At 69.3% G+C, this 50,317-nt stretch carries 60 protein-coding genes; 25 read left to right on the forward strand and 35 right to left on the reverse strand.

The genetic code is table 11. The annotated features are described in order from the left end of the window. Positions 1–104 precede the first annotated feature (104 nt). Positions 105–827, reverse strand: a complete 723-nt coding sequence (locus tag ACFU7D_RS07035; protein ID WP_378864988.1) for a peptidylprolyl isomerase — start codon at positions 825–827, stop codon at positions 105–107. A 184-nt stretch (positions 828–1,011) separates the two neighbouring features. Here ACFU7D_RS07035 and ACFU7D_RS07040 point away from each other — a divergent pair, with 184 nt between their 5' ends. Next, entirely contained in the window at positions 1,012–1,482 is a 471-nt protein-coding gene (locus ACFU7D_RS07040) for a GNAT family N-acetyltransferase (RefSeq protein WP_378864991.1), read from the forward strand. Here the strand turns inward: ACFU7D_RS07040 and ACFU7D_RS07045 are convergent. The 7 genes from ACFU7D_RS07045 to ACFU7D_RS07075 form a co-directional block, all read right to left on the reverse strand. Then, positions 1,437–1,964, reverse strand: coding sequence for a DoxX family protein (locus tag ACFU7D_RS07045; protein WP_378727073.1), 528 nt, complete (start codon positions 1,962–1,964; stop codon positions 1,437–1,439). The two genes, ACFU7D_RS07040 and ACFU7D_RS07045, sit on opposite strands and share 46 nt — an antisense overlap. Beyond that, on the reverse strand, positions 1,961–2,152 hold the full coding sequence (locus ACFU7D_RS07050; protein ID WP_378864994.1) for a hypothetical protein: 192 nt from the start codon (positions 2,150–2,152) through the stop codon (positions 1,961–1,963). The genes ACFU7D_RS07045 and ACFU7D_RS07050 overlap by 4 nt, the downstream gene beginning before the upstream one ends. Before the next feature lie 92 nt (positions 2,153–2,244). Next, entirely contained in the window at positions 2,245–3,525 is a 1,281-nt protein-coding gene (locus ACFU7D_RS07055; protein ID WP_378864997.1) for a CehA/McbA family metallohydrolase, read from the reverse strand. 89 nt (positions 3,526–3,614) lie between these two features. After that, the gene (locus tag ACFU7D_RS07060; protein WP_378727080.1) at positions 3,615–4,739 is read right to left on the reverse strand and encodes an endonuclease/exonuclease/phosphatase family protein; all 1,125 of its coding nucleotides are present in this window, start codon (positions 4,737–4,739) and stop codon (positions 3,615–3,617) included. Positions 4,740–4,748: 9 nt separating this feature from the next. After that, on the reverse strand, positions 4,749–5,498 hold the full coding sequence (locus tag ACFU7D_RS07065; RefSeq protein WP_378865000.1) for a VOC family protein: 750 nt from the start codon (positions 5,496–5,498) through the stop codon (positions 4,749–4,751). Positions 5,499–5,594: 96 nt separating this feature from the next. Next, on the reverse strand, positions 5,595–5,870 hold the full coding sequence (locus ACFU7D_RS07070) for a Fe-S cluster assembly protein HesB (RefSeq protein ID WP_378865003.1): 276 nt from the start codon (positions 5,868–5,870) through the stop codon (positions 5,595–5,597). 84 nt (positions 5,871–5,954) lie between these two features. After that, complete coding sequence (locus tag ACFU7D_RS07075; protein WP_378865005.1) at positions 5,955–6,320, reverse strand: MmcQ/YjbR family DNA-binding protein; 366 nt, start codon at positions 6,318–6,320, stop codon at positions 5,955–5,957. A 247-nt stretch (positions 6,321–6,567) separates the two neighbouring features. Between ACFU7D_RS07075 and ACFU7D_RS07080 the strand changes: the two genes are divergently transcribed. Continuing rightward, positions 6,568–6,891 (forward strand): SPW repeat protein, encoded by a 324-nt coding sequence (locus ACFU7D_RS07080; RefSeq protein WP_378727088.1) that lies wholly within the window; start codon positions 6,568–6,570, stop codon positions 6,889–6,891. 94 nt (positions 6,892–6,985) lie between these two features. Here ACFU7D_RS07080 and ACFU7D_RS07085 read toward each other — a convergent pair whose 3' ends face one another. Next, positions 6,986–7,408: a PPOX class F420-dependent oxidoreductase gene (locus ACFU7D_RS07085; RefSeq protein ID WP_378865008.1), complete on the reverse strand. Its 423-nt coding sequence runs from the start codon at positions 7,406–7,408 to the stop codon at positions 6,986–6,988. Positions 7,409–7,523: 115 nt separating this feature from the next. Between ACFU7D_RS07085 and ACFU7D_RS07090 the strand changes: the two genes are divergently transcribed. Beyond that, entirely contained in the window at positions 7,524–8,942 is a 1,419-nt protein-coding gene (locus ACFU7D_RS07090) for an aminopeptidase (protein WP_378865011.1), read from the forward strand. Positions 8,943–8,959: 17 nt separating this feature from the next. Here ACFU7D_RS07090 and ACFU7D_RS07095 read toward each other — a convergent pair whose 3' ends face one another. After that, positions 8,960–9,310 carry a DoxX family protein gene (locus ACFU7D_RS07095; RefSeq protein ID WP_378865014.1) on the reverse strand — a complete coding sequence of 117 codons (351 nt, stop codon included), beginning with the start codon at positions 9,308–9,310 and terminating at the stop codon, positions 8,960–8,962. A 129-nt stretch (positions 9,311–9,439) separates the two neighbouring features. On the opposite strand from ACFU7D_RS07095, the gene ACFU7D_RS07100 reads away from it, so the two are divergent. From ACFU7D_RS07100 to ACFU7D_RS07115, 4 genes are all read left to right on the forward strand, one after another. Beyond that, complete coding sequence (locus ACFU7D_RS07100; RefSeq protein WP_378865017.1) at positions 9,440–9,784, forward strand: winged helix-turn-helix transcriptional regulator; 345 nt, start codon at positions 9,440–9,442, stop codon at positions 9,782–9,784. 6 nt (positions 9,785–9,790) lie between these two features. Further along, positions 9,791–11,029, forward strand: a complete 1,239-nt coding sequence (locus tag ACFU7D_RS07105; protein ID WP_378865020.1) for an MFS transporter — start codon at positions 9,791–9,793, stop codon at positions 11,027–11,029. A 42-nt stretch (positions 11,030–11,071) separates the two neighbouring features. Further along, complete coding sequence (locus ACFU7D_RS07110; protein WP_378727100.1) at positions 11,072–11,950, forward strand: LLM class F420-dependent oxidoreductase; 879 nt, start codon at positions 11,072–11,074, stop codon at positions 11,948–11,950. Between the two features lie 119 nt (positions 11,951–12,069). After that, on the forward strand, positions 12,070–13,521 hold the full coding sequence (locus tag ACFU7D_RS07115) for a collagen-binding domain-containing protein (RefSeq protein ID WP_378865023.1): 1,452 nt from the start codon (positions 12,070–12,072) through the stop codon (positions 13,519–13,521). A gap of 18 nt (positions 13,522–13,539) precedes the next feature. On the opposite strand, the gene ACFU7D_RS07120 is transcribed toward ACFU7D_RS07115, so the two are convergent. Genes ACFU7D_RS07120 through ACFU7D_RS07140 form a run of 5 tightly spaced genes read right to left on the reverse strand, consistent with a single transcriptional unit; the run spans position 13,540 to position 20,141 of the window. Further along, positions 13,540–13,977: a DUF3592 domain-containing protein gene (locus ACFU7D_RS07120; protein WP_378865026.1), complete on the reverse strand. Its 438-nt coding sequence runs from the start codon at positions 13,975–13,977 to the stop codon at positions 13,540–13,542. Between the two features lie 46 nt (positions 13,978–14,023). Beyond that, positions 14,024–15,526, reverse strand: a complete 1,503-nt coding sequence (locus ACFU7D_RS07125; RefSeq protein WP_378865028.1) for an acyl-CoA carboxylase subunit beta — start codon at positions 15,524–15,526, stop codon at positions 14,024–14,026. Between the two features lie 31 nt (positions 15,527–15,557). Continuing rightward, positions 15,558–17,378 (reverse strand): alkyl/aryl-sulfatase, encoded by a 1,821-nt coding sequence (locus ACFU7D_RS07130; protein ID WP_378865031.1) that lies wholly within the window; start codon positions 17,376–17,378, stop codon positions 15,558–15,560. Then, positions 17,378–18,562, reverse strand: coding sequence for an acyl-CoA dehydrogenase family protein (locus ACFU7D_RS07135; protein WP_378865034.1), 1,185 nt, complete (start codon positions 18,560–18,562; stop codon positions 17,378–17,380). Before ACFU7D_RS07135 ends, ACFU7D_RS07130 begins: the two co-directional genes overlap by 1 nt. Before the next feature lies 1 nt (position 18,563). Beyond that, complete coding sequence (locus ACFU7D_RS07140; RefSeq protein ID WP_378865037.1) at positions 18,564–20,141, reverse strand: class I adenylate-forming enzyme family protein; 1,578 nt, start codon at positions 20,139–20,141, stop codon at positions 18,564–18,566. A gap of 110 nt (positions 20,142–20,251) precedes the next feature. Here ACFU7D_RS07140 and ACFU7D_RS07145 point away from each other — a divergent pair, with 110 nt between their 5' ends. The 5 genes from ACFU7D_RS07145 to ACFU7D_RS07165 all read left to right on the forward strand — a co-directional run bounded on the left by ACFU7D_RS07145 (position 20,252) and on the right by ACFU7D_RS07165 (position 23,563). Further along, the gene (locus ACFU7D_RS07145; RefSeq protein ID WP_378865040.1) at positions 20,252–20,857 is read left to right on the forward strand and encodes a TetR/AcrR family transcriptional regulator; all 606 of its coding nucleotides are present in this window, start codon (positions 20,252–20,254) and stop codon (positions 20,855–20,857) included. Between the two features lie 101 nt (positions 20,858–20,958). Beyond that, positions 20,959–22,272: an MFS transporter gene (locus ACFU7D_RS07150; RefSeq protein WP_378865042.1), complete on the forward strand. Its 1,314-nt coding sequence runs from the start codon at positions 20,959–20,961 to the stop codon at positions 22,270–22,272. Further along, a complete protein-coding gene (locus ACFU7D_RS07155) occupies positions 22,269–22,637 on the forward strand; it encodes a YidH family protein (protein WP_378865045.1) in 369 nt (122 codons plus the stop codon). The genes ACFU7D_RS07150 and ACFU7D_RS07155 overlap by 4 nt, the downstream gene beginning before the upstream one ends. Further along, the gene (locus tag ACFU7D_RS07160) at positions 22,634–22,912 is read left to right on the forward strand and encodes a DUF202 domain-containing protein (protein WP_378865048.1); all 279 of its coding nucleotides are present in this window, start codon (positions 22,634–22,636) and stop codon (positions 22,910–22,912) included. The genes ACFU7D_RS07155 and ACFU7D_RS07160 overlap by 4 nt, the downstream gene beginning before the upstream one ends. A gap of 138 nt (positions 22,913–23,050) precedes the next feature. Continuing rightward, positions 23,051–23,563 carry a hypothetical protein gene (locus tag ACFU7D_RS07165; RefSeq protein ID WP_091041957.1) on the forward strand — a complete coding sequence of 171 codons (513 nt, stop codon included), beginning with the start codon at positions 23,051–23,053 and terminating at the stop codon, positions 23,561–23,563. A 4-nt stretch (positions 23,564–23,567) separates the two neighbouring features. Here ACFU7D_RS07165 and ACFU7D_RS07170 read toward each other — a convergent pair whose 3' ends face one another. Next, the gene (locus ACFU7D_RS07170) at positions 23,568–24,773 is read right to left on the reverse strand and encodes a M20 family metallopeptidase (protein WP_378865051.1); all 1,206 of its coding nucleotides are present in this window, start codon (positions 24,771–24,773) and stop codon (positions 23,568–23,570) included. Between the two features lie 72 nt (positions 24,774–24,845). Between ACFU7D_RS07170 and ACFU7D_RS07175 the strand changes: the two genes are divergently transcribed. Continuing rightward, positions 24,846–25,223 carry a hypothetical protein gene (locus ACFU7D_RS07175; protein WP_378865054.1) on the forward strand — a complete coding sequence of 126 codons (378 nt, stop codon included), beginning with the start codon at positions 24,846–24,848 and terminating at the stop codon, positions 25,221–25,223. A 21-nt stretch (positions 25,224–25,244) separates the two neighbouring features. On the opposite strand, the gene ACFU7D_RS07180 is transcribed toward ACFU7D_RS07175, so the two are convergent. Further along, a complete protein-coding gene (locus ACFU7D_RS07180; RefSeq protein WP_378865057.1) occupies positions 25,245–26,609 on the reverse strand; it encodes an FAD-binding oxidoreductase in 1,365 nt (454 codons plus the stop codon). A gap of 214 nt (positions 26,610–26,823) precedes the next feature. Between ACFU7D_RS07180 and ACFU7D_RS07185 the strand changes: the two genes are divergently transcribed. Next, positions 26,824–27,606 (forward strand): class I SAM-dependent methyltransferase, encoded by a 783-nt coding sequence (locus ACFU7D_RS07185; RefSeq protein ID WP_378865060.1) that lies wholly within the window; start codon positions 26,824–26,826, stop codon positions 27,604–27,606. Here the strand turns inward: ACFU7D_RS07185 and ACFU7D_RS07190 are convergent, their stop codons facing one another. Beyond that, positions 27,607–28,629 carry a tyrosine-type recombinase/integrase gene (locus ACFU7D_RS07190; protein ID WP_378865063.1) on the reverse strand — a complete coding sequence of 341 codons (1,023 nt, stop codon included), beginning with the start codon at positions 28,627–28,629 and terminating at the stop codon, positions 27,607–27,609. It abuts the gene before it with no gap. Positions 28,630–28,713: 84 nt separating this feature from the next. Here ACFU7D_RS07190 and ACFU7D_RS07195 point away from each other — a divergent pair, with 84 nt between their 5' ends. Further along, the gene (locus tag ACFU7D_RS07195) at positions 28,714–29,712 is read left to right on the forward strand and encodes an alpha/beta fold hydrolase (RefSeq protein ID WP_378865065.1); all 999 of its coding nucleotides are present in this window, start codon (positions 28,714–28,716) and stop codon (positions 29,710–29,712) included. On the opposite strand, the gene ACFU7D_RS07200 is transcribed toward ACFU7D_RS07195, so the two are convergent. Continuing rightward, complete coding sequence (locus ACFU7D_RS07200) at positions 29,693–30,085, reverse strand: DUF1304 domain-containing protein (RefSeq protein ID WP_378865068.1); 393 nt, start codon at positions 30,083–30,085, stop codon at positions 29,693–29,695. The two genes, ACFU7D_RS07195 and ACFU7D_RS07200, sit on opposite strands and share 20 nt — an antisense overlap. A gap of 110 nt (positions 30,086–30,195) precedes the next feature. On the opposite strand from ACFU7D_RS07200, the gene ACFU7D_RS07205 reads away from it, so the two are divergent. Next, on the forward strand, positions 30,196–31,395 hold the full coding sequence (locus ACFU7D_RS07205; RefSeq protein ID WP_378865070.1) for a low temperature requirement protein A: 1,200 nt from the start codon (positions 30,196–30,198) through the stop codon (positions 31,393–31,395). A 13-nt stretch (positions 31,396–31,408) separates the two neighbouring features. Here ACFU7D_RS07205 and ACFU7D_RS07210 read toward each other — a convergent pair whose 3' ends face one another. After that, the gene (locus ACFU7D_RS07210; protein WP_378865073.1) at positions 31,409–31,711 is read right to left on the reverse strand and encodes a hypothetical protein; all 303 of its coding nucleotides are present in this window, start codon (positions 31,709–31,711) and stop codon (positions 31,409–31,411) included. A 24-nt stretch (positions 31,712–31,735) separates the two neighbouring features. Between ACFU7D_RS07210 and ACFU7D_RS07215 the strand changes: the two genes are divergently transcribed. Further along, the gene (locus tag ACFU7D_RS07215) at positions 31,736–31,948 is read left to right on the forward strand and encodes a hypothetical protein (RefSeq protein WP_378865076.1); all 213 of its coding nucleotides are present in this window, start codon (positions 31,736–31,738) and stop codon (positions 31,946–31,948) included. Here ACFU7D_RS07215 and ACFU7D_RS07220 read toward each other — a convergent pair. Genes ACFU7D_RS07220 through ACFU7D_RS07230 form a run of 3 tightly spaced genes read right to left on the reverse strand, consistent with a single transcriptional unit; the run spans position 31,945 to position 33,181 of the window. Next, on the reverse strand, positions 31,945–32,304 hold the full coding sequence (locus ACFU7D_RS07220; RefSeq protein WP_378865079.1) for a TraR/DksA family transcriptional regulator: 360 nt from the start codon (positions 32,302–32,304) through the stop codon (positions 31,945–31,947). The two genes, ACFU7D_RS07215 and ACFU7D_RS07220, sit on opposite strands and share 4 nt — an antisense overlap. Further along, complete coding sequence (locus ACFU7D_RS07225) at positions 32,304–32,816, reverse strand: putative immunity protein (protein WP_378865082.1); 513 nt, start codon at positions 32,814–32,816, stop codon at positions 32,304–32,306. The genes ACFU7D_RS07220 and ACFU7D_RS07225 overlap by 1 nt, the downstream gene beginning before the upstream one ends. Next, positions 32,813–33,181, reverse strand: coding sequence for an MmcQ/YjbR family DNA-binding protein (locus ACFU7D_RS07230; protein ID WP_378865085.1), 369 nt, complete (start codon positions 33,179–33,181; stop codon positions 32,813–32,815). Before ACFU7D_RS07230 ends, ACFU7D_RS07225 begins: the two co-directional genes overlap by 4 nt. 60 nt (positions 33,182–33,241) lie before the next feature. Between ACFU7D_RS07230 and ACFU7D_RS07235 the strand changes: the two genes are divergently transcribed. Next, entirely contained in the window at positions 33,242–33,865 is a 624-nt protein-coding gene (locus ACFU7D_RS07235; protein WP_378865088.1) for a GyrI-like domain-containing protein, read from the forward strand. Positions 33,866–33,952: 87 nt separating this feature from the next. Further along, a complete protein-coding gene (locus tag ACFU7D_RS07240; protein WP_378865091.1) occupies positions 33,953–35,293 on the forward strand; it encodes a lipase family protein in 1,341 nt (446 codons plus the stop codon). On the opposite strand, the gene ddaH is transcribed toward ACFU7D_RS07240, so the two are convergent. Together ddaH and ACFU7D_RS07250 are read right to left on the reverse strand one after the other, a co-directional pair. Then, a complete protein-coding gene (ddaH, locus tag ACFU7D_RS07245) occupies positions 35,284–36,054 on the reverse strand; it encodes a dimethylargininase (protein ID WP_378865094.1) in 771 nt (256 codons plus the stop codon). The two genes, ACFU7D_RS07240 and ddaH, sit on opposite strands and share 10 nt — an antisense overlap. A gap of 13 nt (positions 36,055–36,067) precedes the next feature. Further along, positions 36,068–36,562 (reverse strand): GNAT family N-acetyltransferase, encoded by a 495-nt coding sequence (locus tag ACFU7D_RS07250; RefSeq protein ID WP_378865096.1) that lies wholly within the window; start codon positions 36,560–36,562, stop codon positions 36,068–36,070. Positions 36,563–36,636: 74 nt separating this feature from the next. On the opposite strand from ACFU7D_RS07250, the gene ACFU7D_RS07255 reads away from it, so the two are divergent. After that, positions 36,637–37,263, forward strand: coding sequence for a class I SAM-dependent methyltransferase (locus ACFU7D_RS07255; RefSeq protein WP_378865099.1), 627 nt, complete (start codon positions 36,637–36,639; stop codon positions 37,261–37,263). A 16-nt stretch (positions 37,264–37,279) separates the two neighbouring features. On the opposite strand, the gene ACFU7D_RS07260 is transcribed toward ACFU7D_RS07255, so the two are convergent. From ACFU7D_RS07260 to ACFU7D_RS07280, 5 genes are all read right to left on the reverse strand, one after another. Beyond that, positions 37,280–38,221, reverse strand: coding sequence for a DUF1214 domain-containing protein (locus ACFU7D_RS07260; protein ID WP_378865102.1), 942 nt, complete (start codon positions 38,219–38,221; stop codon positions 37,280–37,282). Between the two features lie 113 nt (positions 38,222–38,334). Continuing rightward, positions 38,335–38,805 carry a VOC family protein gene (locus tag ACFU7D_RS07265; RefSeq protein WP_378865105.1) on the reverse strand — a complete coding sequence of 157 codons (471 nt, stop codon included), beginning with the start codon at positions 38,803–38,805 and terminating at the stop codon, positions 38,335–38,337. Positions 38,806–38,844: 39 nt separating this feature from the next. Beyond that, positions 38,845–39,327, reverse strand: coding sequence for a DUF6069 family protein (locus ACFU7D_RS07270; RefSeq protein WP_378865108.1), 483 nt, complete (start codon positions 39,325–39,327; stop codon positions 38,845–38,847). A 106-nt stretch (positions 39,328–39,433) separates the two neighbouring features. Continuing rightward, the gene (locus tag ACFU7D_RS07275; protein ID WP_378865111.1) at positions 39,434–39,841 is read right to left on the reverse strand and encodes a cupin domain-containing protein; all 408 of its coding nucleotides are present in this window, start codon (positions 39,839–39,841) and stop codon (positions 39,434–39,436) included. Between the two features lie 29 nt (positions 39,842–39,870). After that, positions 39,871–40,896, reverse strand: a complete 1,026-nt coding sequence (locus ACFU7D_RS07280) for a zinc-dependent alcohol dehydrogenase family protein (protein WP_378865113.1) — start codon at positions 40,894–40,896, stop codon at positions 39,871–39,873. Positions 40,897–41,037: 141 nt separating this feature from the next. Here ACFU7D_RS07280 and ACFU7D_RS07285 point away from each other — a divergent pair, with 141 nt between their 5' ends. Then, positions 41,038–41,916, forward strand: coding sequence for a helix-turn-helix domain-containing protein (locus ACFU7D_RS07285; protein ID WP_378865116.1), 879 nt, complete (start codon positions 41,038–41,040; stop codon positions 41,914–41,916). 3 nt (positions 41,917–41,919) lie between these two features. Here ACFU7D_RS07285 and ACFU7D_RS07290 read toward each other — a convergent pair whose 3' ends face one another. The 3 genes from ACFU7D_RS07290 to ACFU7D_RS07300 are packed head-to-tail and all read right to left on the reverse strand — an operon-like array spanning position 41,920 to position 45,207. Next, entirely contained in the window at positions 41,920–44,280 is a 2,361-nt protein-coding gene (locus tag ACFU7D_RS07290) for an ATP-binding cassette domain-containing protein (RefSeq protein WP_378865119.1), read from the reverse strand. A 49-nt stretch (positions 44,281–44,329) separates the two neighbouring features. Continuing rightward, on the reverse strand, positions 44,330–44,752 hold the full coding sequence (locus tag ACFU7D_RS07295; protein WP_378727171.1) for a VOC family protein: 423 nt from the start codon (positions 44,750–44,752) through the stop codon (positions 44,330–44,332). Positions 44,753–44,757: 5 nt separating this feature from the next. Further along, a complete protein-coding gene (locus ACFU7D_RS07300) occupies positions 44,758–45,207 on the reverse strand; it encodes a helix-turn-helix transcriptional regulator (RefSeq protein WP_378727173.1) in 450 nt (149 codons plus the stop codon). A 110-nt stretch (positions 45,208–45,317) separates the two neighbouring features. Between ACFU7D_RS07300 and ACFU7D_RS07305 the strand changes: the two genes are divergently transcribed. Next, positions 45,318–45,482, forward strand: coding sequence for a hypothetical protein (locus tag ACFU7D_RS07305; protein WP_176883565.1), 165 nt, complete (start codon positions 45,318–45,320; stop codon positions 45,480–45,482). 5 nt (positions 45,483–45,487) lie between these two features. Here the strand turns inward: ACFU7D_RS07305 and ACFU7D_RS07310 are convergent, their stop codons facing one another. Together ACFU7D_RS07310 and ACFU7D_RS07315 are read right to left on the reverse strand one after the other, a co-directional pair. Continuing rightward, positions 45,488–46,159: a response regulator gene (locus ACFU7D_RS07310; protein WP_378865122.1), complete on the reverse strand. Its 672-nt coding sequence runs from the start codon at positions 46,157–46,159 to the stop codon at positions 45,488–45,490. After that, entirely contained in the window at positions 46,156–47,349 is a 1,194-nt protein-coding gene (locus tag ACFU7D_RS07315; protein ID WP_378865125.1) for a sensor histidine kinase, read from the reverse strand. The genes ACFU7D_RS07310 and ACFU7D_RS07315 overlap by 4 nt, the downstream gene beginning before the upstream one ends. Positions 47,350–47,482: 133 nt before the next feature. Between ACFU7D_RS07315 and ACFU7D_RS07320 the strand changes: the two genes are divergently transcribed. The 3 genes from ACFU7D_RS07320 to ACFU7D_RS07330 form a co-directional block, all read left to right on the forward strand. Continuing rightward, entirely contained in the window at positions 47,483–48,391 is a 909-nt protein-coding gene (locus ACFU7D_RS07320; protein WP_378865128.1) for an ABC transporter ATP-binding protein, read from the forward strand. After that, positions 48,388–49,248: an ABC transporter permease gene (locus ACFU7D_RS07325; RefSeq protein ID WP_378865131.1), complete on the forward strand. Its 861-nt coding sequence runs from the start codon at positions 48,388–48,390 to the stop codon at positions 49,246–49,248. Before ACFU7D_RS07320 ends, ACFU7D_RS07325 begins: the two co-directional genes overlap by 4 nt. A gap of 168 nt (positions 49,249–49,416) precedes the next feature. Beyond that, positions 49,417–50,317, forward strand: a 901-nt coding sequence (locus ACFU7D_RS07330) for a MetQ/NlpA family ABC transporter substrate-binding protein (RefSeq protein WP_378865135.1), incomplete at its 3' end; no start/stop codon positions are given.

The raw sequence follows: 50,317 nt of genomic DNA on the forward strand, positions 1-50,317 counted from the left end.
CGGCCGAGGCGTCAACTGCGTCGGCCGAGTTGGCACGCAGGTGCCGACTCGGCCGACCGGAGTGACGCTTCGCCCGACGTACCTGACGCCTCGGCGAGGGGTGATCAGCCGACGGTGATGTTCTCGAACTCGACGGGAGTCTTGGGGGCGCCGGTGCCGTCGGGGCCGGCCTCGGCCACGCCGGCCTCGCCGACCTCCTGGAGGGTCTTGATGGCGGCCTCGTCGAGGGTGCCGAAGACGGTGTAGGCGGGCGGGAGCTGGGTGTCGCCGAACACCATGAAGAACTGGCTGCCGCCGGAGTTGGGCTGGCCGGTGTTGGCCATCGCGAGGGTGCCGGCGGGGAAGGTGTCGCTGTCCTCGAACTCGTCGGGGATCGTGTAGCCCGGGCCGCCGGTGCCCTCGCCGGTCGGGTCGCCGCACTGCAGCAGCTCGAAGCCGGGATTGGCGCCGAGGCGGTGGCAGCTGGTGCCGTCGTAGTAGTCCTGCGAGGCCAGCGAGAGGAACGAGTTGACCGTGCATGGCGCCTTGTCGGCGTCGAGGGTGATCGCGAGCGGGCCGACGGAGGTGTTGATGGTGGCGTCGACCTTGCCGGTGTACTGCGCGGTCTTCTCCGGCTGGTCCACCTCCTTGGAGGCGCCCATCGGGTCCTCGGTGTAGTCGCAGCTCGTCGTGCCGGGCTTCACGATCGACTTCCAGTCGCTGGACTCGCTCGACTTCGGGCCCTTGCTCTCCTCGGCGGAACCGGAACCGCCGTCGTCGGAACCACAGGCGGACAGTGTCAGGAGCAGGGCAGCGGCGGCTACGGCCGGGAGCGCACGAGAAGGCATGCCCAGATGCTAGGCGAGCGGTCCGAACGATTCCTCGACGGACCCCGCGCGGCGATGCCGCCGGCTTCCGCTCCGGGCATCGGAGCCGCGCACTATCGCACACCCTGGTCGCCGGCCGCGATACTGCACCTGCCCCTCCGCACCCATCCGCCACGACGAGGGAGGCCTCGGCTAACCTCCAGCCGTGCCTGTGCTCTCCCTGCGTTTCGAGCTCGACGACCTGACCCGGCCCGAGGTGATCCGGCTGCTGGAGGAGCACCTCGAGGACATGTACGCGGTGAGCCCGGCCGAGTCGGTACACGCACTCGATCTCGAGGCTCTGAAGGTGCCCGAGATCGCGTTCTGGTCTGCCTGGGAGGGAACCGAGCTCGTCGGCTGCGGTGCGCTCAAGTCATTGGATGAGGGCGACGTCGAGCTGAAGTCGATGCGCACCTCGACCCATGCCCGCGGCCGCGGCATCGCGACGGCGCTGCTCCAGCACCTCATCGAGCAGGCGCGGTCCGCGGGTGGCCGCCGGATCCTCCTCGAGACCGGGAGCGAGGACTTCCACGCTCCCGCCAGGCGCCTCTACGCGGGCAACGGCTTCACCGAGCGCCCGCCCTTCGGCAGCTACGTGCTCGACCCCAACTCGGTCTTCTTCGAGCTCTCGCTGTAGTCGTCGACAGAGGGAGCAGCCCGCCGGAACAGCAGGTTGTCGAGAGAGAGCTTGGTGCGGCGTACGACGATCAGGTAGACCGCGATCGCGAGCCAGCCCAGGTCGCGCAGGGTGTCGGCGAGATAGGCGGGGTCGGCCGAGGCGCCGCCGCCACCGAAGCAGCCGCAGTCGATGTTGAGCCCGCGCGCCCACGCCGAGGTGATCCCGACGAGGAACGAGCACAGGCCGAGCGCCGTCGCCACCGCCGCCGTCCGGGTGAACAGCCCGAGGATCAGCAGCGCGCCGAGCACGATCTCGGCGATCGGCATGGCGATGGCGTACGCCGGGGCCAGCTGCCACGGCAGCAGCTGGTAGCCGCGCACCGCCTGCTCGGTGATCGCCGGCTCGGGCAGCTTGGCCAGCCCGGCGGCGAGGAACACGAAGCCGAGGTAGAGACGGCCGGCGAGACCGATCCAGCCCAACAGGTCAGCACGTGTCCTCATGAGAGCACCACCCAGGAGGTGCGGAGAACCCCGAAGACGACGAACGCCGCCACCAATCCGTAGCCGGTCCACAACAGCGGCGCCGGCGAGACCCCGTCCCGGATCTCACGCCGCACGAACCACACCCCGAGCGCCAGCACGGCCACGGAGACCGCGACCAGCCCGACGACGTACCCAACCTCGTTCACGTCGCCAGCGTGCCACAGTCGAGGCCCGCAACCACCGCCCGGACGCCCGCCTTCAGCGCATCTTCAGCCTGCGAGCCGCCTTCTCAGGAAACTCAGGGCTGCAGCCACCACGGGCTCGTGTAGGCGATGCCCAGGTCGTTGCACGGGTGGCCCTCCGGGCCCGGGCTCGCGTTGGCCTGGGTCGGGTCGCTGACCCGCAGCAGTACCCAGTCGCCGTCGTCGACCGAGACCGACACGGTCACCGAGACCGGATCGCCGACACGGAACGCCACGACGTCGGCCACGACTGGCACCGACGGACCCGGGCGCAGCACCTGCAGATGGAGCTCCCGGCCGACCCAATCCTCGTCGCGGGCCAGGTCTAGGGTGAACCGCAGGTCACCACCACGGCCGGGGACCACCGAGCCCATCCGGTGCTCCACGCCGTCCAGCGTGGCCACCACGTCGACCCGGAGTCCCGAGGTGCGCGTGGCGAAGAACCGCCGCGCCCGCATCGCCTCGAAGACGCCGGCGCGGTCGTGGGAGGCGACCCACAGCCCGGTGCGCCCCTTGCCCTCCGGGTGGCCCCAGTCGGTGCCGTGCTCGTCGGTGACCCCGCTGATCCCGGTGCGCCAGCCGGCGTTGAGGCACTGACACAGGGGAGAGGTCTTGCCGTCGGCAAAGCCCTCGAAGAGGTAGTCGTCGCCGCGGTTGAACATCTCCAGCGACACCATCCGCTCGCGCGCTCGGGCGTCGTAGCGGAACTCCTGGAACCGGAACGGCTCGCGCCCGGGATGGTTGAAGCCGGCGATCCCGTCAGAACCGCCGTCGATCAGCGGCGTGGAAGGCGAGCGCATCAGCCAGTCGAAGAACGGCCGCATCGCGCCGACGTCGACGATGTCGGTGAAGTGCTCGCTTCCCCACACGTTGATATGACCCAACAACGGCTCCGACCACTCGAAGCCACGGATCGCGGTGAAGGTGCCGTCGGCGTCGGCCGCGTCGGCCAGCTCCCGGGTCCGCGCCCAGTCCGAGCGGGTGATGCCGCCGATCTGCTTGTACGCCGCCGGCAGCAGCCCCGCGAGCGCATCACCGAGGATGTGGTCGGAGACGGTGGCATGGTCGGTGAGCGCCGCGACGTCCAGCCCGGCGCTCCGCATCGAGTCGAAGGCGAGGTCCGGGTCGCCGTCGCCGTCCGACATGAGCGTGTGGTTGTGCAGGTCGGCATGGACGAGCGTGGTCCCGGACGAGAGCCGCGACATCCGGCTCGCCCCGACGCCGGCCCGGGCGGTCGCTGAGGCCGCCGCACCCGTGAACGACGAGGACATCGACGCCAGCAGGAGCCCTGCTCCCGCCGCTCCCAGCGCCGTACGCCGCGTGAGCGGCCCGTTCATCGACCGAAAGGTCCCGTGCTGCTGTCCGTGTCCGAGGCACATGGCCCCTATTTCACGCAGATCCCAGCAGCGTACGGGAGGCTTTCAGATCACAGGTCGGTGAAGTCCGCGTAGAGACAGGCATGGTCGGAGGCGGCGTGCTGCTCGGCGGTCAGCGTCGGGAACAGGTCCCAGGGGTCCTTGGTCCGCGGCCCGTGCCACACGCCCTTGCGGAAGACGCCGCCACCGGTCTGCTTCGCGCTCAGCGCGGGGGAGAGGAGCAGGTAGTCGATCTTGTCGTCCTCGTTGCCGGAACCGTAGGTCCCGCGGCGGTGGTTCCAGTCCCAGTTCGCGTGCTCGCTGGCGTCCACGAGCCCGGAGACCGACAGCAGCGGCTCCAGCGACCCGCCGCCGGGGGAGTCGTTGAGATCTCCGGCGACGCAGACGTGCTCGATCCCCTCCTCGAGCAGCCCCTGGTAGATCTCCGCGACCCGCTTCGCCTGCCGGCCGCGCCGCTTGGCGCCCTGCCGGTCACCCTTCTCCGAGTAGCCCTTGGACTTGAAGTGGTTGGCGAGCACCACGATCCGCGCGCCGCTGGGAGCGTCGAGGTGATACTCGCAGCAGTCGCGGGAGAAGACCACGCCCTCCTCGTCGCGGTCGAAGATGTGGGTGCGGATCTGCACCAGGCGATAGCCGTCGCCGACCATCACGCCGACGTCGATGCCGCGCTCGTCGTTGCCCTCCACGACCATCACCTGCTCGTACGCCTCGGCGCCGACCTCCGGCAGCAACGTCTGGGAGAACATGTGCAGCCCCGGCCGGTCGTCGGCCTCGACGACCACCGCGACCTCGGCCCGCAGCTCGGCGAAGACGCGTGCGGTGTTCTCCGTGGCGATCTCGTCGACGGCGGTCGTCTTGAGCTCGACGAACCCGACCCAGTCGTTGCGTCCCTTGGCGACCAGCTGCACCGGCCCCGACCGCGGGCGTTTGAGCAGCGCGCCGCGCATCTTCCGCAGCCGCGCGAACTCGCCCTCGTCGCTCTTGAGGAGGCCGAGCTTCTCGAGGTTGTCCAGGATCTCCTGCTCGTCGCCCTGATAGCTGGGCTGGGCAAGGAGCGTGGAGACGCGGGAGTGGGCGGTCAGGACCGCTCGCCGCGTCGTAGCGTCAGCTTCGTCGGTGTCCATCGCCTTCGGCCGGGCGAAGAGGTTCTCGACGTTGAACGATGCGAGTCGCATCCCTCCAGGCTAGGCCACCCGACCGGTCACCGGGTCACGATCGGTGAGGCAGTAGATCTGTCCGTACGGCGCCCGCATCACCGTCCACCACTCGAAGACGCCGACGGTCTCGGCGCCGAGCGCCTCGTGACGGCAGGTCTCCGTGGCCCGGTGGGCGACCGCGAGGTCGGGATGGGCGCGGACCTCGCCGTCCTCGTCCTCGAGCCGCTGCAGAAGGATCCGGAGCCCGCCGTGCGGATCGGGGTCGGCGAGGCGTACGAACTCGGGGGTCTTGGCCGGCTCGGGAGTCCGTCCGGTGACCTCTGCCCAGAACGACACCTCCTGCGCCCAGCGCGAGCGTGGGATGTCGATGCACACCTGGTCCAGCACCCGCTCGGGCTCTGAGCGCGCGAAGTGCGGGTGGGATCCCTCGGGGAGGGTGTGGCAGAAGAGGAGCCCGCCGGGGGAGCGCATGACCGGGACATCCTCGTACGTCCACGCCGGGCTCGCGCCCGAGGACTCCGACCGCTCGACCGCGACCGCACGATCGAAGGCGTCGAGGTCGAGATGGACCCGTGGCGTGGTGTCGGCGATGGCCTGCATCTTCAGCCAGGCGTCGCCCTCCTGCGGCACGAGGGTGAGGAACTGGCCGTCCTCGCCACGAGGCGCCGAGAGGGCCCAGCCGGTCGCCGCCGACCAGAACCCGACAGCCTCCTCCCACTGCTCACGCGGGACATCGAGGAAGAGATGGAACCAGGCAGGTACGCCGGCGGTGCTCATGCCCGGAGACTACGCGCGCCTAGCGGCGTACGCAGTCCCAAAATCAGCTACGCCGGGGCGCACCGCGAATGCGGCACACCCCGGCGTAGCGCGGGATCAGGCCTGCAGAGAGATCCCGAACTGCACGTTGCCGGAGTCGTCCATCCCGGCGTCGAGGATCTTGTCGTCGAGCTCGGCGGCGGCGCCCTGGTCGAGGAAGACCCGCGCGCCCTCCTGCTCGATGACCTGGTCCTCCGCCTCGGCGGTCGGGACGAGGGCGGCGCTCAATGCGCCGTCCGGTTCTGCGTTGGAGGCGAGCCGGAGGCCGGCGCCCTGGGACTGCTCGGAGATCGAGCGGACGATGGTGGTGGCGTTCTCGGTCAGCTGAAGCATGTCGAGATCTTCCATGGTTGGGTACGGAGTACCCGCTCCACCATTCCTCACAGCTCGGCCTCGTTCAAGCCCGGCATGCCGGGTTCAGGCGTCCCAGCCCGCCGGACGGAGCTTCTTCGGGAGCTTGGAGACGATCGTGGCGTACGACTCGTCGACCGCCTCCAGGATCTCCTCGTCAGGGATCGCACCGCCCCAGGCCAGGTCGTTCCAGCCCGAGCGTCCGATGTATCCGGTGACAGTCACGTCGTCGGGATAGCGCAGCAGCCACTCGTCGGCGATCTCCCGGGAGGCACCGCACTTCAGCCCCACCTTCGCGGCCCCGAGGAATGCGAAGATCTTGCCGCGCTCACCCGGTCCGACCTTGATCACCGGGTGCTCGTGCTCCCACGGGTTGTCCGGCCAGGCACCGGGCTTGGTGAGGCAATAGGCCTGCAGCGACGAGACGTCCATGGCACCCATGGTGCCATCGACGCCGCGCGGTTCGGCGCCGTGATTTCGGGTGGGTCAATTGCTGTGTCGCGGGCCTAGAATGATGGCCAAGGACAGTCGTTCTTCCTTTGGCATGGGGCTGAGGAGGTGAATTCAAATGTCGTCTGAAAACCTGTCCATTCAGGAACACCCCGACATCGCGGCACTCCGAGACCGGTTCGATCTGACCGGGTCCACCGCCACCGCTCAGGTGGTCGACGGTGTCACGATGCTGGCCGGCCTCTATCTGGCCGTCTCGCCGTGGATCGTGGGCTTCAACACCACGGCGTCGCCTCTGATGGTCAGCAACCTGATCGTCGGTATCACGGTTGCTCTGCTGGCGCTCTGCTTCGCGTCGGCGTTCGGCCGCACGCACGGTCTGGCCTGGACCGTGCCGTTCATGGGTGCTTGGGCGATCATCTCGCCGTGGCTCATGAGCGGCGTCGACACGACCGGCGCGATGATCACGTCCAACGTGATCGTCGGAGCGGTCATCATGCTGTGCGGGCTCGGCTCGTCCGGGTTCGGCACGCTGTTCAATCCGCGTCGGTAGCGCCCGCGGACTCGTCATCGCATCGACCGGCCGAGCGAGGAGCGCTCGGCCGGCCCCGAGCTGCCCTGACCAGATCAGCCCAGATCAGCCCGGATCAGCCCAGGTCGGCGCCGTAGACCTTGGTGACCGCGATGGTGATGAGCACGCGTCGGTCCTCGACCATCACCTCGCGGTACTCCTCCCAGTCGGGGTGCTCACCGGCGCCTCGTCGGTAGTAGTCGACGAGCGCCTCCACCTCCGGGCCGTCGGGTGAGGTGCCGGGCCCGGTCAGCGTGACGGTGCCCTCGGCCGTCGCCCAGGACCGACCTCCGGGTCCGTCGACCTCGAGCGCCGCCCGCGCGTCGCGGCGGAGGTTCCTGGTCTTCACCAGCCCCTCGCGGGTGGAGATCAGGATCTCGCCGCGCTCGCGGTCGTAGAACTGCCACACCGGTGAAAGCTGTGGCAGCCCGTTCGCCTTGATCGTGGCCAGGATCCCGTGGCGGGTGGTGGCGAGCAGTTCGTGCGGATCGAACGTCATGTCGACCCGAACGCATCGCCGTACGACTTCCTTCCCGGGACCCATCCGAAATTCGGAGGTGCACCGCGCGTGGGTCGGCTAGGTTGCCGAGACCCCGCACCGAAGGAGACCCCGCATGCGTGCATTGATCAGTCGGCTTCTGGTGGCGATGGGGCTGGTATCCCTGCTCCTCGTCACACCCGGCAACTCCGCGACCGCCGCCGAGGACGACATCCTCGACCGTCTGCTTGCCATCGACGGCGTCAGCCTGATCCAGGAGAAGCCGGTCGCCGGCTACCGCTACTTCGTCCTGAACTTCACCCAGCCCGTGGACCACCGCAAACCCCACGGCGACACCTTCCAGCAGCGGTTCACCGTGCTCCACAAGGACACCGCCCGCCCGACCGTGTTCCAGACCAGCGGTTACAACGTCTCGACCAACCCCGGCCGCAGCGAGCCGACCCGCATCATCGACGGCAACCAGGTCTCGATGGAATACCGGTTCTTCACCCCGTCGCGCCCCGACCCGGCCGACTGGGACGACCTCGACATCTGGCAGGCCGCCAGCGACCAGCACGCCATCTTCAAGGCGCTGAAGCCGATCTACTCCGCCAACTGGCTCGCCACAGGCGGCTCCAAGGGCGGCATGACCGCCACCTACTTCGAGCGGTTCTACCCCCGTGACATGGACGGCATCGTCGCCTACGTCGCGCCCAACGACGTGGTCAACCGCGAGGACTCCGCCTACGACGACTTCTTCGCCACCGTCGGCACCGCGGACTGCCGCGACCGCCTCAACGGCGTCCAGCGCGAGGCGCTCGTCCGCCGCGAGGCGCTGAAGGCGACCTACGCCGACCTCGCCGAGACCGAGGGCTACACCTTCGACACCGTGGGCAGCCTGGACTCTGCCTACGAGATGGTGGTGCTCGACTACGTCTGGGCCTTCTGGCAGTACGCCGGCACGAGCCAGTGCGCCGACATCCCTGCCGACGCGGCGACTGCCACGGACCAGGAGATCTGGGACTCGATCGACTACTACTCGGGTTTCGGGTTCTACACCGACCAGGGTCTGAGCCCCTACACGCCCTACTACTACCAGGCCGGCACCGAGCTCGGTGCGCCGACGATCGGCTTCCCGCACATCGAGGACGACCTGATCCGCTACGGCTACCAGCCGCCGCGAAGCTTCGTCCCGCGTGACATCGACATGCGGTTCGACCCGTCCGCGATGCGCGACGTCGACTCCTGGGTGCGCAAGCACGCCCACCAGATGCTCTTCGTCTACGGCGAGGCCGACCCGTGGGGCGCCGAGCGCTTCCGCCCGGGTAAGAAGGCGACCGACTCCTACGTCTTCACCGCGCCGGGGATGAACCACGGTGCCAACGTCGCCGGCCTCGTCGCCGACGAGCGTGAGCTCGCCACCGCCCGGATCCTGGAGTGGGCCGGCGTGGCGACCGCCGCGGTCGAGGCCGACGCGTCGAAGGCGAAGCCGCTGGCGACGTACGACGCCAAGCTCGACAAGCGTGACCTCAGGCGGGAGCCGATGCTGCGCTGACCCGGGCCTCGCCGAGGTCAGAGCGAGAGCAGCCCCAGCACGAGCGCGGCGACCGAGGCGAGGGTGAGAGCGACCGTGGGCACGGAGCCCTTGGCGTCGCCGGCACGCAGATGGGTGATGATCGCGCCGACGAAGTAGAGCGCGAGCGCCCCTGCGGCCGCGACGCCGAGGGCTCCGACCCAGATGCCGACGACGAGGCCGATGGCGCCGAGCACGAGCAGGGTGCCGAGAAGGGGGACGTGCTTGGCGGCGACGCCGAGCCCACCCAGCTGCTCGACCAGGGCCGGCTGCCTGGTCACCTTGGCCGTTCCGGAGGCCAGGCAGGCGAGGGCGAGCAGGGACGAGACGACGATGTACGCGATGAACACGCGTGTACTCCTTGGGCTGACCCGCCGGGGCGGGTGATCTCGAGGCCGGACCGATGAGCCGACAACCGCAGAGTCTGAGGCGCTCGCCGCAGCCTTGCAACTGGCACATTAGCAACTTATCCTGAGTAAGTGACAGTGGATGACGTACAGGTCGACGGAAGGTCGTGCGCCATCTTTCAGCGCACGCTCGAGCGCGTCGGGCAACGCTGGTCGGGCGCGGTCCTCTTCGCATCCGTGGCCGGCGCACGCCGCTTCGGGGAATACCGCCGCACCGTCGAGGGCATCTCCGACCGGATGCTCGCCCTGCGCCTCAAAGAGCTCGAGCGCGACGGTTTCCTGGTGCGGGAGGTGATCCCGTCGACGCCGGTTCAGGTCCTCTACCGCCCGACGCCGGCCGGGGCCGAGCTGATCGCCGCCCTCCAGCCGCTGGGGGAGTGGGGTCACAAGCACCTCGCGGAGCTGTCACTAGAGTGAGGCCGCGTGAGCGGCGAGGCGATGCGATATCCCGCCTTCGTGCGCTACTGGACCGCCTCCACGACAGGATCCTTCGGCACCGCCGTCTCGACCGTCGCGATCCAGGTGCTCGTCGTCCAGGTCCTGGTCGCGACGCCCGCGGAGGTGGGCGTCGTCAACGCCGCCAGAGTGCTGCCGTACGCCTTCCTCGGAGTCTTCGCCGGCGTCCTGGTCGACCGGGTCCGGCGCAAACCGATGCTGGTCTGGTCGAACGCCGCGCAGGCGGTGGCCCTGCTTGCCGTCCCGGTGCTCTGGCTGGTCGATGCGCTGACGCTGCCTGTGGTGGCCGCGGTGCTCTTCGTGGTCGGAGCCCTCTCGGTCCTCGAGATGGCGGCTCGGCAGTCCTTCCTCCCTCGCTTGGTGCCACGGGGCGCACTGCTCTCGGCCAACGCCCGCATCGACCAGGGTGACACCGTCGCGCTGACGTCCGGGCCGGCGCTGGGCGGCGGGATGGTCGCCGTCATCGGGGCGCCGTTCACTGTCCTCGCCGACGCGCTGACCTGCGCGCTCGGGGCGGTGATGAACGCGCGCGTACGCGTCGAGGAGCCGGCGCTGCCGCGTCGGCCGAGCACGCCCGCCGACGTCCTCGGCGACGTCGCCGCCGGCATCCGCTACATCTACCGCCACCGCACCATCGCCCCGCACGCGATCTCCACCCACATCTGGTTCGTCGGCAACGCCGTGGCGGTGACGGCGTTCGCGCCGTTCGCGCTCCGCGAGATGGGGCTCGGGGTGGTGGCGTACGGCATCGTGCTCGCGTTCACCGGTGTCGGCGGGTTGCTCGGAGCGCTGCTCGCCGTGAAGGCCGGGCGTCGGCTCGGGGCCGGGGGAGCGATGGTGCTCGGCTACGCGGTCGCGCCGGTGGCGTGGGGGTGCGCCGCGCTGGCGCCGCCCACGGTGGCCGGCGCCGTCGTCCTCGGTGCCGCTCAGGTGCTCGTCGGGTTCGGGATGGGGGTCGAGAACGCCAACTCGCTGGGCTATCGGCAGTCCGTGACGCCGGACGAGCTGCAGGGGCGGATGAACGCGACCATCCGGTCCGCGAACCGCACCTGCGCGGTGGTGGGCGCGCTGGCCGGCGGGATCATCGCCCAGCTGCTGGGGCTCCGCCCGGCGCTGTGGGTAGCGGTGGCACTCTTCGTCGTCGCAGCCGTGGTCGTGGTCGGCTCGCCGTTACGTACCGCCCGTCACGATTCCCGTCACGACTGAGGGCTTGTCTTCGAGCGCACTCGAAGACATAGCGTCTGAGGTATGGATCTTGGACTCCACTACTTCACGTTCACCCACCCCGAGTGGGAGACCACGCTGGCCGACAAGCTGACCGAGACGGCCCGCATCGCGGACGAGGGCGGCGTCGACCTGCTCACCGTCATGGACCACTGGTTCCAGATGGAGCAGGCCGGCGGCCCCTTCGAGCCGATGCTCGAGGGCTACACCACGCTGGGCTACCTGGCCGGGATCACCGACAACGTACGTCTCAGCCTGCTCGTCACCGGAGTGACCTACCGTCATCCCGGACTGCTCGCCAAGATCGTCACCACCCTCGACCGGCTCTCCGGCGGCCGGGCGCTGCTGGGCATCGGGGCGGCGTGGTACGAGCGTGAGCACCAGGGTCTCGGCGTGCCGTACCCGCCGACGGCCGAGCGGTTCGAGCGCCTGGAGGAGACCCTCGAGATCTGCCGCCAGATGTGGTCGGAGAACGACGGCGCCTACGAGGGCAAGCACTACCAGCTCGCCGAGACGATCTCGCTCCCGCAGCCGGTCAACGGCACCGTTCCGGTCCTGATCGGCGGTGGCGGCGAGAAGAAGACGCTGCGCCTGGTCGCGAAGTACGGCCAGGGCACCAACCTCTTCGGCGCTCCCAGCCCCGAGGCCGTCGAAACGGTCCGGCACAAGCTCGAGGTGCTGCGCGGCCACTGCGACGACCTCGGCACCGACTACGACGCGATCGAGAAGACGATGCTCTTCCAGGGCCCCTCGGTCGAGGACCCGGACGCCTTCTTGGCGTCGATGGAGGAGTACGCCGCTCTGGGCATCACGCTCGTCGGGCTGATGCCGACGCCGTACGTCGACCCGGTTCCGTGGACCACCTCGCTCGTGGACCTGGTGCCGCGGCTGAAGGAGATCTAGGAAGCCCGATCTCGTCCGAGACACCCACGCCGAGGGTGGCGTTGGTGCGTGACCCGATGATCCGGATCAGTTATGTTTTCGATTGTTCATTGATGAATTGATCGGAGACCGCTCAGTTGATGGCGAAAACATACGTTTCAACGGCTGTTGTCGTCGCAGGGCTCGCGCTCGGAGCCGGCATTCTCGGCAGCGGTGCGGGCCCGGCGTCGGCCGCCACCGGCTCGCTCAACCCGATGGGCGTGAACGGACTGTTCACGATCGTGACCACCGCGGACGCGACCATGGGCAACGGCGAGCTGGAGGGCTCCCTCGCGGTCGGGGGCGACGTACGTTTCCCGAACGGCACGTATCCGATCATCCACAGCTCGGGTCTGACCCCGACGGACTACGACATCCCCGTCGTCGCCGGTGATCCCACCAGGCTGCTGACCCGAGGCACCTTCGTTCCGGGCACCGACGGCGAGGTCACCGTCGACTCACGTGGCTATGTCGAGGACGACCAGCGCGGGTTCGTCAAGATCGGCGATCTGGCCGGTCTTCAGGTCACCGAGCGCGGCTCCGGGGCGATCTGGGTAGCGAACGGGCCGTCGGGCACCCAGCAGGGGATCTACGACCCCAACCAGCTCTACAACGGCGGGGAACCCAATTCCCGCGTCGGAGCTCCGGGGGCCTATGACGACTACTTCGCCGAGCTGGACGTCTCCCCGGACGAGGCCACCGAGTGTCTGACCGAGCTCACCCCCGTCGAGAGCGACGAGGTGCACGTGAGCACGCTCAGCCCGGGCGGCAATGCCGCCGAGATGACCGTCGACCTCGAGGCGGGCAAGACCAACGTCCTCGAGATCCCGTACGCCCAGCTCAGCACCTTCAGCGTGCTCCGGACCACGGGTGCCGCCCTCGCTGCCGACACCCCGCTGGTCGTGCGCGTCGTCGGCGCGCCCGATGGCGCGACGATCGACCTGCCCCAGTTCACCGGGACCGAGAGTCCCAACGCCGACCAGCCCAACCCCGTCGCGCCGTACGTCCTCTACGACTTCTCCTCCTACGCCGAGGGCACCTCGCTCACCATCGGCGGTGACACGCTGGTCTCGGGTTCGATCTACGCACCAGGGCTCGACCTGACCGTGGACGTCGGCACGCCGGTCGAGGGCCAGATCTTCACCGACACCCTGACGACTGGCGGCGGTGAGATCCACCATTACCTGTTCCTCGGCGAGGTGAGCTGCGGCGACGTGGAACCCAGCCCGTCGCCGACGGAACCCACGCCAACAGAACCGACCCCGACAGATCCGACCCCGACGGAACCCACGCCCACGGACCCCACCCCGAGCGAGAGCCCGTCGGAGCCCGCCCCGACCGAGTCTCCTTCCGAGCCCGAGCCCGAGCCGAGCGACGCCGTCCCATCCGCTCCGGCGGACTCGTCGGGTCCTGAGGTCTCGACGTCGCCCGTTGGCTCCGAGACGCTGCCTGCCACCGGTTCGCCGGTGAGCGTGCTCGGCGTCGCCATCGGCGTGGCCCTTCTGTCCGGCGGAGCCCTGCTGATCATGTTCGCCCGTCGTCAGCGCAGCTGAGCCGCCCGGGAAGCACGGTCAGATCGGAGTCTGGGCGAGCCCGAAGCCGATGGACGCGAACAGCAGCCCGATCCCGGCGAAGACGACCCCGAAGACGATCGCACAGCCGGTGCCTCCGCCTGTTCCTGCGATCATCGACTTCGACGGGTCGAGCGGGTTGATCACGATGCTCAGCGGCGGCACGGTGCCGTCCAGCCGGAACCGACGGTCGGGCAGCGTTCCCGCGCTCGCATACTCGCTCCCGTCGGGACCGCGATACTCGTAGTGCGCGACCAGGCGCGTACGGCTCCCGTGCTCACCGCTCGAGGTCGTCCGCGTCTCGATCTCACGGATCGTCGCCTCCCACGGCGTCCACGACGAGAGCCGTTGCCGGCTGATGATCGACCAGACCACCATCCACACCCCGATACCCGCGAACAGCAGGCCCATCCCCGCAAAGATCCAGCCGAAGAACATCCGTGTCTCCCATCGCCCGAGGCGAGAGCCGCCCGATGGCAGGAGGCTACGTCACCGCACGGCGCAGGGTGGCGGCGATGACGGCACGTGTCTCGGCGGGGTCGACGACGTCGTCGATCTCGAGCATCCGGGCTGCGTTGAGCGCGCTGGCCTGCTTGCGGTACTCCTCGGTGAGAACGGCGACCCGCTCCTCGCGCTCCGCAGCGGGCATCGTGGCGAGCTCGGCCGCCATGGAGAGACGTACGGCGCCCTCCAGCCCCATCGGACCGAGATGGGCGTCGGGCCAGGCGACGGTGAGCAGCGGGCGATGGGTGCTCCCGCCGAGCATCGCCTGAGCGCCGAGGCCGTAGCCACGGCGCAGGACCACCCCGACCAGCGGGGTCGACAGCTGTGCACCGGCGACGACCATCCGGGACGCATGACGGACCAGGCCGCCGCGTTCGGCCTCGGGACCGACCATGAACCCCGGGGTGTCGACCAGCGAGACCACCGGGAGGCCCCAGCGCCCGCAGAGTGCGAGGAAGTCGGCGGCCTTCACCGATGCGTCGCTGGTGAGGGCACCCGCGAGGTGCGTCGACTGGTTGGCGAGCACGCCGACCGCGATCCCGTCGATCCGGGTGAACGCGGTGACGAGCTCGGGTGCGAATCCCTCACGGAGCCACGTCACCGAGTCGAGGTCGGCCAGCGCCTCCACCACCGGGCGTACGTCGAAGGCCTCGCGGTCGTTGTGGGGGAGAAGGGTCCGAAGCATGCCCTGGTCGTCGGCCTCGCCCTGCTCGCGCGCGGGTTCGAGACCGGCGAGGATGCCACGAACGGCCTCGACTGCCTCTGCCTCGTCGGCGACGAGCACGTCGATGACCCCGTTGGCGGCCTGCTCGTCGGCCGGGCCGATCTCCTCGGGGGAGAACGTGCCCAGCCCACCGCCGGCGATCATCGCCGGACCGGCCATGCCAAGGTTGGCGTCGGGGGTCGCGATGCGGAGGTCGGCACAGCCGGCGAGGACCGCGTTGCCGGCGAAGCAGCGGCCTGAGACGACGGCGATCCGGGGTACGACGCCCTCGAGCTCGGCCCACAGCGCGAACGAGCCGACGTCGAGCGCCGAGACGAGCGGGATGTCCGTGTCACCCGGGCGCCCGCCACCGCCCTCGGTGAAGAACACGGTCGGCAGCCGCATCCGGGCGATGATCTCGATGAGCCGGTCCGACTTGCGATGCCCGCGCATGCCCTGCGTACCGGCCATCACCAGGTAGTCGTAGGACAGCACCGCGCACGGCTTCCCGCCGACCGTGGCGGTGCCGCCGATGATCCCGTCCGCGGGTGTCTCGACGACGAGATCTGCCAGGTCACGCCGCTGTTCCTGGGCCGCGGTGATGAACCTCCCGTACTCGACGAACGAGCCCGGATCGATCAGATCGGCGATGTTCTCCCGAGCCGTACGCCTCCCCTTGGCGTGCCACCGGGCGACCTTCTCGGCTCGCGCCGCGTCCGTGGTCAGGAAGCGGCGGGCGTGCAGCTCGGTCAGTCCCGTGGCAGGGGTGTCGTCGGTCACGCAGCACATGGTGCCACGTGGCGTGGACCGGTCAGGGGGTGACGATTGCGAACTCGTGTTCAGGTGCTTCCAGGACCTCCAGCAGCCGCTGGAGCACTCCGAGGTCGCCGGTGTGGTCGATCCCGTCGAGTCTTCGCGTGCCGAGCAGGCCGGCGAGCTGGGGACGGGTCAGTGTCAGGGTGAGGGCGGCAGCCGGGTCCGGGGCGTCGCCCCGCCAGTGCACGAGCACGCCGTGATGGAGGCGCGCGTGCCACCAGCCACCTGCGGAGGTGTCGTCGTGGTCGAGCAGGTGCCAGTCGACGCGAAGGTCGAGATCCCACGACCGTGGTCCGTCGACGCGGATGGCGAGTGACTCCAGCAGCTGGGAGACCGAGAGCGCGGCGAGCAGGCCGCGGCCACCACCACGCGGCGCGGCCCTCGGGCCGTCGACGACTTCGCGGGCACCGGTCAGGTAGATGTTGCGCCAGGTGGCGTTCTCGGCGCTGTGCCCGAGCCGGGTGTAGACCTCGGCCAACAGCTTCCGAGCGGCGCCGGCCGAAGGCTCGGCGAAGACGACATGGTTGAGGAGCGTGGCGGCGAACCGCAAGTCATCGGTCGCGCCGCCGGCGACGAGCGCAGCGGCGTGGTTCACGGCAGCGTCCGCACCGCCCAGCAGGCGCACCCAGCGCTCGCCCTCCGCCTTCGGCGGCAGGTCCCACAGATGGGCCGGGTTGGCGTCGTACCAGCCCAGATAGCGCTGGTAGATCCCCTTCACGTTGTGGCTCAGTGAGCCGTAGTAGCCGCGTGTCGACGGCTGGGCGTCGAGGGCCGGCGGCAGGACCAGCTCCTCGGCGATCTCCTTCGGAGTCAGGCCGCGGTTGATGAGACGTACGGTCTGGTCATGCAGGTAGGCGTAGACGTCACGCTGCCCGGAGAGGAACGCCTCGATCCGTTCCGCGCCCCAGGTCGGCCAGTGGTGGGTGGCGAACGCGACGTCGACACGCCCGGTGAAGAGCGAGAGCGCCTCGGTGAGATAGCGCGCCCACAGCCGGGCGTCGCGCACCTCGGCGCCGCGCAGCGTGACGATGTTGTGCAGGGTGTGCACGGCGTTCTCGGCCAGGCAGAGTGCCCTGTGGCGGGGGAGGAGGATGTTCATCTCCGCCGGTGCCTCGCTGCCCGGCGTGAGCTGGAGCTCCATCTCGACGCCGTCGATGACGCGCGTCTCCCCGGTGCGGGTGACCGAGTCAGTCGGCGCGGCCAGAGCGATGCTCCCGGACGCGAGCCGCGGGCCGAGACCACAGCCCACGTGTCCGTCCGGCGTGACCGGCAGCAGGCTGCCGTACATGAACCCCGACCGCCGGCCCATCGCCGGACCGACGTAGACGTTCTCCGAGACCGCGTGCTCCAGGAACCCCTCCGGCGCCAGGACGGGTACGTCGCCGGCACCCGCCGCGAGCACGGCAGCGATCCCGCCGAAGTGATCGGCATGCGGATGGGTCAGCACCACCCCGGTGACCGGCCGGTCGCCGCGGTGCGCACGGTAGAGCCCCAACGCGGCGGCCGCCGTCTCCGCGGTGGTGAGGGTGTCGATGACGATGATCCCGCGATGACCCTCGACGATCGTGAGGTTGGCGAGGTCGAGGCCACGCACCTGATAGATGCCGTCGGTCACCTCGAACAGTCCCTGGAGCGAGGTGAGCCGGCTGTGCTGCCACAGGCCCGCGTGCGCCGTCGGAGGCGCCGGGGCGTCGAGGAAGGCGTCGGCGTCCGCGTCGAACGCGACCGACCCGTCCGCCTTGGCGACGACTCCGGGCTTGAGGGAAGCGATGAACCCGCGATGCGCGTCAGCCTCCTCCTGAGCGAAGTCGGCCATCATGCCCCCAGCGACTTCACCAGCTCGCGGATGACCCCGTTGCGCTGGATCTCCGAGGAGCCGGTCAGCACCCGGAACATCCGCAGCCGCCGCCATATCACCTCGATCTCCGCACCCCGGACCATCCCCGCCTTGCCGTGCAGCTGCAGCGCCGCGTCGGCGATCTCGAAGGACCGCTCGGCCACGAACAGCTTGCACATGAACGACTCGATGCGCGGGCGCTTGCCGGCGTCGAGGTCGGCCAGGGCGTCGTAGGTCATCGACCGGGCTGCGTAGTAATCGGTGGCCATGTCGGCGAGCCGGTGCTGGATCGCCTGCTTCTCGATCAGCAGCCCGTCGAAGACGGTGCGGTGCGCGGCGAAGTCGAGCGCCAGCGCGAGCGCCCGGCGGGCCGCGCCGAGCGCGGTCGGGCAGTGCAGCAGCCGGTTCGCGGTCACCCGGCCGAGGGCGATCCGCAGCCCTTGGCCGACCTCGCCGAGCAGGTTCTCCTGCGGCACGAAGCAGTCCTCGAGCACGACGTCGCTCTCGATGTTCTGCCCCGACAGCGGCAGGTCACCAGGCAGAACCCGGCAACCGGGGGAGTCGAGATCGACGAAGAACGCGGCGTACGACTCCTCCTCGCCGGCCATCCTGGCCACCAGGATCGCGAAGTCGGCGAAGGTGCCGCCGGTGCTGAACACCTTCCGCCCGCTGATCGTGAAGCCGCCCGGCGTCGGAGTGGCGGTGGTCCGCATCCGGCGTACGTCGGAGCCGGCGTCGTCCTCGGTCATCGAGAAGCAGCAGGCGCGCTCGCCGCGAACGACCGGCATCAGGTACTTCTCGATCTGGTGCTCGCTCGCGTGATCGAAGATGGCGCCGACCCGCAGCGGGCCGCCCATGTCGCCGAGCACGCTGGTGGCGAGCTGGCGGCCGGAGGCGCCGATCTCCTCCTTGAGGGCGGCGAGCTCGGTGAGGCTCAGGCCCTGCCCGCCGAGCGACTCGGGCAGGTGGATCCCGTAGAAGCCGAGCTCGCGGCTGCGCTGCCACACCGGCTCCAGCATCGAGCGCTCCAGCGGCGTCTCCGGACCGAGGCCGAGGTCGCGCTCGTAGTCGGCGAGCTCGCCGTCGAGGTAGTCCCGCAGCCGGTTCACCAGGGAGTCGAGGCGTGGGTTGTCCGGGTAGGACGGGGTCAGGGAGAAGGACATCTCAGCCGACCTTCCGCTCGGTACCGGCCCAGTCGCGCTCGCGCAGCGCCCGCCGGTCGACCTTGCCGTTGCGGTTCTGGGGCAGCGCGTCGGCGAACTCGATGATCCGGGGCACCTTCACCCCCGAGAGCCGGGTGCGGCAGAAGTCGCGCAGCTCGTCCTCCGTGATGGACTCGGTCGCGGTGGTGCCGGCGGCGAGGGAGACGTACGCCTTCACCGTCTCGCCCCACTTCTCGCTGGGCACCCCGACGACGCAGGCCTCCCGGACCGCCGGGTGCTCGTAGAGCGCTGCCTCGACCTCGGAGCAGTAGACGTTGTAGCCGCCCGAGATGATCATGTCCTTCTTCCGGTCCACGATGAAGACGAACCCGTCCTCGCGGATCCGACCGAGGTCACCGGTGTGCACCCAACCGTCGCGGAAAGTCTCGGCAGTCGCCTCGGGGGCATGGAAGTACTCCCGGACGCAGTCCGGGCCGCGCGCCACGATCTCACCGATCTCGCCGGCGGGCAGCGGGTGGTGGTCGTCGTCGACCACGATCACCTCGGTGTCGTAGACCGGACGGCCGCAGGAGAGCAGCAGCTCAGGGTCAGACTCGATGCCGCGGACGACATCCTCGGAGCTGAGGAACGTGATCGCGCTCGTCGTCTCGCCCTGTCCGTAGCCCTGGTTGACCACCGGACCGAAGGCCTCGACGGCCTCGCGCAGCCGAGCCGGGCTGACCGGGGCGCCGCCGACGGTGATGCTCCGCAGCGCGGAGAGATCGCGCTCACCCAAGGTGGGGGAGGCGAGGACCAGGTTGAGCATGACCGGCACGACGAACGTGTGGGTGACCCGCTCGCGCTCGAGCGTGTCGAGGTATGCCTCGGTGTCGAACGCGGGCAGCACGACCACGGCAGCGCCGCGGAAGAAGCAGCCGAGGATCACCATGCCGCTGGCGTGGGTGATCGGTCCGGGTGCGAGATAGACGGCGTCCGCGGTCAGTGAGCCGTAGGGGTTCATCGCCAGCTTGCGCATGTTGGCGAGCCGGTTGCCGACGGTCTGGACCGCTGCCTTCAGGGTGCCGGTCGAGCCGGAGGTGAAGTTGAGGACTGCCGGGGCGTCCTCCTCGACGTCGACGGAGACCGGTTCGGTGGCGCCTTCGGCGAGCAGGGCGTCGTACGCCGTCGCGCCGGTGCCCGCGGGGGTGCCGTTGTCGAGGTCGACGACCAGGGCGTCCAGGCTGTGGGCGTCGACGATCTTGCGGACGAGGTCGAGGTGGGCGCCGCCGGTGAAGACGACCTTGACCGCGGCGTCGAGCAGCACGTGCTCGACCTCGGCAGCGGCGAGCCGAGCGCTGATCGGGACGCGGAGAGCACCTGCCTTGCAGATCGCCATCTCGGCGACGACCAGCTCGCCACGGTTGGTGGCGAGGGTCGCGACGGGAGTGCCGGGCGTGCAGCCGCGGGCGATGAGGGCGGCCGCGAGCCGGTTCGTGTCGTCCTCGAGCTGGCGGTAGGTCCATCGGTCGGTGCCGGAGACCAGGGCGGTGGCGTCGGGGGTGAAGGTCGCGGTGCGGGTGAGATAGCTGCCGAGATTCACGGGTGCCCTCCTGGTTGTCAGGTGTCGCTGCTGTGAGCGCGGTCACCGAGATCATAGACAGCGTGTCCAGAAACAGTCCAGTCGTTCGGGAAAGTGCTACAACAGTGCGCATGACGGTGGTTGATGACCGGCGCAGCCGGCGAACGCGAGGGGCGCTCCGTGACGCGCTCGTCTCCCTGGTGCTCGAGCGTGGCTACGCCGCGGTGACGGTGGAGGACATCGTCGGCGCGGCCGACGTGGGCAGGGCGACCTTCTACACGCACTTCAAGGACAAGGAGGCGCTCTATGACCACGTCGTGGCCTCGGTGCTCCAGGACCTGAAGGAGCGACTGGCCGAGGTGCTGGCCCCGGAGGATGCCGGGTTCACCGGGGAGCCGGTGGCCGAGGTCTTCCGGCATGCGACCGAGCAGCCCGATGCGTACCGGATGATCCTGCGGGGCGAGGGGGACGGTCGTGGCCTGCGGGCTTTCGAGGACGCCTGGAGCGCCACCGCCTTCGAGATCTTCACTGCGCGGGTGAAGGCGAACGCAGTGCGCCCGCGGGTTGATCTCCAGGTGCTGGCGCGAGCATGGGTGGGCGAGCAGATGGCGGTGCTGCTGTGGTGGCTCGATGCTCCCGAGCCGCGGCCGGCCACCGACCAGGTCGTCGAGACGCTCGTCGAGCTCTCGCGCCGCGGGCGCTTCTGGGCGACGGGATTCGACCCCGACCCGCGCTGACGTGGACACGGTGTCTTGTGTGGTGCGGGTCACTCGGCTTACAGTCAGACGCGTCGACCGTTAATAGACGCTCTGTCTAACATCTTGAAGGGCGAATCCCCATGTCCTACCGCACCCTGCTCACCGAGTACCCGGTCGGAGCACGCCGTCGCGTGCTGCTGGCCGTTGTCGTGCTCGCCCTGTTCATCTCGGCGTTCGAGGGCCAGCTGGCCCCCGTCCTGCCGTTGCTGCTCGAAGACCTCGGGATGTCTCTCAAGACGTACGGCCTGATCACGGCCGCGTCGCTGATCTTCGGTGCTCTGGCCGGTTATCTCGGCGGCGAGCTCGCCGACCGCGTCGGCCGGGTGAGGATCCTGGTCCCGTTCATGTTCCTCTCCGCTGCCGCCTGCCTGTTCATGGCGACTGCGGACTCGGTGGCCCACTTCGCGCTCGCCCGGATCGTGCTCGCGTTCGTCGAGGGCGTCGCCGTCGCCGGCACCCAGCCGCTGATCCGCGACTTCACCCCGCGGATTGGTCGTGCCCAGGCGTTCGCGTTCTGGAGCTGGGGCTCGGTCGGCGCCAACTTCTTCGCTGCGGCCGTGGCCTCGGCCACGCTGGGCGTCTTCGGCAACCAGTGGCGATCCCAGCTGTTCATCATGGCCGGCGCCGCCCTGGTCGGTGCCATCGTGGTCGCGATGACTCTGCGCGACCTCGCCCCGGAGGTGCGCCGCGCCGTACGCCTCACCGAGCGCGAGGCTCACACGGTCGAGGTGCCGCAGGGCGCGAAGGGCCTGCGACTCCTCGTCGGGCGCCGCGCGTTCTGGACGCACGTGCTCGCGATGTCGTTCCTCTACGTCCTGCTGGCGACCATGAACGCCTATGCCCAGACGATGCTCGTCCAGCAGTTCGGCGTCTCGGTCCGGGCCGCCTCGGCGATGACGATGGTCTTCTGGCTGAGCAACCTCGCACTGAGCCTGGTCTTCGCCCGAGTCTCCGACCGTACGCAGCGACGCAGTGCCTTCATGGTCGGCGGCGGCATCGCCGCGGCGATCTTCCTCGGCGCCTTCCTGGCACTCATGGACCGGGGTAGCGAGGCGTCAACGAGCCTGGTGGTCGTCCTGTTCATCGGCATCGGTGTGGCCCTCGCGGCGATCTTCGGCCCGTGGATGGCGAGCTTCTCCGAGCACGTCGAGGAGGTCCACCCCGACATCCAGGGCCGCGCCTTCGGTCTCAACCATCTGCTGAACCGCACCTTCATTCTGGCGACGGTGCTCTTCGCGCCGCGCGTGGTCGAGGCGACCGGCGGCTGGGAGCGCTGGATGACGGTCGTCTGGGTCGCGACGGTCCTCTTCACCCTCACCGCGGCGCTCGTCCCCGCCACGACCAGTCGTCGTTCTCGGACCGACGCCGACGCCGTCACGCAGCCTGCGTCGTGAACCGCGCAGCACGAGGCCGGCTGGACAGCTGGCTCTACCGCGAGACCGAGGAGCCCGACGTCCGGTTCACCCTGGCGAACGAGCGCACCTTCCTGGCCTGGATCCGCACGTCGCTGGCGTTCCTCGCCGTCGCGGTCGCGGTCGACACCCTGGAGGTGGGTGGCGGCACGGCACTGGCCGTGCTCGCCCCGCTCAGCCTGGCGCTCCTGGCGGCCGGCTGCGCCGCCTGGTCCTGGTGGAGCTGGATACGCAGCGAGCGCGCGATCCGTCGGCGCGACGCCCTCCCGGGCCGCCGGGCACCGCTTCCCCTGGTGTTCGGCGTGCTCGGTTCCATCGCCCTCGTCTCCTTGGCGCTGTTGGCGTGAGCGGGGGAGAGGCGGCCGACCCCGGACTGCAACCGGAGCGGACCGAGCTCGCCTGGCGGCGCACCCACCTCTCCCTGGTGGTCGCCGCTCTCGTCGTCGCTCGGCACCCGCTGGCGGAGGGTCAGCTGTGGTGGCGGCTCGCGGCCGCGCTGGCCGTGGGCGGGCTGGCTGCGTACCTGCTTCTCGGGCGGCGCCGGGTCGGCGTGACCGCGACGGTCGCGGCGCTGATCGCCCTCGTCGAGGTGGTCGGGATCGCCCGTCCTCCGATCCAGTAACGGCAGTCTCGTGAGCACGCCCTGCTCGACCGCGGCCTGCAGGACCGCGGTCATCGCCATCCCCGCCGGCCTGACGGGGATGGCAGCCCCCTGACGGCGTCCCTTGAATTCCTAGTGACGGCGAGTAAGCATGATTACATGCTTACAAACGAGTTGCGCGGGTGGTTCAGCGGACGACTGCCCGATGGTGTGTACGACGAGATCGTCGATGTCGTGGTCGACCGCGAGGAGATCACGGTGGTTGGGCGGATCAAGGAGCCGAAGACCGCCGAGGGCGCTTCGGACGAAGAGCGGGCCGCTGCGAACGAGGGGCGCGCGAGCGAGTTTCGCGAGCGCACCCGTGAGGACCGGATGGCTGTCGCGCGGCAGGCGGAGCGACGGTTCGACCGGAAGGTCTCCTGGGGCGTGGAGGTCGGGGGAGAGCGGCACATGTTCACCACGGTCTCCGCGCCTGTGATGACCCGGCTGCGTCAGCCTGAGCGTGCGGTCCTCGACCTGCTCGTCTCCGGCGGCGTCGCCCGGAGCCGGAGCGACGCGCTCGGCTGGTGCGTCAAGCTCGTCCAGCAGCACTCGAGCGAGTGGCTCGACGAGCTCCAGCAGTCGCTCGTCAACGTCGAGCGAGTACGTGCCAACGGCCCTGACAAGGGTTGAGACCTCACCGACGCTCTGCGGCCAGAGCGTCGATCGCGAGCAGCGCGAGTGCCGCCGCCTGGTCGCCGAGCACGCTGTCGTCGAAGGCGGCGTCGGGGGAGTGGTTGGGCGCGGCATCGTCGGTCGGGGCGGCGCCCAGCAGGATCATGGTGGCTGGGACCTGCTGGCTGACGAACGCGAAGTCCTCGGCACCCATCGTCGGCCGCGGCACCTCGACGACCCGCGGTCCGAAGGCGTTGCGCAGTGTCTCCATTGCCTGCCGGGCGGTTGCCTCGTGGTTGACGACGCTCGGGTAGCCGGTGTCGAGCGTGACCCTGGCGACCAGGCCGTGGGCCGCAGCGATGCCTTCGACGAGCCTGGGAAGCTCCTCCTCGATCCTGGACAGCGTGTTCGGATCGACAGTGCGTACGGTTCCGGTGAGCTGGACCGATTCGGGGATCACGTTGTCGGCTCCGGTGCCCGCCGTCAGGTTCGTCACCGAGACGACGACCGGGTCGAAGGAGTCGAAGCGGCGCGCGGTGTAGCCCTGCAGCGCCAGCACGATCTCGGCCGCGATCGGAACCGGATCGAGGGCCTCGTGCGGGCGGGAGCCGTGACCGCCGCGGCCCTCGAGGTCGATCCTCAGGTGGGTCGAGCTCGCGGTGACGGTGCCCGGGCGGGTGAGGAAGATGCCGCGCGGCGCGTTGCCGACATGGATTGCGTACGCCGCCGCCGGCCGGCCGCCGGCCACATCGAGCACTCCCTCCTCGATCATCAGCTTCGCGCCACCGTGTCCCTCTTCGCCCGGCTGGAACATCAGGATGACGTTGCCAGCCAGGTCGGCGCGGTGCTCGGCGAGAACGCGGGCGGCGCCCACGAGGCCGGCGACATGCAGATCGTGACCACATGCGTGCATCGCGCCGTTGCTGGACCGGTAGGGGACCTCGACCGCCTCGGTGATCGGCAACGCATCCATGTCGGCGCGGAGCAGTACGGTCGGACCCGGCCGCCCGCCGCGCAGCACCGCGGTCACGGAGGACAGGGACCGTCCCTCAGTGATCTCCAGGTCGAGTCCGGACAACGCCTCGAGCACACGCCGCTGCGTGGCCGGTAGGTCGAGCCCCAGCTCGGGCTCCGCATGGATGCTCCGGCGAAGCTCGACCAGTTCCGGCACGAGCGCGTGGGCGGTATCGATGATCCGAGTGGCGATTCCGGCGTTACTGGACAGCATGTCTAGAAAGTACCAGGCTGAGGTGTCGGCCGTCAGCGCCTGGCATCACCGGCCATCGGACAGGATGGCTTCATGGACTCTGAGAGTGCGCGGCGCTCGGCCGCCGTCGTCGGAATTGCCACGCTGCCGATAGGGGTGGCGATCCTCGTCAAGCCGGAGTGGGTGGGCCGGACCCTGAAGCTCGGTGATCATCCGGTCGCGCTGCGCGTCATCGGTGCCGCCGATCTGGCGCTCGTGCCCGGGTTGCTGGCCGGACGCCGCAGGCTGCCGTGGATGGCTGCCCGGGCCGGGCTCAACGTGGCGATCGCGGCGTACTGCACCCATCTGGCGCGCAGCGAGGGCAACATCGGGCCCAAGATCGCGGCATCGGCGCTGGTGTTCGCGACGGCTGCCGACGCCCGGACGATCCACGCGCTGAGTCGAGGTGCGGACGCACCGTCTCAGCGCTAGGTACTCGCCAGGCGTATCCGGCTAGGGCGCGATGTTCTGGTTGTGGCTGAACAGGTTCCCCGGGTCGTAGGTCTGCTTGACCTTCATGAGTCGCGCGTAGTTGCTGCCGTAGGTGTCGGTGACGCGGCCCAGGTCGTCGTCGGACATGAAGTTCACGTAGCCGCCGGCCTCGGAGTGCGGCGTGAGTGCCGCGGCGTAGTCACGGACCCATGCGGTGTTGGCGGCGTCTTCCGAGGCGTCCGCCCAGGCAGAGACGATGACCGTCGAGAACGTCGCGTGGCGGTAGGAGAACGCGGTGTCCGTCGCGCCGACGCGGGAAGCAGCACCGTTGATCGGGTACAGGTGCATCGTCGAGCTCGCGTTCGGCGCCTTCGGGCCGTGGGCCAGGTGCGCGTCGATCGCCTCGTCGGTCAGCTCGGTGACGTAGTTGCCCTTCCAGTAGCTGCGTACGCCACGAGGGAACAGGTCATCGAACGCGCCGTTGAGCCACGTGTACGGCATGGGCTCGACCATCTCGCCGACGCGCGGCGCGAGGTCCCGGAACGGCTGCATCGCCGCCTGGCCCTCCTCGACCGGCCCACTCCAGTGGACGATGGCCGCGCAGAACGTGTCGCCGTGGCGGTCCTCAGGCAGGAAGGGCAGGGGAGGAGCGACCTGGAAGGCGGGGAAGGCGCCGTAGCGCTCGTCGGCGTCGGTGATCCAGGTGCGGAAGAAGCGCAGCAGGTCGCCGGCGTGCTCCAGCTCGTAGAAGAAGAGTCCGACGACGACCTGGTCCACGGGGTGCAGGTCGAACTCGAACGTGGTGACGACCCCGAAGTTCCCGCTGCCTCCGCGGAGTGCCCAGAACAGGTCGGGGTTCTCGGACTCGCTGGCGTGGCGGAGCTGCCCGTCCGCGGTGACGACGTCGGCCGAGCGAAGGTTGTCGATCGAGAGACCGAAACCGCGCGTGAGGTAGCCGATTCCTCCGCCCAGCGTCAGGCCGCCGACGCCGGTCGTCGACACGATCCCGCCGGGCGTGGCGAGGCCGTGCGCGTGGGTGGCTTCGTTGAGGTCGGCGAGAGTTGCGCCACCGCCGACGCGTGCTGTTCGGGCATCGGCATCGACCTCGATGGAACCCATGGGGGACAGGTCGATGACCAGGCCGTTGTCGATAGTCCCGTAGCCCGGCGCGCTGTGCCCACCGCCGCGCACGGCCAGCGGCAAGCCGTTGTCGCGAGCGAAGTTCACCGCGGCGATGACGTCGTCGACTCGCTCGGCCTGCACGACGGCGGCCGGGCGGCGGTCGATCATGCCGTTCCAGACGGCTCGAGCGGTGTCGTAGTCGGAGTCGTCGGGTGTGACGACCGGAGCTCGTACGTGTTTGCGAAGTTCGTTGATGGATGTCATGACGCCAGCGTCATCCGCTGCGGTCGCACCAACCGGCCCGGAGACGTCAGATCATCGAGTTCCGGTAAATCTGCCTTGAAAGCGCCGCTCGACAGGGGACCCGTACCGAGCGGCGCAGGCGTCTGGGGGCGTCCCTTCTCCGAACTACTTGACATAATGTGCATTATCGGCGACCGGTCCAACGGTCGAAACAGGGGCGTTAAGGTTCGCTGTTGTGACAGAAGACTTCGACCCCACCGCGCACAACCGCGTCGCGTGGGACGAACTGGTCGACAACGACAACGAATGGTCCCGGCCGGTTGGTCCCGAGGTCATTGCGAAGGCACGTCAAGGCGACTGGTCGGTGGTGCTGATCGGTCGCGAGCCGATTCCGCGTGATTGGTTTCCGTCCGAGCTGGCCGGTGCTCGGGTGCTCTGCCTGGCATCCGGCGGTGGCCAGCAGGGTCCCGTCCTCGCGGCTGCGGGCGCCGCGGTGACCGTCTTCGACAACTCGCCCAAGCAGCTGGCCCGGGACGACGAGGTGGCCGCTCGTGACGGGCTGGACCTTCGCACCGTGCTCGGCGACATGCGTGACCTCGGCGTCTTCGACGATGCCAGCTTCGACGTGATCGTCAACCCGGTGTCGAACGTGTTCTGTCCCGACCTGACGCCGGTCTGGCGCGAAGCATCTCGGGTGCTGCGCCCCGGCGGGACGCTCATGGTCGGATTCATGAACCCGGACGTCTACATCTTCGACGAGGTGGCGCTCGACCGGCAGGAGCTGGTGGTGCGCCACCGGCTGCCGTTCAGCTCGCTCGACCTCTCGGAGGCCGACCGGATGCGCGCCTATGGAAGCGGCCCGATCGAGTACAGCCACTCGCTGACCGAACAGATCGGCGGGCAGCTGGCGGCCGGATTCGTCCTGACCCACCTCGGCGAGGCGCCGCACCACGCAGACGTCACGGCCCGGCACCTGTCCGCCTACATCGCCACCCGTGCGGTCAAGCCGCACGGCTGATCACTCGCGTTCCTCGGGTGGCGGCACAGCCGTCTCTCGGAGCACTTCGCGCGCCGGTGAGAGCAGGACCGCGTCGCGCGTGTCGGCCGCGGTCGCCTTGACGTAGATCCCGGTCGTCTTGAGGTCTTCGTGACCGAGCAGCCCCTGCACCGCCGGCACCGGTACGCCCGAACGGATCAGTCCTTTGGCGGCGCTGTGTCGAAACGCATGCGCGGCCTCGCCGGGCTGCTTCGGGACGCCGGCGAGGCGGATCCAGGTCTCGACCAGATGGTTGAGCGCGCCGGGACGCAGCTGTTTGCCCGAGGTCAGCACGAACAGGTGGTCGGCCGCGTCGCGCGCCCCGAGACGGGCCTCCAGCTCGGCCAGGTAGGCGTCGACCGCATCCACGGCCTCGGGCGGCAGCGGCAGGTTGCGCTGCTTGTCGCCCTTGCCGATGACTCGCACCAGCGTCTCACCGTCGGGCTCGCGCCGGATGGCGCCGATGGTGAGGCCGCACAGCTCCGCGGCGCGCACACCGGTGGTGACCAGGACCGCGAAGATCGCCCGGTCACGAGCCGGCCACCGGCGCCGGTCGGTGCCGTCGCGCGGCGTCGAGGCGACCCGCGCCAGGCGACGAAGCTCGTCGACGCTCCAGCCGGCCGGCAGCCGGCTGGGCCGCTCGGGTGCCTCGATGCGCAGCGTGGGATCCACCAGCAGGTGTCCCTCGAGCTGCAGCCAGTGGGTGAAGAGCCGCAGCGTGCCGACGCGGCGCTGACAGGTGGCCGCGGCCGAGCTCTCCCGCAGCGACCGGTAGGCGATGCGTACGTTCTGGTCGGTCAGCGCCGAGATCGGGACCAGGCTCAGCACCTCGGAGTCAGGCTCGCCGCCCCCATCGACATGCAGCTGCCGTGCCCAGGCGGTGATGTCCTGCCGGTAGGCGTTACGAGACTTGTCGTTGAGCCCGCGGCGCGTGAGAGTCGCCCGGTCGGTCAGGAAGTCCTCGACGACATCGCCGAACATCACACCGTCGTCAGGTACGCTCACATTCCCCGATATTACAGTCTTTTCGAACATTTCTGCGATAGGGGGTACTATCGCGGAATTCAGGCGAGGTGGCAGACTCCGGCCGTGACCGACACCGCTGTAGCTCACCACACCGAACCCGTCAACGGAATCGACCTGCACTGGGTGGAGTCAGGGCCGGCGGACGGCCGGCTCGTGATCCTGGTGCACGGGTTTCCGGAGTCCTGGTACTCGTGGCGCCACCAGATCGCCGCGCTGGCGGACGCGGGCTACCGGGCGGTCGCGATGGACGTCCGCGGATACGGCGGTTCCTCGAAGCCGCCCGCGATCGAGGACTACCGGATGCTGCGCCATGTCGCCGACAACGTCGCCCTGGTGCACGCCCTGGGCGCGAAGACGGCCACTATCGTCGGCCACGACTGGGGCGCTCCCATCGCCTGGACATCGGCTCAGCTGAGGCCCGACGTCTTCACCGCCGTAGCCGGTCTGTCGGTGCCGTTCAGCCCCTCCGGACGCCGTCGGCCCACCGAGGCGATGGCACAGGCCGGCGGTGACGACGAAGACTTCTACATCTCCTACTTCCAGGCCCCGGGTGTCGTCGAGGCCGAGATCCTGCCCGACGTACGCCGCTGGCTGCTCGGCATCTACTACTCGATCTCGGGCGATGGCGTGCTCGCCGCCGGTGGGGATCCGCGCGGGGCGCTCGGGCTGGTGCCGCGCGGCGACCGGCTCTCGGACCAGTTCATCCACCCCACCGAGATGCCTGCATGGCTGACCGAGGCCGACGTCGACTTCTACGCCCGCGAGTTCGCCGACTCCGACTTCTTCGGTCCGCTGGCGCGCTACCGCAACATCGACCGCGACTGGGAGGATCTCGCAGCCTTCGGCGACGTGCCGATCACCGTGCCCTCGCTCTTCGTCGCCGGCGAGTACGACGGTCCCGCGATCACCGGCCGCCGCCAGATCGAGCGCTTCGACCAGACCCTGCCGGGACTCACTCGTTCGGCGCTGCTCCCCCGGTGTGGTCACTGGGTCCAGCAGGAGCGCCCCGAAGAGACCAACCAGCTGCTGCTCGAGTTCCTGGCTAGCTCACAGCCACGCTGATCGCCAGGGCGACGACGGCGAGCAGCGGGATCACGCCCTGCTTGAGGGCCGCGCCGCGCTTGTCGGGCGAGGAGGCGAACAGCACTGCCGCCGCGGCTGCCATCGAGCCGGCGCCGGCGAACACCAGGGCAGCGCCGACCGCTGCGGAGCACACCGGGAACAGGACGATGCCGACCGCGGTGACGATGGCGAGGAAGAGGTTGTAGAAGCCCTGGTTGAAGGCCAGCTCCTTGGTCGCCTCGGCCTCCTCGGCGCCGATTCCGAACACGGCCCGCGTCTTCGGGCTCGTCCAGGTCAACGACTCCATCACGAAGATGTAGACGTGCACCAACGCAGCAAGCCCGGCGAGCACCAGCGCCACAACGAGGATCATGGGCTGAGACTAACCGGCTCAGATGCACTTGATGCGCTCCCTCCCCGGGACCGCTTCGTAGTGGCAGGATCATCGCCATGACCGTGGTAAGACCTCATCGGCTGATGCGGATGAGCGGACGCGACCCCGACGAGGTCGGCCGCTCCGCCACTCCCCTGGAACTGCTGTTCGATCTCGCCTTCGTCGTCGCGTTCGCTCAGGCCGGCGATGCGTTCGCTCATCTGGTGGCCGAGGAGCACCTGGCGTCCGCGATCGGTGGTTTCCTGTTCACCGCGGTCGCGATCTGCTGGGCATGGATCAACTTCGCCTGGTTCGCCTCCGGTTTCGACACCGACGACTGGGTGTTCCGCGCCTTCACCATCGTGCAGATGGCCGGCGCCATCGTCGTGGCTCTGGGCGTCGCGCCACTGTTCGAGTCGATAGAGCATGGTGGCGTCCTCGACAATCGCGTCCTGGTCGCGGGCTACGTCGTGATGCGGGTCGCGATGGTCGCGCAGTGGCTACGGGCCGCGTCGCAGTCCCCCACCTACCGTCGCACCGCGCTCACCTACGCCGGGTCGATCCTCGTCGCTCAGATCGGCTGGGTGATCCTCGCCGTGGCTCAGACGAGCTCGGTGGCCCTGGTGGTGTTCGCCTCGGTCGTCTGCTACGGCATCGAGATGGTCGGCCCTGTCTACGCCAAGCGCCGCTGGGGAATGCCGTGGAACGCCGAACACATCGCCGAGCGCTACGGGCTCCTACTGATCATCACGCTGGGTGAGGTCATCCTCGGCACGGTCGCGGCGGTGGCCTCGGCCGTCGAGAACGTCGGCTGGTCGCAGGAGTCGATCCTGCTCGTGGTCGCCGGGACCCTGTTGGCCTTCGGGATCTGGTGGGACTACTACATCATTCCGTTCGCCCACTTCATCGAGCGACATCGGGACCGGGCCTGGATCTTCGCCTACGGTCACATCCTCATCTTCGCCTCGGTGGCAGCCTTCGGCGGCGGCATCCATGTGGCGGCGTACGTCGTCGAGGGCGAGGCGAGCATCGGCGTGCTCGGCGCGGTGCTCTCGGTGGCGATCCCGCTGGCGATCTTCACGATCGCCTACTTCGGCATCTACTCCGCACTGAGGCGGCGCGTCGACATGCTGCACGTCAACCTGGCGGTCGGCATGCTCGGGGTCCTGGTGCTCGCGGTCGTCGCGGCGGCGGTCGGTGTCTCTCTCGGCTGGTCGCTGCTGATCGCGGCCGCCGCGCCGTATGTGACGGTCATCGTCTACGAAACCTGGGGCTATCGGCACGTGGCCGCGGACGTCGAGGCCATCTGAGCGGCCCGGCGGATCAGAACCGGACCGGGAACAGCTCGGTGCGCGCGACGGCCGCGTCGCGCTCGGCGCTGAGTGCCGTACGCCGCTCGTCGTTCATGTAGCCGTCCAGCGAGGCCTGGTCCGGGAACCGGAAGAGCTGGACCTCGTCAGGCTGCCCGGGTGCATCGTCGGCAAACGCACGGTGCACCACTTCCCCACCGTGCTCCGAGATCAGCCTCAGGACTCGGTCCTCGTAGGCATGGAGGGCCTCCGCCTCTCCCCCGTGCGCCCACAAGAGACAGCACAGGCGGATCGGACCTTCTGATGCATCTGACATGGGAGTCAACGTATCGGAGCGCGCATGGGCGCTGCCGACATCGGGTACCTGCTCGCTATGAGCCACGTCCTGGACATGGTGGGAGCCACGATCGTGGTGCTCCTTGTCCTGATGGTGCTCGCGGCTGCCGTCGGTTTCCTGCTGGCGAGGCTGGAGAGGCGGCGCGCACGCCGGATCAACGACGATCTCGTCGAGATGCGTGACCAGGCCGGCCGCCATCGCCGCCATCGCCACTAGCGCCGCCGTACCGTCGCCTTCGCGGCGCAGCTGATGCAGGTGCGCGCCACCGGGCGCGCCTCGAGCCGGCCCTCGCCGATCGGCCGCCCGCATTCCTCACAGGTCCCGTACGTGCCCGCGCCCAGGCGCTCCAGGGCAGCCTCGATCTCGTCGAGATGCTCGCGCGCCTGACGTACGAGCGCTTGGACCTGGGATCGTTCGAAGGCGATCGTCGCGCCCTCGGGATCGTGCTCGTCATCGGCGTTGGTGTCGCGCGAGGCCGCGACCACGGCGTCGAAGTCATCGCTGAGGTCTGCCAGGCGCGCGAGCGTCTGGCGGCGCTCCGCCTCGAGCCGTCCGCGCGCCTGCTCCATCATCAGTCGAAGACCGACCAGCAGATGTGGTTGCGGATCCTCTGGTCGTCGAGGACGAGGTCGCGGACGGGCTCCGGGAGCTGCGCGCGCTGCCAGCGACACTCCCGGCGCCCGGCCTCGATGGCCTCGTCGGGTGTAGCGGCCTCGCGCACTGCCTTGATGGCGTACGCCGCCGCGCCCAGGTCGTGGGCCGCGACATGGGCGACCACGCCGGCCTGGCCGGCGGCGTAGGCGGCGTTGCGGGCGGCTCCGCGCAGCGGCCGGGCCGCACCCATGGCGTGACCGCCGAGAGCGCGAGCCTCCATCATCTTCAGCTCACCGCGGGTCCAGGCCCGGGCCGCCTCGATGGCCTCCCGCGGCCGGAGGTCGTCGGGGCACTCCGTCTCGAAGAGCGGGAGCACGTGCTCGGCGCAGGTAGCCGCCCACAGGGCGAGTAGATGGTGGTCGGCGTCGGTGAGCGTTCCGCCGCGGCGGACGGTGATCAGACGCGGGTCGCGCTCCTTGGCCAGGATCATCGCTCTCCCCCCGGCCCGTCGGGATGAGTGAGGTCGTAGGCGGCGGAGACCTTCCTCGGTACGCACAGGCGCCAGGCGTCCACGACGAACTCACACGCCTCGTCGGGGTCGAGCGCGGCCAGGGACGACTCCACCCAGTTGAACCGCATCTCCGACTCACGGGGCAGGTGGAACTTGTCGGGCGTGCCGGCGACCAGTGCGGCACGCTCCTCCTTCGGGAAGCCGAAACCCATCTCGGTCTCGTCCAGGGAGAAGGCGACATAGACGATCGAGCCGACCCGGAACTTGAGCCGGCCGCGGACGAAGACCTCGTAGGACCGCTCCAGGCTCGAGCCGAGCCAGCGGACGTCCTCCACGGTTGCCATGTTCGGAGCGTAGGCGCAGACGTAGCCGACGGCACCCGAGTTTCGCGGCATCATGGCCCCATGGCGGCGAAGGTGGATCTGAAGAAGACGGTCGACGGCTATCGGGCACGTCAGGGTGAGTTCCGGGTCCTCGAGATGCCGCCACTCCCCTACCTGATGGTCGACGGGCACGGCGATCCCAACACCTCCCAGGAGTACGCGGACGCGCTCGCGGCGCTCTACCCGGTGGCGTACACGCTGAAGTTCGCCAGCAAGACCGGGGGCCGTGACTACGTGGTGCCGCCGCTGGAGGCGTTGTGGTGGGCCGAGGACATGGACGCCTTCACCCGGACACGGGACAAGTCGAAGTGGGACTGGACGGCGATGATCATGACGCCCGACTGGATCACCGAACAGATGTTCGAGGAAGCCGTGGCCAAGGTCGCCGCCAAGGACCGTCCCGCACGCCTGGACAAGGTCCGGTGGGAGACGCTCGCAGAGGGCTCCTGCGTGCAGACCCTGCACATCGGGCCGTACGACGCGGAGGGCCCGGTCCTCGAGGAGATGCACGAGCGGTTCATCCCGGAGTGCGGACTGCGGATGACCGGGAAGCACCATGAGATCTATCTCGGCGATCCGCGGCGGGTCGAGCCCGCCAAGCTGCGGACGATCCTGCGCCAGCCGGTTTCGGTGTACGAATGTTGACTGAAACTCTTGTCGCCGTGACGGCGCTCACATTACTCTTCAGTAACCCGGGACGAAGTGGTCCCGCTCACGTGAGGAGAGTCCCCCATGTCTCAGCACGCACCACGGATGTTGTTTGCCACCGCTCTGGCCGTCGCTGCGGTCGCTCCGGCCACCCTGGCTGCCCCTGCCGTCGCCGCTGACAACGGCACCACCGTCATCTCCCGCGGCGTCGAGATCCCGGAGTTCTACAACCCGCCGGCGACGCTACCCGGTGCGAACGGAGCACTCGTACGCACCGAGCCACTCCCCCTCGGCGTCGGCCTCTCGATCCCGGGCATCGGCTCGCTTCCCGGCACCGCGACCCGGGTGATGTACCGGACCACCGACAACAACGGCGCTCCGGCCGCGGTGACCGGCGCCTACATCGAGCCGCACGTGGCCTGGAATGGTGCCGGCGACCGGCCGCTCGTGGTCGTCGCGCCCGGCACCATGGGCCAGGGCGACCAGTGCTCGGCGTCGCTCGGTCTGGAGCGTCCGATCACCTTCAACGGAGACACCGTCTCGGTGGGCTACGAGGACATCGGGATCTACCGGCTGCTGGCGCGTGGCGTGGCGGTCATGGTGACCGACTACGTCGGCCTGGGAGCCACCGACCGGCTCCACACCTACGTCGACCGGGTCGACGGCGGCCATGCCGTGCTCGACGCGGCACGTGCGGCGCGGGACGTCCCCGACGCCTCGGTGACCGGCCATTCACGGGTGGCCCTCTACGGCTACAGCCAGGGCGGCGGCGCGACCGGATCAGCCTCCGAGCTCGCCGCGACGTACGCGCCCGACGTCAACCTCGTCGGCGCCTACGTCGGTGCTCCGCCCGCCGACCTGAAGGCGACCGCGGAGGGCATCGACGGATCGGCGCTCGTCGCCGCCCTCGGCTGGACCATCAACGGCCTCGCCCAGTCCAACCCGGAGCTCCGGCCGATCCTGGACGAGAACCTCAACCAGGCCGGAAAGGCAGCGCTCGAGGACCTCTCCACCGCGTGCGTCGCCGACGGGATCATCAGCTACCCGTTCCAGCGGAGCAGCAGCTGGACCACCACCGGGGAGAGCCTGGACGACATCATCGAACGTGAGCCTGAGGTGCGGGCGATCATCGACGAGCAGAAGCTCGGGCGCCTCAAGCCGCAGTTCCCGGTACGTCTGGCCACCGGCACCGAGGACGACATCGTCCCGCACGCGCAGTCCCGCCAGCTGGCCGTCGACTGGTGCCGGAAGGGCGCCAAGGTGACCTACAAGGCGGTCATCCTGCCCAACCTCGGCGACGGACTGGTCACCAACCACGTCACTCCGCTGCTCGTCGACCAGACCGAGGCGATCAACTGGGTCACCGACCGGGTCAAGGGCTACGCGACCGGCTCCAACTGCGTGACGATGCCGATTCAGCCCTGAGCGTGGCGTAGCCGCACGGACAGACAGGTCACACAGCCTTCGAGCTTCTCGAACTCGGAGATGTCGACCGCGACGACCGTGTAGCCGCGCTCCTCGAACATCGCTCTGCTCAGCGGTGCCGAGGCGGCCATCAGCAGCGTGCGGTCGTCGAGGACGACCACGTGGGAGCCCGATTCCTCCGGGACCGGCAGGAACCGGGCTCCCCACACGTCCGGGTCGTCGACCAGCGGCTCGTGCCCGATGACGGTGCCGTCGGGGAGCGCGGTGACGGCCGACTTGAGATGGAGCACCTTCGTGAGGGGGACGGCGACGACCTCGGCGCCCAGCGGTCCGAGCAGTGCCCGGAGCTGGGCGATGCCCTCGGCGTTCGTACGCCCGCCCTCCCCCACCCACACGGTGTCGCCGTGCTTGAGCACGTCGCCACCGTCGAGGGTCCCGGGCGCCTCGATGTGGGCGACCCGGTAGCCCCGCGCGCGAACGGCGTCCTCGGCCCCGTCGATCTCCGGGCGCCGCTCCAGCGCACCCGGTCGGCTGATCACGGCCAGGTCCGCGAGGACGACCATCGTGTCCTCGACGAAGACCGAGTCCGGGCAGTCGTCGGCGGGATCGACCTCGTGGATGGTCCAGCCGGCGGTGCGCATCGCGGCGACGTACGCGTCCCACTGCCTGCCGGCGAGGCCGACGTCGACCGGGCTCCGCTCGATGTGGGTGACGAGCCCGTCGGCGAGGCGGGGCGAGGGGCGGCGTACGAGAGCGTGCATGGGCGAAGTATCCCTACCCGATCCAGAACCTGAGCTCGTTGCCGAGCTGCTCGTCGGCTACGCCGCCGTTCTTCTCGATCACCCGCCGCGACGCGTCGTTGGAGGGGTCGCAGGTGAGCAGGGCACGCGAGACGCCGTGCTCACGGGCCTTCTCGAGGCCGAGCTCGAGCATGCGGGTCGCGTGGCCCTGGCGCCGCCACGGAGCGACGACGTGGTAGCCGATGTGACCGCCGTCGGCGGTCAGCGACGGCGTCAGCGTGTGGCGCACGACGAGGGAGCCGAGATAGTGCTCGCCCGAGATGTACCAGTAGACGGTCGACATCACCTCCCAGCGCTCCTTGTCGTGGTCCCGGGCGGCGACGAACGCGTCGAAGTCCTCGCTGGCCGGCCCGAGCCAGTCGGTGTCGGTGCCCCGGAGGAGACAGTCGGCCTGTTCGCCGGTGAGGTAGGAGGTGCGTACGGCCGTCGTCGGACGGACCAGGGCAGGGCGGTCGCTCAGCGTGATCATCGCCGGTCAGGAAATCACACCGGGCTCTCCGAACGCACCAGGTTTGTCTAAGGGCGAGGACTAGATTGAGGCCCATGAGCGAGGACGATGGACGCGAGATGTTCGAGCCGGAGTCGTGGGAGGAGCGCTATGCCGGCGAGGAGAAGGTCTGGAGCGGCAACCCTAACCCTCAGCTTGTGGCTGAGGTCTCCGAGCTGACGCCGGGCACGGCGCTGGACGTCGGTTGCGGCGAGGGTGGCGACGTCATCTGGCTCGCGCAGCAGGGCTGGACCGCGACGGGCGCCGACTTCTCCGCCAACGGGCTGGCCCGGGCGAGGCGGCATGCCGAGGAGACCGGCGTGGCGGAGCGTACGTCCTGGTGGCAGGTCGACGCCCGCACCTTCGACGCCGGAGGCCGGCAGTTCGACCTGGTCACCTGCCATTTCCTGCACACCCCTGACGGGAGCATGGTCGAGGTCGCCGGCCGCCTGGCCACCGCGGTCGCGCCCGGCGGTCATCTGCTCGTCGTCGGCCACGCGCCCTCGGAGGTCTTCGCGCGCCACGGGCACCACAATGCGATGTTCCTCGCCTCCGACCTGCTTGCCGGCCTGCCCGACGAGTTCGAGCCGGTCGTCGTGGAGCAACGTCCTCGCTTGACCATCCGCGACGGCGTCCCGGTCCAGATCGACGACTCGACCCTGCTCGCCCGCCGCGTGAGCTAGACGACGCCGCACCTTTTCAGGAGACGGGATCGAGGTCTGGAAAGGACCACGTACCGTCGAGGATCTCCGGTCGGGGTCGGTACATCCGGATGGTGTAGTTCCAGCCCTCCTCGATCGGAAGCGGGTTCAGGTCGCTGCTGTCTCCACCGAAGGTCACGGTGATCGATCCGTCAGCGTTCTTCTCGCCGGAGACGCTGTTGAGGTTGTAGGCGTCGAGGTCGTTCGGATGAAGAAACCCGTCGGAGCCGTAGACGGTGATGGACCAGAAGGCATCCACGGGCACGTCCTTGGCGGTGATCGTGTAGCGACCGACGGGCAGCCCCGGTTCCCGGCTCTCGTAGTAGGCCTCCTGCTTGGGCAGGCCGCCCCAGCCACCAGCGGTGCCGATGAAGTGGGCGTGCGGATCGGTGTCCTCTTTCGTGCCGAACATGCCCTGGGTGCCGTGAAAGCCCTGGGATGCTTCAGCCAAGGCGGCGGTACGCACCGCCGTGAACGACTCCTCGTCGTACGCGGGCAGCTCGAGCGGTTCGCTCGCCCGTGCCGTGAGGGCGAACCCGTCCTGGATCTGGTGAGCCTGAGTCACGTCTTCGGGGTCGGTGGTGTCGACCAGCACCCGCGCCGCCAAGAGGACGTAGGGAGTGTCGAACTCGTCGGTGGTGAGCTCGTACGCCCCGGGCTCGGCGTAGACCCGGTTGATGTAGTGGTCCTGGTTCACCACCATCACCGTCAGGTACCGATCACCGGCGTCGGGGATGGTCAGGGTCGCTCCGGCCGAGATGTTCGCGACGGCCATGCTGTACAAGGTGTCCCGGTTCAACCGGATCACCGTCTGCTCGTCGAGCGCGGCTGGAGCACGGTTGTGCTTCCAGACGTTCACACCGCCTGCCTGCGCCTGAAGCCCTGCGAGCATCCGGTTGCTCTCGGCCCTGACGAAGTTGTCCTCGGTCACCGTGATCATTTCAGCCTCCATTCGCGGGCGCACGTGCGCGAGCAGAAATCATCGGCATCGCCGAGCCGTTCACCATCACCCGACGCGGGTGACCTCCGCTCGTCCTGACCGCTCGGTGGGACTCAGTCCAAGCAGAAGACGTTTCCTTCGGGGTCTTCCATCACGATGAAGCCGTGGCTCATCGGCGGGTCGGGCTCGGAGCGGCGGACACGGGTCGCCCCGAGGGCGACGACACGCTCGCACTCGGCCTCGAGTGCGGCCATCCGCTCCTCGCCCTGCAGCCCTGGCGCGGCGCGGACGTCGAGGTGGACGCGGTTCTTGGCGGTCTTCGGCTCCGGCACGCGCTGGAAGAAGACACGCGGGCCGGCGCCTGCTGGGTCCTCGATCGCCGAGGCGTTGTTGCGCTGGTTCTCCGGCACCCCGACCCGCTCGAGGAACGGGTCCCAGGCGTCCAGCGGATCGGTGCCCTCGGGGACCTCGACTCCCGGCGGACCGGGGTGGACGTAGCCGAGCACGTCACGCCAGAACGTGGAGAGCGCGCGCGGGTCGTGCGCGTCGAAGGTGACCTGGAAGCTGCGAATCTGGAGTGCCATGGCTCCACCATGGCACCGAATCAGGACGGTCGGCGTCCGCTAACGACGGTGAGCAGGACCGGGCAGCCCCAGTCCGCGGCGCTCCTCCATCCGCAGGGCGATCATCGGGACCACGATCGCGGCGGCGACGACGTGGGTCAGGCACAGCACGCCGACGAAGGCCAGGTCGAACTCGAAGAACGGCAGCACGTCGGGGACCAGCGAGAGCCCGGTGAGCACGATCATGGTGATCTGGAAGGTCGAGCGGGGCATCGTGGCCACCCGGATCATCACCTCGGCGACGATGATGCCGATCAGCGAGCAGTAGACCGTGAGCATCGGGAACGCCGCGATCGGTACGTCGCCCGCGCTGCTGCCGAAGTCGACCCCGGCCGCCCTGGCGATCACAGCCATCACCGTCGTGGTGACCGCGGCGATGGCGGTCGCCACCAGGCCGCGCGGCCAGACTGGTGCCGGGCGCTCCCGCACGGGCGCCATCTCCACCGCCTTGGCCTTCCTGTGCTCGGGAAGGTAGAGGGTCATCTCAGGTGCTCCTTGATTGATACTGCAACCAATTCACACTAAGCGCGACGCTCTGTGCCAACCACATCCAGATACCCGCAAACAGGCGTGATTCGCGCCACCTGGGTCAGACCGGCGGGGCCGCGGCGTACTCCTCGTCGGTCACCGGCGTCATCCAGTGCACGACGGGGTGGTCGTCGTCGCCCTCGTTGATGGCGACGTGAACCATCAGCCGGTTGGGGGCGGCGCCGTGCCAGTGCTCCTCGTCGGCCTCGAAGAGCACCCGGTCCCCGGGCCGGATGACCTCGATCGGGCCGCCGCGGCGTTGGCACAGACCGACGCCCTCCGTGACGAAGACGGTCTGGCTCAGCGGGTGCCGGTGCCAGTGGGTCCGGGCGCCGGGCATGAAGTGCACCAGGCTGGCGGTGAGCCGAGAGGGTGCCGGTGCGGCGGCGACCTGGTCCACGTAGACGTCGCCGGTGAACCAGTCGGCGGGTCCCCTGAAGGTGTCGATCGAGCTGCGCGTGATCTGCATGGCTGTTCTCCTCAGTCGGTTCAGTCGGCTCAGTCGGTGGTGAGCAGGACCTTGGTGGCCTGCCGCTTGTCCATGGCGGCGTACGCCTCGGCGGCCGCCTCGAGCGGGAGGGTCAGGTCGAAGACCTCGCCCGCGTCGATCTCGTCGTTCATGATCTGCGCGACCAGGTCGGGCAGAAAGCGACGTACCGGGGCCGGGCCGCCGTGCAGGTGCACGCCGGAGAAGAACAGCTCCAGGCCGTCGAGGGAGACGTCGTGCGAGACCCCGACGTAGCCGAGGTGGCCCCCGGGGCGGGTGGCCCGGATCGCCTGGTTCATCGACTCCTGGGTGCCGACGGCCTCGATCACCGAGTGAGCGCCCAGCCCACCGGTGAGCGCCTTGATCCTCTCCACACCAGCGTCGCCGCGCTCCTCGACGATGTCGGTCGCACCGTAGCGGCGGGCCAGCGCCTGCCTGTCGGCGTGCCGGCTCATCGCGATGATCCGCTCGGCGCCGAGCTGCTTGGCCGCCAGGATCCCGAGGAGCCCGACCGCGCCGTCACCGACCACGGCGACGGTCTTGCCCGGGCCGGCCTCGGCCGCGACGGCGGCGAACCAGCCGGTGCCGAGCACGTCGGAGGCTGCCAGCAGGCTCTTGGCCTGTCCCTCGGTCGGGGTGCCGGGGACCACGACCAGGGTGCCGTCGGCCAGCGGGACCCGCGCCTTCTCGGCCTGGGTGCCGATCGAGCCCATGATCACCGCGTGCACGCAACGGCTCTGGTAGCCCGCCCGGCAGATCTCGCAGGTGTTGTCGGAGGCGAAGAACGACCCGACGACGAAGTCGCCGACCTTCACGTCCTTCACCTCGGCGCCGATCTCCTCGACCACGCCGACGTACTCGTGGCCCATCGGCGCCGGCCACGCCGCGTCCTCCTGACCGCGGTAGGGCCACAGGTCCGAGCCGCACACACAGGCGGCGGTGACCCGGATGACGGCGTCGGTCGGCAGCTCGATCCTCGGGTCCTCACGCTCCTCGACACGTACGTCGCCGGGGCCGTGCATCACTACTCCACGCATGTTTCATTCCTCATCGAAGCTTGTCGTGGGACATCCCCACAACAACCAGTGAACGCCGTCGGAGCGGCCCCCGGGAGTCACTGTCGAGGGGTGCACCAGGAGGGCACCCTTCACCAGGAAAGTGCCGCCTATCCTGGGAGAATGGACAACCGAGAAGAGGTACGCGAGTTCCTCACCACTCGCCGGGCGAAGGTCTCACCACAGGCCGCCGGGCTACCGCCGGGACCCAACCGACGGGTCCCCGGGCTGCGTCGCTCCGAGGTGGCGCTGCTCGCCGGGGTCAGCGTCGAGTACTACGCCCGCCTCGAGCGCGGCGCGCTCGGCGGGGCCTCCGCCTCCGTGCTCGACGCCATCTCCGGCGCGCTCCAGCTCGACGACACCGAACGCGCGCACCTGCTCGACCTCGCCCGCGCAGCCGACGGGATCCCCACCTCCGCCCGGGCCCGGCGGCGCCCCACCAGGCCCGCTCCCCCACGGCCTTCGCTGCAGTGGGCGCTCGACGCGATCACCGAGGGCGTCGCGTTCGTCCGCGACAGCCACCAGAACCTGCTCGCCACCAACCCGCTCGGGCGGGCCTTCTACACACCGCTGATCGGCGACGGCGGCCGCATCCCCAACCTGGCCCGGTTCCAGTTCCTCGACCCCGCCTCACGCGACTTCTATCCCGACTGGGACCTCTTCGCCCAGATGTGTGTCGCGATCATGCGCGCCGAGGCCGCCCGAGACCCCCACGACCGCGTCTTCCAGGACCTCGTCGGTGAGCTCTCCACCCGCAGCGACACCTTCCGCCGGCTGTGGGGCGCCCACGACGTACGCCAGCACGGCGCGGGCACCAAGCGCTTCCACCACCCCGAGGTCGGCGAGGTCACCCTCGCCTACGAGGAGCTGACCGTCACCGCCGAGCCCGGCCAGGTGCTGATGGTCTACACCGCCGAGCCCGGCTCCCCCTCGGCCGAGCGGCTCAAGCTGCTCGCCTCGTGGGGCGCCGAGCTCCCTGCGTACGCCGTGGGCCAGGTCTGAGGCTCACGCCCCGACGTACGCCGCCAGGTGCTCGCCGGTGAGCGTCGACTTCTTGGCGACGAGCTCGGCGGGCGTGCCTTCGAAGACGACCAGGCCACCGTCGTGACCGGCACCCGGGCCGAGGTCGATGATCCAGTCTGCGTGCGCCATGACCGCCTGATGGTGCTCGATCACGATCACCGACTTGCCGGCGTCGACCAGCTTGTCGAGCAGCGCCAGCAGGTTGTCGACGTCGGCCAGGTGGAGACCCGTGGTCGGCTCGTCCAGGACGTACGTCCCGCCCTTCTCCCCCAGGTGCATGGCCAGCTTGATCCGCTGCCGCTCGCCGCCGGAGAGGGTGTTGAGCGGCTGGCCGAGCTTGAGGTAGCCGAGGCCGACGTCGGACATCCGCTCGAGGATCTTGGCGGCGGGCGGCACCTTCGACTCGCCCTCGGAGAAGAAGGCGTGCGCCTTGGCGACCGAGAGGTCGAGCACCTCGGCGATGTTGAGCCCGCCGAGACGGTATTCGAGCACCAGGGCCTGGAACCGCTTGCCGCCGCAGTCCTCGCAGGGCGACGCGACGGTCTCCATGAAACCGAGCTCGGTGTAGATCATCCCGTTGCCCTTGCAGGTCGGGCACGCGCCCTCGGAGTTGGCCGAGAAGAGCGCCGGCTTGACGCCGTTGGCCTTCGCGAACGCCTTGCGGATGGGCTCGAGAAGACCCGTGTACGTCGCCGGGTTGCTCCGCCGCGACCCCTTGATCGCGCTCTGGTCGACGAACTCCACGTCGGCGCCGGCCGGGATGGAACCGTGGATCAGCGACGACTTCCCCGACCCGGCCACGCCGGTGACGACCGTCAGCACGCCGAGCGGCACGTCCACGTCGACGTTGCGCAGGTTGTGCGAGGTCGCCCCGCGGATCTCCAGATGCCCCTTCGGCTCGCGGACCGACTCCTTCACCGACGCGCGGTGCCCGAGGTGGCGCCCGGTCAGCGTGTCGGCGTCGGCGAGCCCTTCGTAGGTCCCCTCGAAGCAGATCGTCCCGCCGTCGCTGCCGGCTCCGGGCCCGAGGTCGACGACATGGTCGGCGATCGCGATGGTCTCCGGCTTGTGCTCGACGACCAGAACGGTGTTGCCCTTGTCGCGCAGGTCGAGGAGCAGCTTGTTCATCCTCTGGATGTCGTGCGGGTGCAGGCCGACGGTCGGCTCGTCGAAGACGTAGGTCACGTCGGTCAGCGCCGAGCCGAGATGACGCACCATCTTCGTACGCTGCGCCTCACCGCCGCTCAGGGTCCCCGAGGGCCGGTCGAGGGAGAGATATCCGAGACCGATCTCGACGAACGAGTCGAACAGGTGCAGGAGCCCGGCGACCAGCGGCGCCACCCCGGGCTCATCGACGGTCCGCAGCCACTCCGCGGCGTCGGTGACCTGCATGGCGCACACGTCCGCGATCGACTTGCCGCGGATCTTCGAGGAGAGCGCCGACTCGTTGAGCCGGGTCCCGCCGCAGGCCGGACACGGCTTGAAGACCGCCGCCGCCTCCACGAACTTCTTGATGTGGGGCTGCAGCGCGTCGACGTCCTTGCTGAACATCGACTTGCGGATCTTCGGGATCAGGCCCTCGTAGGTCATGTTGATGCCCTCGAGCTTGATCTTGCGCGGCTCGGCGTAGAGCAGGTCGTGACGCTGCTCCTCGGTCATCTTCTCGATCGGCACGTCCTCGGGGACGACCACCTTGTAAGCCGCCACCATCCACCCGTCGGCGGTGTAGCCGGGCACGAGGATCGCCCCGTCGACCAGCGACTTCGACTCGTCGATGATGGCAGCGAGGTCGAGATCGGAGATCGTCCCGCGGCCCTCGCACTCGGCACACATGCCGCCGAGGTAGACCGCGTCCTTGACGATCGTCTTCTCACCCTTGGGCCCGGTCATCACGCCGCTCGCGCGGGTGGTGGGGATGTTGAAGGAGAACGCGGTCGGGCCGCCGATGAACGGCTCCCCCAGCCGACTGAACAGCGAGCGCAGCATCGCGTGGGCGTCGGTGACCGTGCCCAGCGTCGAGCGCGGGTTGGCGCCGAGCCGCTCCTGGTCCACCAGGATGGCGGTGGTCAACCCCTCCATCGCGTCGACCTCGGGCCGCGGCAGGCTGGGCATGAACCCCTGGATGAACGTCGAGTACGTCTCGTCGATCAGCCGTCGCGACTCCGCCGCGATCGTGCCGAAGACGAGCGACGACTTCCCCGACCCCGACACCCCGGTGAACACCGAGAGCCGGCGCTTGGGGATCTCGACCGAGATGTCCTTGAGGTTGTTCTGCCGGGCCCCCTGGACTCGGATCAGGTCGTGGGTGTCGGCATTGTGCTCGTTCGAGCCGGGGTCGTTCATGGCGATCAGGCTAGTCGGAGGCGTGAATCCAGGCCTGCACATTTCCGGCTCACTTGACCTGCTGCAGCCGGATGGTGTTCCCGGCAGGGTCGCGGAAGGAGCAGTCCCGCATGCCCCAGTCCTGGTCGGTCGGCTCCGACATGATCTCGCCGCCGCTGGCCTCGATGCCGGCCTGGACCTTCTCGAAGGCGGCGTCGACGTCGGCGGAGGAGAGCATCAGGCTGGCGAAGGTGCCCTTGGCCATCATCTCCTGGATGACTCGGCCCTCCTCCTCGCTGATGTTCGGGTCGGCGAGGGGCGGGTAGAGCACGACGCTCACCCCGGGCTGCGCCGGCGGTCCGATCGTGAGCCAGCGCATCGCCTCGTACCCGACGTCCTTCCTCACCTCGAACCCCAGCAGGTCGCGGTAGAACCTCAGCGAGGCGTCGGGGTCGGTGTGCGGGAGGTAGCTGTGGCAGATGTTGATGTCCATGGACCTCACGTTATGTAGGGGTCGGGGACTTTCGCTTCTCGATTTCTGACCGGTCTGGTCACCTGCTTGGACACGCACGGCGGGATTCCCGCTCCGCCGGCCACGGCCTTGTCGCGGTAGACGCTCGGCGACATCCCGACGAGCTCGCTGAACCGGGTCGAGAACGTGCCGAGCGAGGAGAAGCCGACCTCGAAGCAGATGTCGGTGACGCTGAGGTCACCTCGGCGCAGCAGGGTCATGGCCCGCTCCACCCGCCGGGTCATCAGGTAGGAGTAGGGCGGCTCACCGTAGGCCTTCTTGAACTCCCTGCTCAGATGGCCTGCCGACATGTGTACGCCACGGGCCAGTGCCTCCACGTCCAGCGGCTGCGCGTACTCCCGGTCGATCCTGTCCTTGACCTTCCGCAGCAGCTTCAGGTCACGAAGTCGCTGCTCCTGGTCGGGCTTCGTCGTCACTCCCCGATCCTCCCATTTGATGAATCTGCCGCGTGTCGAAGAAAGAGTGTCGAATTCGGGCGCGCACACTCGTGGAGTAGGTGAAGGAACAACACGGATAGGAGAAAGTCATGTGGGACACAGCCCAGAACCCCGAAAACGTACACAGCTTCCCGATGTCGCACTTCCTGACGTGCCAGCGGTGTGGCCACGAGGTGCACACCTACCTCGCCTGCAGCGACAACTGCGCCTGCGCCCCGGTGATCATGCCCGGCAGCGTCCCGCTGGCCGCCTGATCCGACTAGATCTTCAGGCCCGACTCGATCGCGAAGACGACGAGCTGGGCGCGGTCACGGGCATGCAGCTTCACCATCGCCCGCGAGACGTGCGTGCGGACGGTATCCGGGCTGACCACGAGCTCGGCGGCGATCTCGGCGTTGGAGCGGCCGGTGGCCACCCAGGCGACCATCTCCCGCTCGCGCTCGGTGAGATCACCCAGACGCGGATGCGGGTTGGCGGCTCGGCGCGATGACCCGAACTCCTCGATGACCCGCTTCGTCACGGTCGGCGCGAGCAGCGAGCCGCCGTCGGCGACGACCCGGACCGCGTCCAGCAGCGCGACCGGCTCGGCGTCCTTGAGCAGGAACCCGCTCGCTCCCAGCCGCAGCGCCTCGAAGACGTACTCGTCGAGCTCGAAGGTCGTCAGCATCACCACCCGTACGTCCTTCAGCGAGGCGTCGCGGGTGACCTGCTCCAGCATGCCGAGGCCGTCGAGGACCGGCATCCGGATGTCGCACAGGACCACGTCGGGGTGGGTGCGGCGTAGCATCGGCAGCGCCGCGCTGCCGTCGGAGGCCTCCCCGACGATCTCCAGATCCGGCTCGGCGCCGATCATCGTCGCCAGGCCCATGCGGACGAGGGGCTGGTCATCGACCAGAGCAACCCTGATCAGCGTGTGATCGGTACTGCTCATGCCAGCCCCTCCGCGCCACCCGCCGAGGACCCTGAAAGCGGGAGGGAAGCCCGCAGCCGGAAGCCCCGTACCTCCGGCCCCGCATCTAGGGTGCCCCCAAGTGCCTCCACGCGCGACCGCATTCCCACAATTCCCATCCCGGGACGCCTTTCCCCGCTCAACATGTCCGATCCCCGCCCGTCGTCGTGGACCGTCACGACCATCTCGGCCGCGGAGGTCGCGACGATCGATACCTCGGCTCGCGTCGCTCCGGCATGCCGCAGCACGTTGGTGAGCCCCTCCTGGACCACGGCGTACGCGGCCCTTTCCGCTTCCACCGAGGCCGAGTCCACCTCGACGCGAAGCGCGACCTCCAGTCCCCCGGTGCGCACGCGCTCGACCAGAGCAGGCAGGTCGGCGAGCCCGTGCTCGGGTGCCCGCGGCGCCGGACCGGCGCCGTTCTCGGTGTCGTTCTCGATGTCGGTCAGGCGGGCCAGCTGGCTCCGCAGCAGGTCGAGCGACTCCTTGCTCTCGGCACGGATGGCCTCCAGGTTGCGGCGGGCAGCAGCCGGGTCGCGGTCGAGCACGTGCAGCGCGGCGCCTGCCTGCATCGCGATCACCGCGAGCCCGTGACCGACACCGTCGTGCAGGTCGGTGGCCATGCGCACCCGCTCGTCGCTGACGACCCGGCGCTGTCGCTGGGCGCGGGCCTCGTTGCGGGAGCGCAGCGCGCTGGCGATCGCACCGCTCGCGGCGATCAGGGCGACCTGCCCGAAGGCCTGCCACTGGGACAGGTCGCCCTCCGGTCCACCGTCGGGCCCCCAGGGGCCGCGGCCACCGTCGAGCCGGGGGCTCTCCGCCGGGTTCAGCAAGATCCCGGTGGCCACGAGGGCCGCGCCCACGACCGCCCAACCGACCCACTTCCGTGGTGGCAGCGACCACGCCACCGCGAAGGTGACCGCGGGTAGCGCCATGAAGATCGGCCCATCGGCGTAGCCCGCGGTGAAGTAGACGCCGACACAGAGCCCGCTGACGGCCAGCACCCATCCCGGCGGCTGCCGCAGCAGCACCGGGAGGACGGCGACGAGAGCGAGCAGCGCGGCCAGCACGGCCGGCCCGCGGGTGTCTGCCTGGGCGTTGCTACCCAGCGAGCCGACCAGCATCACCACGACGATCAGCCAGGGCAGCCAGTGGCGACGGATCCGGGACATGGACATGACCCTAGTTCGCGCGGGCACCCGAGACGTACGACAAAAGCGGCCGGCCGCCTACGCAGATCTGCGTAACCCGAAGCCTCCACGGTGCCGATGCCGACCAGGGGCCGGCCACGAGAGCGTGAGGAGCATGAACGAACTCGTGGTTGAGACCGACGGGCTGACCAAGCGGTACGGCGACAGGCTCGCCGTCGACCGGGTCAGCATGACCGTCATGCGTGGCGAGGTGTACGGCTTCCTCGGCCCCAACGGGGCCGGCAAGACGACCACCTTGCGGATGATGCTCGGCCTGATCCGGCCCACCGCCGGATCGGCCAGCGTCCTGGGCCGTCCCGCCGGACGACCCGAGGTCACCGCCCGCATCGGCGCCCTCATCGAGGGTCCCGGCTTCTACCCCTACCTGAGCGGCCGCGACAACCTGCGCACGATGGCTCGCTACCAGGGGCTGCCGACCAGCGAGGTCGACCGGGTGCTCGAGATGGTCGACCTCGCCGACCGGGCGAAGGACGCCTTCAAGGGCTACTCGCTGGGGATGAAGCAGCGCCTCGGCGTCGCCGCCGCGATGCTCGGCTCACCGGACCTGCTGGTGCTCGACGAGCCCACCAACGGGCTCGACCCGGCCGGCATGGCCGACATGCGGGCCCTGGTGGTCTCCCTCTCCGAGGCCGGCCAGACCGTGATCCTCTCCAGCCACATCCTCGCGGAGGTGCAGGAGATCTGCGACCGCGTCGGGGTCATCGACAACGGCCGCCTGCTGCGTGAGTCGACCGTCGCCGACCTGCGCGGCGGCGCGACCCTGCGGGTCCGGGCGACCCCCGAGGACGCCGCTCTGGCGGCCGTCATGCGGATGGCAGGTGACGAGGGCGTACGCCGCATCGGCAACGAGACGCTCGAGGTCGACCTGCCGGTCACCGCGGCCCCCGAGGTCGTACGTCATCTGGTCGCCCACTCCATCGATGTCCACGAGGTCACCGTCGCGGAACGTTCCCTGGAGGACGTCTTCTTCGAGATGACCGGCAACAAGGAGCTCGTGTCATGACTGCGCTGAACGTAAGAGGATTCATCAACAGCACCCGGGCAGAGCTGCTGCGCCTGCGCAAGTGGTCGGCGATCTGGGTGATCGTCGGCGCCTGGCTGGCGCTGTCGCTCTCCTTCGGGTACGTCTTCAACTATGTCGCCTACAAGACCGGCGACGACAACTTCGCCGGTGACGGCGCCGGCAACGCCCAGCTGCTGGCCGAGCTGATGCCGAACGCGATCCCCGACGTGATCGTCAGCGGCCTGCCGATGTTCGGCGGCGCCCTCGCGATGGTCGTCGGCGCGCTGGTCGCCGGCAACGGGTTCGGCTGGGGCACCTGGAAGACCGTCTTCACCCAGGGACCGGGCCGGTCCACCGCCGTCGGCGGCTCGCTGGCCGCGGTCACCCTGTTCATCTTCGCGATGATGACCGCGACCCTGGTCCTGTGCGCCGGCGTCTCGGTGGCGATCGCGGCGACCGAGGGGCAGTCGATCACCATGCCCGCCCTGAGCGATCTGGCGCAGTCCTTCGGTGCCGGGTTCCTGGTGCTGGAGATGTGGGCGCTGCTCGGGTTCCTGGTCGGCGTACTCGCCAAGGGACCCGCGCTCGCCGTCGGCCTGGGCCTGGTCTGGTCGCTGGTGGTCGAGAACCTGCTCCGCGGCGTCGGCAGCCTGCTCTCGGGCATCGAGACCGTCACCGAGGCCCTCCCGGGAACCGCCGGAGGCTCGTTGGCCGGCGCGATCATCGGCGGACCCAACGGCACCCCGGGAGTCCTCGATGCGATCTCGGGCGAGCGGGCGCTGATCACCGTCGCCGCGTACGTCCTGGTCGCCGGGGTCGCTGCGGTGGTCGTGATGAGGCGGCGGGACCTCGCCTGACCTCGAAAAACATGTCTTTAACACACGCCGGGACGGGTCCGTGACACGTCTCGGCGTGTGACCGACAATCCGAGTGTGATCCTCGTTAAGTCTACTGTTTTGGTGGACAACAACCGAGCTGTCCGTTCTCAACGTCGAGACTTTCCCGTCTAGAAGAGGTTCCCACCCGTGTCCTCCAACACGCCCGAGCCCACCCCGCTCATCGAGGCTCCCAAGTCCAAGCTCCCGCTGATCATCGGGATCGTCGTCGCCGCCGCCGTCGTGATCGGCGGCCTCGCGTTCTTCCTCACCCGCGACGACGACTCCGGCAGCGACCTGACCAAGGTCACCCTCGGCGTCGTCGGTGCCGACGACCCCTACTGGAAGACCTTCCAGGACGCCGCCCGCGAGGAGGGCATCGACCTCGAGGTCAAGAACTTCGGGGACTACAACCAGCCCAACCCGGCGCTCTCGGAGGGCGAGCTGGACCTCAACCAGTTCCAGCACATCATCTTCCTGGCCGACTACAACGTCCAGAACGATGACGACCTGATCGCGCTCGGCTCGACCGCGACCTACCCGCTGGGGCTCTACTCCTCGAAGTACAAGAGCCTCGACGAGATCAAGGCCGGCGACACCGTGATCGTCCCTGACGACGAGACCAACCAGGCCCGCGGCCTGGTGCTCCTCCAGTCCAAGGGCCTGATCGAGCTGACCGACGGCGGCACCCCGTTCAGCACCATCAAGGAGGTCGACCCCTCCTCCAAGGTGAAGATCAAGGCCGTCCAGGCGGCGATCACCCCCTCCTCGCTCCCCGACGTCGCTGCCGCGATCATCAACAACGACTTCGTCGAGGACGCGGGTCTGAAGTTCTCCGACGCCCTGGCCACCGACGACCCGTCCGACCCCAAGGCGCTGCCGTACGTCAACATCTTCGCCGCTCGCGCCGACGACGCCGACAACGCGACGTACAAGAAGCTCGTCAAGATCTTCCAGGACACCAAGGCGGTCCAGGACGGCGTCTACGAGACCTCCGGCGACACCGCCGAGCTCGTCAAGATCCCGGTCGAGGACCTGCAGAAGTCGCTCG

This window comes from Nocardioides sp. NPDC057577, assembly GCF_042801335.1.
Classification (GTDB): Bacteria; Actinomycetota; Actinomycetes; order Propionibacteriales; family Nocardioidaceae; genus Nocardioides.

Bases quoted from the DNA above. Each gene is read 5' to 3' on its own strand.
- ACFU7D_RS07205 (WP_378865070.1), top strand. From the start codon at position 30,196: ATGAGCGGACGCGACCCCGACGAGGTCGGCCGCTCCGCCACTCCCCTG.
- ACFU7D_RS07215 (WP_378865076.1), top strand. From the start codon at position 31,736: ATGGGCGCTGCCGACATCGGGTACCTGCTCGCTATGAGCCACGTCCTG.
- ACFU7D_RS07285 (WP_378865116.1), top strand. From the start codon at position 41,038: ATGGACAACCGAGAAGAGGTACGCGAGTTCCTCACCACTCGCCGGGCG.
- ACFU7D_RS07075 (WP_378865005.1), bottom strand. From the start codon at position 6,320: ATGGACGTCTCGTCGCTGCAGGCCTATTGCCTCACCAAGCCCGGTGCC.
- ACFU7D_RS07045 (WP_378727073.1), bottom strand. From the start codon at position 1,964: ATGAGGACACGTGCTGACCTGTTGGGCTGGATCGGTCTCGCCGGCCGT.
- ACFU7D_RS07165 (WP_091041957.1), top strand. From the start codon at position 23,051: ATGCTTACAAACGAGTTGCGCGGGTGGTTCAGCGGACGACTGCCCGAT.
- ACFU7D_RS07065 (WP_378865000.1), bottom strand. From the start codon at position 5,498: ATGAGCACCGCCGGCGTACCTGCCTGGTTCCATCTCTTCCTCGATGTC.
- ACFU7D_RS07035 (WP_378864988.1), bottom strand. From the start codon at position 827: ATGCCTTCTCGTGCGCTCCCGGCCGTAGCCGCCGCTGCCCTGCTCCTG.
- ACFU7D_RS07250 (WP_378865096.1), bottom strand. From the start codon at position 36,562: ATGATCACGCTGAGCGACCGCCCTGCCCTGGTCCGTCCGACGACGGCC.
- ACFU7D_RS07090 (WP_378865011.1), top strand. From the start codon at position 7,524: ATGCGTGCATTGATCAGTCGGCTTCTGGTGGCGATGGGGCTGGTATCC.
- ACFU7D_RS07290 (WP_378865119.1), bottom strand. From the start codon at position 44,280: ATGAACGACCCCGGCTCGAACGAGCACAATGCCGACACCCACGACCTG.
- ACFU7D_RS07130 (WP_378865031.1), bottom strand. From the start codon at position 17,378: ATGGCCGACTTCGCTCAGGAGGAGGCTGACGCGCATCGCGGGTTCATC.
- ACFU7D_RS07060 (WP_378727080.1), bottom strand. From the start codon at position 4,739: ATGCGACTCGCATCGTTCAACGTCGAGAACCTCTTCGCCCGGCCGAAG.
- ACFU7D_RS07240 (WP_378865091.1), top strand. From the start codon at position 33,953: ATGTCTCAGCACGCACCACGGATGTTGTTTGCCACCGCTCTGGCCGTC.
- ACFU7D_RS07310 (WP_378865122.1), bottom strand. From the start codon at position 46,159: ATGAGCAGTACCGATCACACGCTGATCAGGGTTGCTCTGGTCGATGAC.
- ACFU7D_RS07220 (WP_378865079.1), bottom strand. From the start codon at position 32,304: ATGATGGAGCAGGCGCGCGGACGGCTCGAGGCGGAGCGCCGCCAGACG.
- ACFU7D_RS07320 (WP_378865128.1), top strand. From the start codon at position 47,483: ATGAACGAACTCGTGGTTGAGACCGACGGGCTGACCAAGCGGTACGGC.
- ACFU7D_RS07200 (WP_378865068.1), bottom strand. From the start codon at position 30,085: ATGATCCTCGTTGTGGCGCTGGTGCTCGCCGGGCTTGCTGCGTTGGTG.
- ACFU7D_RS07150 (WP_378865042.1), top strand. From the start codon at position 20,959: ATGTCCTACCGCACCCTGCTCACCGAGTACCCGGTCGGAGCACGCCGT.
- ACFU7D_RS07080 (WP_378727088.1), top strand. From the start codon at position 6,568: ATGCTGGCCGGCCTCTATCTGGCCGTCTCGCCGTGGATCGTGGGCTTC.
- ACFU7D_RS07115 (WP_378865023.1), top strand. From the start codon at position 12,070: ATGGCGAAAACATACGTTTCAACGGCTGTTGTCGTCGCAGGGCTCGCG.
- ddaH (WP_378865094.1), bottom strand. From the start codon at position 36,054: ATGCACGCTCTCGTACGCCGCCCCTCGCCCCGCCTCGCCGACGGGCTC.
- ACFU7D_RS07145 (WP_378865040.1), top strand. From the start codon at position 20,252: ATGACGGTGGTTGATGACCGGCGCAGCCGGCGAACGCGAGGGGCGCTC.
- ACFU7D_RS07260 (WP_378865102.1), bottom strand. From the start codon at position 38,221: ATGATCACGGTGACCGAGGACAACTTCGTCAGGGCCGAGAGCAACCGG.
- ACFU7D_RS07275 (WP_378865111.1), bottom strand. From the start codon at position 39,841: ATGCAGATCACGCGCAGCTCGATCGACACCTTCAGGGGACCCGCCGAC.
- ACFU7D_RS07270 (WP_378865108.1), bottom strand. From the start codon at position 39,327: ATGACCCTCTACCTTCCCGAGCACAGGAAGGCCAAGGCGGTGGAGATG.
- ACFU7D_RS07070 (WP_378865003.1), bottom strand. From the start codon at position 5,870: ATGCTTCAGCTGACCGAGAACGCCACCACCATCGTCCGCTCGATCTCC.
- ACFU7D_RS07175 (WP_378865054.1), top strand. From the start codon at position 24,846: ATGGACTCTGAGAGTGCGCGGCGCTCGGCCGCCGTCGTCGGAATTGCC.
- ACFU7D_RS07325 (WP_378865131.1), top strand. From the start codon at position 48,388: ATGACTGCGCTGAACGTAAGAGGATTCATCAACAGCACCCGGGCAGAG.
- ACFU7D_RS07295 (WP_378727171.1), bottom strand. From the start codon at position 44,752: ATGGACATCAACATCTGCCACAGCTACCTCCCGCACACCGACCCCGAC.
- ACFU7D_RS07085 (WP_378865008.1), bottom strand. From the start codon at position 7,408: ATGACGTTCGATCCGCACGAACTGCTCGCCACCACCCGCCACGGGATC.
- ACFU7D_RS07170 (WP_378865051.1), bottom strand. From the start codon at position 24,773: ATGCTGTCCAGTAACGCCGGAATCGCCACTCGGATCATCGATACCGCC.
- ACFU7D_RS07305 (WP_176883565.1), top strand. From the start codon at position 45,318: ATGTGGGACACAGCCCAGAACCCCGAAAACGTACACAGCTTCCCGATG.
- ACFU7D_RS07315 (WP_378865125.1), bottom strand. From the start codon at position 47,349: ATGTCCCGGATCCGTCGCCACTGGCTGCCCTGGCTGATCGTCGTGGTG.
- ACFU7D_RS07120 (WP_378865026.1), bottom strand. From the start codon at position 13,977: ATGTTCTTCGGCTGGATCTTTGCGGGGATGGGCCTGCTGTTCGCGGGT.
- ACFU7D_RS07280 (WP_378865113.1), bottom strand. From the start codon at position 40,896: ATGCGTGGAGTAGTGATGCACGGCCCCGGCGACGTACGTGTCGAGGAG.
- ACFU7D_RS07255 (WP_378865099.1), top strand. From the start codon at position 36,637: ATGAGCGAGGACGATGGACGCGAGATGTTCGAGCCGGAGTCGTGGGAG.
- ACFU7D_RS07110 (WP_378727100.1), top strand. From the start codon at position 11,072: ATGGATCTTGGACTCCACTACTTCACGTTCACCCACCCCGAGTGGGAG.
- ACFU7D_RS07180 (WP_378865057.1), bottom strand. From the start codon at position 26,609: ATGACATCCATCAACGAACTTCGCAAACACGTACGAGCTCCGGTCGTC.
- ACFU7D_RS07225 (WP_378865082.1), bottom strand. From the start codon at position 32,816: ATGATCCTGGCCAAGGAGCGCGACCCGCGTCTGATCACCGTCCGCCGC.
- ACFU7D_RS07230 (WP_378865085.1), bottom strand. From the start codon at position 33,181: ATGGCAACCGTGGAGGACGTCCGCTGGCTCGGCTCGAGCCTGGAGCGG.
- ACFU7D_RS07210 (WP_378865073.1), bottom strand. From the start codon at position 31,711: ATGTCAGATGCATCAGAAGGTCCGATCCGCCTGTGCTGTCTCTTGTGG.
- ACFU7D_RS07265 (WP_378865105.1), bottom strand. From the start codon at position 38,805: ATGGCACTCCAGATTCGCAGCTTCCAGGTCACCTTCGACGCGCACGAC.
- ACFU7D_RS07055 (WP_378864997.1), bottom strand. From the start codon at position 3,525: ATGAACGGGCCGCTCACGCGGCGTACGGCGCTGGGAGCGGCGGGAGCA.
- ACFU7D_RS07235 (WP_378865088.1), top strand. From the start codon at position 33,242: ATGGCGGCGAAGGTGGATCTGAAGAAGACGGTCGACGGCTATCGGGCA.
- ACFU7D_RS07135 (WP_378865034.1), bottom strand. From the start codon at position 18,562: ATGTCCTTCTCCCTGACCCCGTCCTACCCGGACAACCCACGCCTCGAC.